Source organism: Streptomyces sp. NPDC002133, from assembly GCF_040296405.1.
Taxonomy (GTDB): Bacteria; Actinomycetota; Actinomycetes; order Streptomycetales; family Streptomycetaceae; genus Streptomyces.
On sequence record NZ_JBEOXF010000001.1, the window covers coordinates 345093 to 401681 of the forward strand.

A 56589-nucleotide genomic window follows, 5' to 3' on the forward strand; every position below is an offset into this window, starting at 1 on the left:
GCGTCCGATGGGCTGCGCCCGGCGTCCGATGACGTCCGTCCGGCGTCCGATGGGCTGCGCCCGGCGTCCGATGACGTCCGCCCGGCACCCGATGGGCTGCGCCCTCACCTACCCGCCGGTCATCCCCACAAAGGTGCCGGGGGATACTTACCGCAGATTTCACCAAGCGGAGCAAGAGGGGCACGGCGTCGTGGCAAGGGTTCGGACAGGGATACGCGCGGTCGGCGCGGTGCTGGCGGCGGTGCTGGGAGTCTCCCTCGCGGGGTGCAGTGCCACCGGCGGCAAGCGGGCCGAGGACTCGCGCAAGGCCGCCGCGGCAGAGGGCCGGCCCGCGGTCAGCACCCCGCGCTGGACCTTCGCCATGGTCACCCACTCCGGGGACGGCGACACCTTCTGGGACATCGTCCAGCGCGGCGCCAAGGAGGCGGCGGCGAAGGACAACATCGACTTCCTCTACGCCCACAGCGACGAGGCCCAGCAGCAGGCCCAGCTCGTCGACACGTACATCGACAAGAAGGTCGACGGGCTGATCGTCACCCTCGCCAAGCCCGACGCCATGAAGGACGTCGTCGCCAAGGCCACCAGGGCCGGGATCCCGGTGATCACCGTGAACTCCGGCTCCGAGCAGTCCAAGGCCTTCGGCGCGCTCACCCACATAGGCCAGGACGAGTCGATCGCAGGTGAGGCCGTCGGCGACGAACTCGACAAGCGCGGCCGCAAGAAGGCCCTGTGCGTTCTGCACGAGCAGGGCAACGTCGGCCATGAGCAGCGCTGCGCCGGAGCGAAGAAGACCTTCGCCGGGTCGCTCGAGAACCTGTACGTCGACGGCACCAACATGCCCGACGTCCGGGCGGCCATCGAGGCGAAGCTCCAGTCCGACCGGTCCGTCGACGCGGTCGTCACTCTCGGCGCCCCCTTCGCCGACGCCGCCGTCCAGGCCAGGGACACCACGGAGAGCAAGGCCGAGATCGACACCTTCGACCTGAACGCCAAGGTCGCCATCGCACTCCAGGCCGGGAAGCTCGGCTTCGCCGTCGACCAGCAGCCCTACCTCCAGGGCTACGAGGCCGTCGATCTGCTCTGGCTGCACCGCTACAACGCCGATGTGCTCGGCGGCGGGCGGCCCGTGCTCACCGGACCGCAGATCATCACCGACAAGGACGCCGCCGAACTGCAGGACCACACGGAGCGGGGGACCCGATGACCGCGACCGCACCACCCGCACACGACAGGACGGACGAGGCGGACGTGCGGCTCCTGCGCACCTCGCCGCTGAAGAAGCTCCTCGGCCGGCCCGAGCTCGGATCCGTCGTCGGCGCCGCCGCCGTCTTCATCTTCTTCTCGATCGTCGCCGACAGCTTCCTTCAGGCGTCCAGCCTCGGCACGGTGCTGTACGCGGCGTCCACGATCGGCATCATGGCCGTCCCCGTCGCGCTGCTGATGATCGGCGGTGAGTTCGACCTCTCCGCCGGTGTGCTGGTGACCACCTCCGCGCTGATCTCCTCGATGTTCAGCTACCAGATGACGGCGAACGTCTGGGTCGGCGTCCTGGTGTCCCTGCTGGTCACGCTTTCGATCGGCGTCTTCAACGGCGTCATGCTGACCCGGACGAAGCTGCCGAGCTTCATCGTCACGCTCGGTACGTTCCTGATGCTCACCGGCCTCAATCTGGGCTTCACCAAGCTGATCAGCGGCACGGTGTCGACCAAGACCATCGCCGACATGCAGGGCTTCGAGTCCGCGAAGGCCCTCTTCGCCTCGCAGCTCACGATCGGTGATGTCGACCTCAAGGTGACGATCCTCTGGTGGATCGGACTCGTCGCCCTCGCCACGTGGATCCTGCTGCGGACCCGCTTCGGCAACTGGATCTTCGCGGCCGGCGGCGGCGCCGACGCGGCCCGCGCGGTCGGCGTCCCGGTGGCCAGGACCAAGATCGGCCTCTACATGGGCGTCGGGTTCTGCGCCTGGATATCCGGACAGCATCTGCTGTTCTCGTTCGACGTCGTCCAGTCCGGCGAGGGCGTCGGGAACGAGCTGATCTACATCATCGCGGCCGTCATCGGCGGCTGCCTGATCACCGGCGGCTACGGCTCGGCGATCGGGTCAGCGGTCGGTGCCTTCATCTTCGGCATGACGAGCAAGGGCATCGTGTACGCGGAGTGGAACCCGGACTGGTTCAAGTTCTTCCTCGGAGCGATGCTCCTTCTGGCCACCCTGCTCAACGCATGGGTCCGCAAGCGCGCGGAGGCGAGCAAGTAGATGACCGACACCACGCCCCTCGTGGAGCTCGACGACGTCAGCAAGTACTACGGCAACATCCGCGCGCTCGAAGGGGTATCCCTCGAAGTCCACGCGGGCGGGATCAGCTGTGTCCTGGGGGACAACGGCGCGGGGAAGTCCACCCTCATCAAGATCATCGCGGGGCTCCACCGGCACGATGCGGGAACCTTCTCGATCGAGGGCCAGCCGGTCACCCTGTCCTCGCCCCGTGAGGCCCTCGACCGGGGCATCGCCACGGTCTACCAGGACCTCGCCGTCGTACCGCTCATGCCGGTCTGGCGGAACTTCTTCCTCGGCTCCGAGCCGACCAAGGGCGAGGGCCCGTTCAAACGGCTCGACGTCAGGCTGATGCGTGAGACCACCCGTGCCGAGTTGTTGCGGATGGGCATCGACCTGCGCGACGTCGACCAGCCCATCGGCACCCTGTCGGGCGGCGAGCGGCAGTGCGTGGCCATCGCCAGGGCCGTCTACTTCGGCGCCAAGGTGCTGGTCCTGGACGAGCCCACGGCGGCGCTCGGGGTCAAGCAGTCCGGCGTCGTCCTGAAGTACGTGGCCGCGGCACGTGACGCAGGGCTCGGCGTGGTGCTCATCACCCACAACCCCCATCACGCCTATCTCGTGGGCGACCGCTTCGTCCTGCTCAAGCGCGGCACGATGTTCGGCAGCCACAGCAAGTCCGAGATCACCCTGGATGAGCTCACGCGTCAGATGGCGGGTGGCAGCGAACTGGACGATCTGCGCCACGAACTGGAACGGGCGCCGGTTCCGCGCCATCTCGGAGGGCACGACCTGGGGCGCGGCTGAGGCGCGGACCGCCCGGGCACGTACGGCTGACGCGGGCGAGCGGCCGGTCAGGGACACGTTCAGGTGCCGGTGCCGGTGCCGGTGCCAGTGCCGGCGCCGAGACGGCGGGCGAGCCAGGGCTCCCGCGCCAGCACGGCCCCTGCCGTGATACCGACCGCGATCGCGACACAGAGCACGATCAGCCAGGACAGCAGCGTGAGGACCGTGCCGACGGGTCCGTACTCGGCGAGACTCCGGTTGACAGCGCGGGGCATGTAGTACCGGCTGCCGATCGACAGCGCGGTGACGGCGAAGGCGGTCAGCACGGCGCCGGGCAACAGCGGACGCCAGCCGATGAGCCCGCCGAGCAGCAGATGCTGACTCCACCACCACAGGAGCGTCTGGGACAGCATCGTCACCGGGATGGCCAGCCACAGACCGGCGCCGAATCCGTCGCGCACCGGCCCCTGCACGATCAGGACGGACAGCCACACGCCGATCCACGCCAGCCAGCGCCATGGGGCGATCTTGGCGCCGGTCCTCGGGACCAGCCAGGCCCGTTTGCACAGCCGCTGCATCGCGCGGCTGCAGGCCGTGGCGGACAGCAGCACCATCAGCGCGCCGATCACACCGGTGGCGTCACGCAGATTCTCGTCGGTGGACCGGTACACCTGCTCCAGCTGGTCTTTGGAGGCGCCGGTGAGCCCGAACACCGCCGACACGGAACTGACCAGCTGATTGCGTACCCCCTCGGGTGCGAAGGAGCCGACGACGAACAACAGCGGTACGGCCGTCACGAAGCACTGTGCGGCCAACCGGGTCGCCGAGTCGAAGATGTTCACCGCGACCATACGGGCCGTCAGTTGCGTCACGACGGGAAAGCGGGCCTCGGTGCGCGCGACCATCGACCGCGCGAACGCCCGCTGTGCCTCGAACTGTGCCGTCCACCACGACTGGCGGAGGAAGGCAGCCCGCGGCCGCGTGGTCATGGCGTTGCTCCTTCCCTGGGACCAAGCGTGCGGGACACGGGCCGCACCGGCATCTCGGGAATCACCCGGGCGCCCCGCCGGATCTGCGGCCGCAGGTGCTCCGGAGCGGGCCCTTGTGCTCTGTTTGCGTGAGTCCGTCATGGGAGGTGACGATGGACGGGTGAGCGGCCGGCCACCGGCACGCGGTGCGGGCGGCCGGTGCGCCGGCCCGGCCATGGGGAGCGGCGCGGACACCCTGCGGAGGGGAGCGTCATGGTCCTCGACTTGCTGCTCATCGCCGTCGCCATCACCCTCGACCCCTTGCCGATCATGGCTTTCGTGCTGGTGCTGTCGTCGCACAAGGGCGTCTGGCGGGGACTGGTCTTCATCCTCGCCTGGCTGGCCTGCCTCGTCGCGGTGATCGCCCTGGTCCTGCTCTTCACTGGCGGTACCCCGCCGCCGCCCAGGTCTCCGCCCTCCACGGCCGCGCTCGCGGCCAAGCTCGCCATCGGCGTCGGCCTGGTCGCCTACGGCGAGCACCGGCGGCGACGCCGTCACGGCGCGCCCGGCAGGGCCGCGCCGACCGGGCGCGCCAAGCACGCGCGCTCGACGCACTCCCGGTCGAACCGGATGTCCCCCTGGTCCGCCGCCGGGCTGGCCGTCTTCCTGCAGCCCTGGGGTCTGGTCGCCGCGGCGGCCACCGTCGTCGTCAAGGCCGATCTGTCCCATCTCGGCTCGTACCTGGCCCTGTTCGGCTTCTGCATCCTCGCCAGCGCCAGCCTGCTCGCCGCCGAGCTGTACACGGTGTTCGCGCCGGAGGCCGCGGGAGTCCGCCTGCAGCGTCTGCGCACCTGGCTGGAGGAGCACGAGGAGCCGGCCATCGTCCTCGGCTGCCTGGTGGTGGGGCTGTGGCTGACCGGCAACAGCATCTACCAGCTGACGAGTTGACCGCCGAGCAGCTGTGCCGCCCATGCGCGGCGCGGCCCGCGCGCGCCGGCGGCGGCGGCGAGCCGAAGGTGCGAAGCCCTGCGACGAGTGCTGCAATGGCATACGGGACGCCGCGTGCCGGAGGGCGCGCCGAGCCATCGGCAGGCGAGCCGGCCGGACCGCTGATGCGCTCGCAAGGAGTGGTCATGAGCGAAGACTTCGAGGACATGGGACCTGTCGACTACCTGGTCCTGGAATTTCCCGGCAATCGCATGACAGGCGAAGGGTTCCCCCTGCTCATCGACCTGGTCGACCGCCGGATCATCCGCATTCTCGACATGCTGTTCGTCCGCAAGGACACCGACGGCTCCGTCACGGTCCTGGAGCTGTCCGAGGTCGGTGACGACGAACTGGACCTGACCGTCTTCGAAGGCGTCTCCTCCGGCCTGCTCGGCCAGGACGACATCGAGGAGGCCGGCGCGGCCGTCGAACCCGGCAACTCCGCGACGATCCTGTTGTACGAGAACACCTGGGCCGCCCCGCTCGCCAGGGCCCTGCGGCGCAGCGGCGCACAGTTCGTGGCGGGAGGGCGGATCCCGGTCCAGGCACTGCTCGCCTCGCTGGACGCGGTCGAAGGCATGCCGGAAGAGGGATCCCCGGCGGCCTGAACCCCGGGCCCCCGTCCGCGTCCGCCCTCACCAGGGCACAGAGAAGGTACAGGGAAGGCACAGGGAGTCGAACATGCCACGCCTCATCCGTCGGGTCGCCCGTACCGCCGTCGTCGCCGGGACCGCCACCGCGGTGTCCAATCGTGTGTCGCGGCGGCAGTCGGGCCGGTGGTCACAACAGCAGGACCAGACACAGCAGCAGACACAGACGCAGCAGCAGCCGCAACAGAGCGCGGCTCCGGCCCCGTCGCAGGAGACGGTTCCCCCGCCGATGCCGCCCGACGACGACATGGGCAGGAAGATCGACAGGCTCAAGGAGCTCGGTGAGCTGAAGGCCCAGGGGATTCTGACCGAGCAGGAGTTCGCGGCCGAGAAGCAGAAGGTCCTCGGCTGAGGGCCGCCCTCGATGACCCAGCCGCAACCGCAGCCGCATCCGCCGACTGGGCCTCCGCGGGCGGACGCGCCCGGTGACGGCGCCCAGCCGGAGGAGGCGGACCGGTTGCGCGCCTTGCTGCGCAGCCCCGGCTATCTCAGGACGCTCGTGTTCTGCGCCGTCATCGGCATCCCGGTGTCGCTGGTCGCGTTCTGGTTCCTCGTCGCACTCCACCAGCTGGAGCACCTGCTGTGGGTGCACCTCCCGGAGGTGCTGGGCTGGTCCCTGCCGCCCTGGTGGTGGCCGCTGCTGCTGCTTCCGGTCGCGGGTCTGGTGGTCGGCCTGGTCTTCACCCGTATGGCCGGAGCGGGTGGCCATGTCCCCGCGTACGGGCTGCACGCCGGCGGCGCCTCCTCGAAGGCGCTGCCGGGAGTCGTCATCGCGGCGCTGGCGAGCCTGCCGCTCGGTGCGGTGCTGGGCCCGGAAGCGCCGTTGATCGCCGTGGGTGGCGGCCTGGCCCTGCTGTTCAGGGACCTCGTGCGCAAGGAAGCGACCCCGCAGAGCACGGCGCTCCTCGGCGCGGCCGGGGCAGCCGCCGCCATCTCGGTGATCCTCGGCAATCCGCTGATCGGCGCCGTGCTTCTGATGGAGGTGGCAGGGGTGGGCGGCCCGCAGCTGTTCGCGGTCATGCTGCCGGCGCTGCTCTCCAGCGGAGTGGGTGCCCTCGTGTTCACCGGCTTCGGCCGCTGGACCGGCCTGGAGGAGGGCAGCCTCAGCCTGAAACTCCCGGGGTCGTTCCCGCACCTGGACGCCGGGGACGTGGTCTGGACCCTGCCGATGGCGGTCGTCATCGGCGTACTCGTCCACATGATCTTCTCCGGAGGGCGGCTGGCGGCCGCCGCCGTCGCCAGGCGGACCCTCACGGCGTCGGTGCTGTGCGCGCTCGGCGCCGGTGCCTGCGCGGCCCTGTATGCCGTGCTCACCGACCGGTCACCCGCCGACGTCGCCTCGTCGGGCCAGGGAACGATGGTGCAGATGGCCGCCGATCCGCACACGTGGGGCGTCGGGGCGCTGGTCGCCGTTCTCGTGTTCAAGAGCGTCGGCTACGCCCTGTGCCTGGGCAGTCTGCGCGGTGGCCCGATCTTTCCCGCACTCTTCCTCGGAGCCGCGGCGGGCGTCCTGCTGGCGCCCCTGCCGGGCTTCGGAGTGATTCCCGGCATGGCGGCGGGCATGGCCGCCTCGGCCGCTGCCGCGCTCCGGCTGCCGGTCAGCAGCGTGGTGCTCGTGGTGCTGCTGCTCGGCAGTATCGCCATGATTCCCGTGGTGATCCTGGCGGCGGTGATCGCGTTCATCACGGCGGAACTTCTGCCGGCCCGCCCCGGAGCGCCGGCGCCGCACGAGCCGGACCCGACGGCCCGGGCCGGTGCGCGGGGACCGTCGTGACGGCCCGGATGACTCCGGAGGCGTTCCGGGCCCTGTACGAGCGGCTGCGCGAGCAGGCACGGCAGGGCCCGCAGGACAGACGAGGCACGCTGAACCACCTCACGCCCGCACGCGTCGTTGCAGCGGTCCGGGAGGTCACGACCGGGCGCACGATTTCCCTCGCCGCTCAGGTGGACACCTCGCCGGGGCCGGACAACCCTGACCCCGCGGCGCACCGGATGACAGGGGCCGAGCCGCGCGACAGCGGCCACGGAGGGCTGGACTTCGCCCTCGACCGCTTTGCCATGAACGTGCACGGCGACGTGGACAGCCATCTCGATGCACTGTGCCATGTCATGTATGACGGTGCGCTCTACAACGGCATACCGGCGAGCAGCGTGACGCCGGACGGTGCCACCGCTCTCACCGTCGACGTCGTCCGCGACGGCATCGTGGGCCGCGGGGTGCTGCTGGACATCCCCCGGCTGCGGGGCGTGCCCTGGCTGGAGCCGGGCGACCATGTGACCGCGGACGACCTGGCCGCGGCCGAGACCGCCCAGGGCGTCCGCGTCGGTGCCGGGGATCTGCTGCTCGTGCGGGTGGGTCACCGGCGCAGACGCCGGGAGTCCGGGGCCTGGAACGCCGCGGAGGCGCGCGCCGGTCTGCATCCGGAGGCGGTCGGTTTCCTGGCCGACCGGCAGGTCGCGGTGCTCGGCAGCGACGGCAACAACGACACCGCCCCGAGCGCCGTGGAGGGAGTCGCCTTCCCCGTCCATGTGCTGACGATCCATGCCATGGGGATGCACCTGATGGACTATCTGCAGTTCGAGGAGCTGGCGCCGGTCTGCGAACGGGAGAGCCGCTGGAGTTTTCTCTGCGTGGTCGCTCCGCTGCGCCTTCCCGCGGCCACGGGCTCCCCGGTCAACCCGATCGCGGTGCTGTGACGGTGGCGTACAGCTCCGCCCGAACGGTCCGGTCGCCGCCCACCCGATCCACCGATACGTTCGATCCGTAGGCCAGAACCGCGAGGACGGTGACCGCCGTGAACGACTTCCCGCACTACGACGTCATCATCATCGGCACGGGCGCGGGCGGAGGCACCCTCGCCCACCGCATCGCCCCGTCGGGAAAACGCGTACTCATTCTCGAACGCGGCGACTACCTCCCCCGGGAGCGGGACAACTGGGAGTCCACGGCCGTCTTCGTCAAGGGCAAGTACCGTGCCCCCGAGTTCTGGTACGACAAGCACGGCAACACCTTCCCGCCGGAGGTCAACTACTACGTCGGGGGCAACACCAAGTTCTACGGGGCCGCCCTCTTCCGGCTCCGCCCGGAGGACTTCGGCGAGCTGCGCCACCACGGCGGCATCTCCCCTGCCTGGCCGATCCGCTACGAGGACCTGGAGCCGTACTACACCCAGGCCGAACACCTCTACCTCGTGCACGGCAGACACGGCGAGGATCCCGGTGAGGGCCCGGCGAGCGCGCAGTACGCCTACCCGCCCGTCGAGCACGAGCCGCGCATCCAGCAGTTGAGCGACGATCTCGAGAAGCGCGGGCTGCACCCCTTCCACTTGCCCATCGGCGTCAATCTGAGCCAGGACGAGAACGGCCGGGCCACCCATTCCAGCGTGTGCATCCGCTGCAACCGGGTCGACGGCTTCCCCTGTCTGGTGCGGGGCAAGTCCGACGCACAGGTGATCTGCGTCGAACCCGCCCTGGAGCACCCCAACGTCGAGATGATCACCAACGCCCATGTGGTCCGCCTGGAGACCGACCCCGGTGGACGCAGCGTCCGTACCGTCGTCGCCCGGCTCGGCGACGGCGCCGGCGGTGGCGACAGATCACCGGCCCGATTCTCCGCCGACGTCGTCGTCGTCGCGTGCGGCGCCGTCAACTCGGCGGTCCTGCTGCTGGCATCGGCCGACGACCGGCACCCGGGCGGCCTGGCCAACAGCTCGGACGTGGTGGGCCGCCACTACATGCGCCACAACAACCTGGCGCTCATGGCGGTGTCCAAGGAACCCAACGACACCCAGTTCCAGAAGACCCTCGCCCTGAACGACTGGTACTTCGGCGCCGACGACTGGGACTATCCGCTCGGCGGCATCCAGATGCTCGGCAAGTCGGACGCCGACCAGATCCACGGCGAGGCCCCGCGCTGGGCCGGGGCCGTGACCCCGGACATGCCCTTCGAGGTGCTGGCCCACCACGCCGTCGACTTCTGGCTGTGCGGCGAGGACCTTCCGGCCCCGGACAACCGTGTCACGCTGGACCGCGACGGCGGTATCCATCTCGCCCTCGACGAGAAGAACAACATCGAGGGACTGAACCGGCTGCGCCACAAGCTGCAGGGCATGCTGGGCCATCTGGGCATGCACGAGCACCATCTGCTGTCGCACAGCATCTATCTGCACAAGGGCATGCCCATCGGCGCGACCGCCCACCAGGCCGGCACCGTGCGCTTCGGCGACGATCCGCGCAGCTCCGCCCTGGACGTCAACTGCAAGGCCCACGACCTCGACAACCTCTACGTCGTGGACACGAGCTTCTTCCCGAGCATCGGCGCGGTCAATCCGTCCCTGACCGCCATCGCGAACGCCCTGCGCGTCGGCGACCACATCGTGGAGCGGCTGCGGGGCTGACCCGACCGGGGGAACATCGCGCGCCAACGGCCCAAGCCGCACTGTGCCATGCCGCCTTCGCGGGCCTCCTGATGGTTCGGTAGCCCGCGGGTCCCCGACGGCGACACCACCACGTCCCCGTGGGATCCCCGCCACGTACGTACCCAGGAGGCATCGTGAACACCCAGGCCGGTGCGGCACCGTACGCGATTCCGCCGCTGCTGAAGGGGCAGAAGGCGCTGGTCACCGGCGCCAACTCGGGTATCGGCAAAGCGACGGCGATCGGCCTGGGCCGGGCGGGCGCCGATGTGGTCGTGAACTATGTGGCAGGCCAGGAAGCGGCCGAGCAGGTCGTCGAGGAGATCCAGTCCTTCGGGGTGCGTGCCGCCGCCTACGAGGCGGACGTGTCCCAGGAGGAAGAGGTCGTCGGCATGGTCGACCGCATGGTCCGGGAGTTCGGGACCATCGACATCATGGTCGCCAACGCGGGCCTCCAGCGCGACGCCCCGGTCACCGAGATGACGCTCGCCCAGTGGCAGAAGGTCATCGACGTCAACCTCACGGGCCAGTTCCTGTGTGCCAGGGAGGCGACCAAGGAGTTCCTGCGGCGCGGTGTCGTCCCCGAGGTGTCCCGCTCCGCCGGGAAGATCATCTGCATGAGCTCGGTGCACCAGCTCATCCCGTGGGCGGGCCACGTCAACTACGCCTCCTCCAAGGGCGGCGTACAGATGATGATGGAGACGCTGGCCCAGGAACTGGCGCCGAAGAGGATCCGGGTGAACGCGATCGGCCCCGGCGCCATCAAGACCCCGATCAACACGAGCGCCTGGTCGACTCCCGAAGCCGAGAAGGCACTGCTGGAGCTCATCCCGTACGGCAGGGTCGGAGACCCCGAGGACATCGCCCAGGCCGCCGTCGCCCTCGCGTCGGACCTCATGGACTACGTGGTCGGCGTCACCCTCTTCGTGGACGGGGGCATGACCCTCTTCCCCGGATTCGCCACAGGCGGCTGACCCGCGCCCCCACCGAACGGTCCGACCACCGAAGGCATCCATGCACAATGCGGTCCACCTGCTGGCGGACGCACCCGCCCAGCTGCTCCCGGCCAGGGAGCTCATGGCGTTCACCCTCGCCTCCCACATCATCCTGGTGCCGATGGGGGTGGCGCTGCCGCTGATCACCCTGATCATGCATTACCGCGGGCTGCGCACGCACGATCCCGTCGCGCTGCTGCTCGCCCGCCGCTGGTCGGCCGTCATGGCGATCCAGTTCGCCGTCGGTGTCGTGACCGGCACCGTCCTCTCCTTCGAGTTCGGACTGCTCTGGCCGGGCCTCATGGGCCGGTGGGGCGATGTCTTCGGCATCGGATTCGGCATCGAGGCCTGGGCGTTCTTCCTGGAGGCCGTCCTCATCGCCATCTACCTGTACGGCTGGCGCAGGCTCAAGCCGAGGACCCACTTCCTGCTCGGGCTTCCGCTGCCCGCCGCGGCACTGCTCGGCGCGTTCGGCATCCTCGCGGCCAACTCGTGGATGAACACGCCCCAGGGCTTCACGCTCGACTCCGACGGCAACCCCGTCGACGTCGACATCTGGAAAGCGATCTTCACCCCGATGTTCGGGCCGCAGTACTGGCACTTCGTCGTCGCGATGCTGGTGACGGCCGGATACGTCGTCGCCGGCGTCTACGCGGTCGGCTGGCTCAGGGGCCGGAGGGACCACTACCACCGGCTCGGGTTCACCGTCCCCTTCACGCTCGCCGCGGTCTTCACCCCGGTCCAGTTCGTGCTCGGCGACTCCATCGCCCGCTCCGTCTTCCACAAGCAGCCCGTGAAATTCGCCGCGATGGAGATCGTCTGGGAGACCGACACGCATGTCCCGGAGTACATCTTCGGCAGGCTCCACCCGGACGGAACCGTCTCGGGCGGCATCAAGATCCCCCAACTCGACTCCATCCTCGCCGGTTTCAGGCCGGACACGAAGGTGACCGGACTCACCACCGTCCCCGCGTCCGACCGTCCGACGGCGACCCAGGCCACCATCGTCCACTGGGCCTTCGACATCATGGTCGTGATCGGCTCGCTGCTCCTGCTCCTCGCCCTCTGGTACGGCTGGTACCGGCTGAGGGGGCACCGGATGCCCGGCTCCCGCTGGTTCTACCGCGGGGCGGCATGCGCCGGCGTCGCCTCGGTCGTCGCCGTCGAATGCGGCTGGATCGCGACCGAGGTGGGGCGGCAGCCCTGGATCGTCTACCAGAACATGCGGGTCGCGGAAGCGGTGACGGCAACCCGTTCCTCCACCCTCTGGATCATGTTCGGTCTGGTGATCGTCGTGTACGTCCTCCTGTTCGGCTCGTTCCTCGCCGTACTGATGAAGATGCGCACCCGCTGGCGGCTTGCCGACGCCGAGCGGGCCAAGGGGCACCCGGTGGAGAGTGTTCCTGAGACCGACACGCCCTACGGACCCCGCTCACGGCCCCCGGACGGCGGCGCCCTCGCCGCCGGCGGCAGCGGGTCCGCACCGGGCGAGGACGGTCGGTCATGACCGCCGCGGAGGTCATCGCCTTCGTCCTGCTGCTCGGGGTGGCCGCCTACGCCTGCGCCGGCGGCACGGACTACGGGGCCGGATTCTGGGACCTGTTCGCCGGGGGAGCGGAGCGCGGCAAGCGGCCCCGGTGGCTGATCGACCACGCCATGGCGCCCGTCTGGGAGGTCAACAACGTCTGGCTGATCTTCGTCTTCGTCATCATGTGGACCGGGTTCCCCGTGCTGTTCCAGACGGTCTTCTCCGCGATGTGGCTGCCGCTGGCGCTCGCCGCCGTCGGCATGGTCCTGCGCGGCGCCGGGTTCGCGCTGCGCAAACCCGCGCGGCGACTGGCCCGACGGCGCGTCTACGGGGCGGTCTTCGCCATCGCCTCGCTCATCACCCCGTACTTCCTGGGCGCCGCTGTCGGCGGGATCGCCTCCGGACGGGCGGCACCCGGCACCGAGGCTTCGGCGCACGCCTGGGCCAATCCGACCTCACTCTTCTTCGGGCTGCTGACCATCGCCGCGACCGCCTTCCTGGGGGCGGTGTTCCTCTCCTCGGACGCCGCCCGCTTCGACGCGCCCGACCTCGTCGGCTACTTCCGGCGCCGGGCTCTCGGGAGTCTGGTCGTCGTCGTTCTGCTCGGCGTGGCCGCGTTCATCGTCACCCGCGGTGACGCGCCCCACATCTGGCGCGGGCTCACCCATGGCGCGGGCCTCGTGTTCGTGATCGTGGCCGTCGTGGGCGCCCTCGGCACGGGCTGGCTGCTGCTGCGGGCCGGCGGGCGGTGGTCGCGCATCACGGCCGTCGCCATGGTCGCCGCGGCCGTCCTCGCCTGGGGGCTCGCCCAGCGTCCCTACCTGATCCCGACCTCTCTGACCGTGCAGGAGGCCGCGGGGGATCCCACGACACTGAAGTGGCTGGGCTTCGTCACGCTCGTCGCGGTGATTCTCGTCTTCCCGGCCGTGTTCCTCCTCTACTGGCTGGACACCCACGGCGAGTTGGAGTCGCTCACCGACGCCGACCTGCGGCAGGGCGGGACGGGCAGCCAGGCCGACGGCGACTGACGGGACGGAGCGTGCTCACCGCCGAAGAGGTCTTGCTGGGCATCGCCCTGACCGTCGTGCTGGCCACGGGTTCGCAGATCGTGGCGAGCAAGCTGCGTGTCCCCGCGCTGATCCTGCTGCTGCCGGTCGGCTTCACCGCGGGTGCCCTGACCGACGTCATCAACCCGAACGAACTGGCGGGGCAGAACTTCTCCGCCCTGGTGTCGCTGTCCGTCGCGGTGATTCTCTACGACGCCGGCCTCGGCCTCGACCTGCGCAATCTCACCGGCCGTACCCGCGGGATCGTGGGCAGGCTGCTGGTGATCGGCGTGCTCCTCACCTTCCTGGTCACCTGCGCCGTCGGCCCCGCGATGTTCAGCGTCTCGCTCAAGGTGGCGGCGATGCTGGGGGTGATCCTCGTCGTGTCGGGCCCGACGGTCGTGGGGCCGCTGCTCGAGTACGTACGGCCGACGGACAGGGTGCGGCGCATTCTGATCTGGGAGGGGACGCTGACCGACCCGATCGGCGGCATTCTCTGCGCGATCGTCTTCCACGCCGTCTCCCAGACGGGCCGCGTCGACATCGGCAGGGGATCCCAGCTGGGCCAGTTCCTCATCAGCCTGGCCATCGGCCTCGTGGGCGGGGTCGTGGGAGTCGCGTTGCTGTGGCTGACGCTGCGCACCCTCCGGCTCGGCGAAACGCTCGGCACACTGGCGCAGCTCGCCACGGTGATCGTCGTGTCGGCGGGCTGCGACATCGTCCGGGACGACACGGGACTCATCGCCGCGATCGTCACGGGACTGGCCGTCACCAACATCCGCGGCTTCGACATGCCCGCCCGCCGCCCGTTCTTCGAGACGCTGGTCCAGCTGATCATCGGGCTGCTCTTCATCTCCATCTCGTCCACCGTCACCCCGGCGTCCGTGGTGCCCGTGCTCATTCCCGCGCTCGTCCTCATCGCGGTCCTCGTCCTGGTGGTCCGGCCGCTCGTGGTCCTTCTCGCCACCCACCGCGCGGGCCTGAGCGGCGGGGAACGGGCCTTCATCGGGTGGATGGCTCCGCGTGGCATCGTGGCGGCCTCCACGGCATCGGTCTTCGCCGCGTCCCTTGTCGACGAAGGGCTGAAGGGCGCTTCCAAGATCCTTCCGGTCACCTTCCTGGTGATCGTGGGAACGGTTCTGCTCTACGCGCTCACGGCGGCGCCCGTGGCCCGGCGGCTGGGGGTCGCCAGACCGGCACGTACGAGGCCCCTGCTGGTGGGAGGCGACCCGTGGGTGATCGGACTCGGTCTGGCGCTGAAGTCCGCGGGTCTCGATGTGCTCATGTGGGCGGGGCTCGACGAGCAGCGGGACCGGGTCAGGGGCGCCGGCCTGGAGCTCGCGAAGGGCGACATGCTGGCGACGGCCACCAACCCCAGGGCGCGGCTGGAGGGCGTCTCGGCCGTGTTCCTCTGCACCGACGACGACGACTTCAACGCGCTCGCCTCGGTGATGGTCCAGGACAGCGTCGAGGGCCCGGTCTACCGGGTGGGGCCCCCGCACGACAGCCACGGCGTCGTCGCCCCCTACACGGGCGGCGACATCCTGTTCGGCCGGGCCCTGGTCCGGCACCGGCTGGCGGCCCGGTACACGCAGGGTGAGCGCTTCGTGGTGATGCCCTTGGACCAGGCCCCGTCGGCGGGGTACGACCTGCTGTTCGTGGTACGGGCCGACGGCCGCCTCGACCCGGTCACCGAGGCCGAGACGGCCGTGCCGGGCCCGGGCGACATGGTCGTCCTGCTGGGCCCGGCACCCGCCGAGCGGACGGGCACGGTCAAGGCCGGGCTGTGAACCGGTCGCCGGAACGCCCGGAGGCCGGGCGCGATCGCTCCGGAGAGACGGCGGTTCAGAGATTGGACTCGGCAGAGCCCCGGGGCACCGCCGTCCCGTTCGCCCGGGCCCGGTTCAGCTCCCTGTCCAGGGTGAGGGCCGTGTCGATGAACGCGAGATGGGTGAAGGCCTGGGGGAAATTACCGAGCTGGCGTCCGGTCAGGTCGATCTCCTCCGAGTACAGACCCAGATGGTTGGCGTAGGTGAGCATCTTCTCCAGGACGAGCCTCGCCTCGTTCAGTCTGCCCGCACGTGCGAGTGCGTCGACATAGATGAACGTGCACAGGGAGAAGGTGCCTTCGGAGCCGCGCAGTCCGTCGGGGGACGCCTCGGGGTTGTAGCGGTAGACCAGACTGTCGTTCACCAGCCGCTCGTCCATGGCCTTCAGAGTGGAGGACCACATCGGATCGTCCGGGGTGATGAAGCCGACGGTGGACATCCGCAGCAGTGACGAGTCGAGCACCTGGCTGCCGTAGTGCTGGACGAACGACTGCCGTTCCGGGTCCCAGCCACGGGTCAGTACCTGCTCGTAGATCTTGTCGCGCTCAGTGCTCCAGCGGGCGAGCGTGGCAGGGCGGCCGCTCGCCGCGGCGAGCCGCAGCGCCCGGTCGAAGGCGACCCACGACATGACCCGGCCGTACGTGAAGTCCTGGCGCCCGCCCCGGGTCTCCCACAGCCCCTCCTCGGGCTGGTCCCAGTGGTCGCTGAGCCAGTCGACGAGCGTGCGCAGGGATGTCCAGCCGCGGTGGTCCAGCTGGATGCCCCGCTGGTGGGCGAAGAAGATGCTGTCCAGTGCCTCGCCGTAGATGTCGAGCTGAAGCTGATTGGCGGCGCCGTTGCCGATGCGCACGGGGCTGGAACCCGCATAGCCCTCCCAGTGGTCGAGGGTCTCCTCGACCAGGTCGGCGGAGCCGTCGACCCGGTACATGATGTTGAGCGGCCCCGAGTTGCCGTCGCAGCCCGCCTTCTCGTGGACCCGGTCGCGCAGCCAGCCGATGAACGCCACCGCCTCCTCGGTGAAGCCGAGCCCCAGCAGGGCGTAGATGGAGAAGGAGGCGTCGCGGATCCAGGTGAAGCGGTAGTCCCAGTTGCGCTCGCCGCCCAGCTGCTCGGGCAGCCCGGCGGTCGGTGCCGCCACCAGTGCGCCGCTCGGCGCGTACGTCATCAGCTTCAGTGTCACCGCCGAGCGCTCGACCGCCTCCCGCCAGCGGCCGGAGTAGCGGGACTGCCCCAGCCAGTTGCGCCAGAACTGCACGGTTCCGTCGAAGAGTTCCATGTACTCGGTGTGCGGGATGTGCCGCGGCGGGCCGTCGGCGAACGACTCCAGGACAACGCCCCGCTCCTGGCCGGCCTGCAGGGTCAGGGTGAAGTGCATGTCGTGGTCGCCCAGGTCCTGGGGGACCAGACGCACGTCCTCGGGCTCTCGGACGGCGTGGAGGGTCAGCTCCAGCTCGTCCGTGACGAACACCGCCCCCTGCTCGGTGTAGTGCAGCTCGTGCGGGGTGCGGCCGTAGTTGAACCGCGGAGCGATGTCCACCTGGAAGGTGAGGCTGCCGCGTACGCAGCGCAGCAGACGGACCAGACGGTGACGCCGCGTGGCCGTCGCCCCGGTCACCGGCATGAAGTCGATGACCTCGCCCGCACCCGCCTCGGTCATGAAGCGCGTGACCAGGACCGCGGTGTCGGGAAGGTACAACTGCTTGGTGGCGTAGGTCTTGTCCACCGGCGCGACCTTGAAGTGCCCGCCTTTCTCGCTGTCCAGCAGAGACCCGAAGATGCTCGGCGAGTCGAAGCGCGGCGAGCAGTACCAGTCGATCGTTCCTTGGGTGGTGACCAGTGCCGCGGTCTGCAGATCACCGATCAGTCCGTGGTCCTCGATGAGGGGGTAGTCGCCCATCCCGAGCCCCTTTCGCCTGGGTCCGCGGGCAGATGCCGCCCCATTAGCTTAGGCATTCGCGGCATTCAGGGCTTTTCGGGAAAATTCGTGCGCCGCGGAGAACGGGCCTACCGTGGAGACGACCCTGCACACCAGGTGAGAACCCGGGGGCGCACACGATGATGTCCTGGGCGACGGCCTTCCGGATGCGGCAGTACGCGAAAGCGAGCCTCTGGATCGTCCCGCTGTTCGGGATCATCCTCGGCACGCTCCTCGCGGATGCCGTGGTGTGGCTCGACGGCAGGGTGCGGATGCCCGCGGACTGGCAGTACTCCGCGTCGACCGCGAGCAGCGTTCTCAGTTCGATCGTCGGAGCGATGGTCGCTCTTCTCGGCTTCGTCGTGACCATCGGCGTCCTCGTCGTCCAGCAGGCCACAGGAACGCTGTCACCGCGGTACATGCGGCTCTGGTACCGGGACCGGCTGCAGAAGGCCGTGCTCGCCACCTTCGCCGGAACGTTTGCCTTCGCCTTCTCGCTGCTGCGCCGTATCGAGACGGACTTCGTGCCCGATCTCGGTGTCACGCTGGCGGGAGTGGCCGTCGCCGCGAGTCTGTTGCTCCTCCTGATCTATCTCAACCGTTTCATCCACAACCTCAGACCGGTGGCCATCGCCGACCTCGTGGGACGCGCGGGGGGGCGGCTGATCGAGCGTGGGGTGGCGCTGGCCGGCAGCGGGGCGATCCGCGCCGGGAGCCCGGTCACATCCCTGAGCGGCGTACCGCTGACCCTGGTCCGCACGGAGCAGGGCGGTGCGCTCCAGGGCGTCCATGCCGTGCGGCTGGCGGCCGTCGCCGAGCAGTACGACTGCGTCGTGGTGCTCGCCCACCGGGTGGGCGACGCCGTACCGCCCGGCGCCACGCTGCTCGAGGTCCACGGAGCGGCGCCGCCCGACCCACGGGCCCTGACCGGGCTCGTGGCGCTGGGTGTCGAGCGGACCATCGAGCAGGACCCCGCCTTCGCCCTGCGCATCCTCGTCGACGTCGCGATCAGGGCGCTCTCACCCGCCGTGAACGACCCCACGACCGCCGTACAGCTCCTCAACCACATCGAGGCCTTCCTGCACACCCTCGGCAAGGCCGAGCTCCACCGGCGCTACGCCCTCCACGACAGCCACGGCCGGCCCCGGCTCGTGGTGCCCGGCAGGTCCTGGGAGGACTTTCTGCAGCTGGCCGTGACAGAGATCCGCGAGTACGGCGCGACCTCCATCCAGATCTGCCGGCGGCTCCGGGCCTTGCTGGAGGGCCTGCTCGCCGCCCTGCCCGAGCCGCGCCTGCCTGCCGTGCGGGAGGAGCTGAAGCTCCTGGACCAGTCGGTGGCGCGCTCGTTCACCGACCCCGCCCGGCTGGCGATGGCCCTGACTCCCGACAGCCAGGGCATCGGAGGCGGGGCCGGCGACTTCCCCGTGTGAGCGTCGACGGCCATCGGGTCCGGGCGCCCTTCCTGCACGTCCCCGCCCTCGCACGGGCCGCCGCTGTGCCCGGATGGCACAATCGGGCACGGCGGGCGCCGTCCGCCTCCGCTGATCCGGATCGCCGACCGCCACCCGCAGGGACACCGTGAGCACGTACCGTGACTTCGCACACCGAGGCTCCGCCCGCGGCCCTGTCCTGCGGACCATCGGGACCCGAGAGCGGCGCTCCCACCTCACCGCGCCCCGTGTGCCGACCGTCGGCATCGACATCGGCGGTACGAAGGTGATGGCCGGCGTCGTCGACGCCGACGGGATCATCCTGGAGAAGGTCCGCACCGAGACCCCCGACAAGTCCAAGAGCCCCAAGGTCGTCGAGGACACCATCGTCGAACTGGTCCTGGACCTCTCCGACCGGCACGATGTGCACGCCGTCGGCATCGGCGCGGCCGGCTGGGTCGACGCGGATCGCTCCAAGGTGCTCTTCGCGCCCCACCTCGCCTGGCGGAACGAACCGCTGCGCGACTCGCTGCAGAACCGTCTCGCCGTCCCCGTCATGGTCGACAACGACGCGAACACCGCCGCCTGGGCCGAGTGGCGCTTCGGTGCGGGCCGCGGCGAGGACCATCTCGTCATGATCACGCTCGGGACCGGCATCGGCGGCGCGATCCTGGAGGGCGGGCAGGTCAAGCGGGGCAAGTACGGAGTCGCCGGGGAGTTCGGCCATATGCAGGTGGTGCCCGGCGGGCACCGCTGCCCCTGCGGCAACCGCGGCTGCTGGGAGCAGTACAGCTCCGGCAACGCCCTGGTCCGTGAGGCCCGTGAGCTGGCGGTCGCGGACTCCCCCGTCGCGTACAACATCATCGAGCGGGTCAAGGGCAACATTCCGGACATCACCGGCCCGCTGATCACCGAGCTGGCCCGCGAGGGCGACGCGATGTGCGTCGAGCTGCTCGAGGACATCGGCCAGTGGCTCGGTGTGGGCATCGCCAACCTCGCCGCGGCCCTCGACCCCTCCTGCTTCGTCATCGGCGGAGGTGTCAGCGCCGCCGACGATCTGCTGATCGGACCCGCCAGGGACGCCTTCCGCCGCCATCTGACCGGCCGCGGCTACCGGCCCGAGGCCCGTATCGCCAAGGCCCAGCTCGGGCCGGAGGCCGGTATGGTGGGCGCCGCCGACCTCGCGCGGCTGGTCGCCCGGCGCTTCCGGCGGGCCAACCGGCGCCGCCTCGAACGGCACGAGAGATTCGAGCGGGTTGCCCAGGCCCTCCGCAACTCGGGCGGCATCGGAAGTATCAGCAGCAACGGCAGTACCGGCAACGGCAGCAGCGGTAGCCACGGCGACACCGGAAACTCCGCCCGCACCAGCCCTCAGGAACCCTCCTCATGACCCTGCCCCGACAGACCACCCGCCCGGAAGGGACTCCCCGCACGGACGGGACCCCCCGGACCGCGGTGGCCGTCCGTCCGGACGAGGTCGTGCGTCCGCCGGAGGACCGGCGCCACATGATCCGGCGCCGCTGGCTGACGGCGATCGTCATCGTGCTGCTCATCGGCATCCCGGCCGGGTATCTGGTGATCTCCGCGGAGCAGAGCCGCGACAGCGGCCGGGACAAGGAGAGGGAGTCGTCGGCCAGCGGTCTGCGCGAGCACTGGCCGTCGAAGATGAAGCGCCGCGTCTTCGAGGTGCCCATCCCGGCGAAGTCGACCGAGGTCGCCTACTACGAGACCTCCAACTGGAAGTCCAGCCGCCTCTACGTCACCTTCCGGACCACCGCCGCCGGCCTGGACCTCTTCCTCGAGAAGGCAGGCACCAGCCGCTCCGCACTGAAGACGGGCGAGGTCACCATCGGCGAGCGTGACGCGTCCACCGCCGGATGGTCCTTCGGGGCCGAGCGCTCCTGGGCGGGCACCACGCACCGGCAGAAGGGCCCCAGGCCGACCCAGCACATCACGGTCGATCTGACCGATCCGTCCGCGCCCAAGGTGTTCGTCGTCTCCACGGCGACCCCCTGATTCCGGAGCCTCCTCGCGGGACGAGGGCCCCCTCACCCACGAACGCCTGTACCTCGGGAACGGAGACACCGGTTGCCTGGTGATCAACGAGGCCGCGAGGCGCGGCCCCGAACGGCGCGAGCGCATCGGCGGGGCGGGGCGAAGGGCCAGCGGCTCCACGACTGGGCCTTCGTCGCTGCACCGACGCCGATGGACCCGGACACCGCCGGGTCACGCCTACGGGAAGGCGAACCGGCACCGCCGTCTCGGATTCAGGTATCCATCGGTGGCAGACCGGGCAGCAGCTTCTCGATGGTGACGGGGAAGTCGCGCACGCGCACGCCGGTGGCGTTGAACACCGCGTTCACGACCGCCGCACCGGCGCCGCAGATGCCCACCTCACCGACGCCCTTCGCGCCCAGGACGTTGGCCTTGTCGTCGTATCCGTCAAGGACGACGGCGTCGACGTCGGGGATGTCGGCGTGGACAGGCACCAGGTACTGCGCGAGATCCCGGTTGACGAAGGCGCCGGATCGCGCGTCGACGACGGCCTCTTCCTCGAGGGCCGCGCCCGCCCCCCAGATCATGCCGCCAATCAGCTGCGAGCGGGCCGTCTTCGCATTGAGCACGGTGCCCACCGAGAACACGCCGAGCATCCGCCGCAGACGGATCTCGGCGGTGTCCGCGTCGACCCCCACTTCAGCGAAATGGGCCCCGTAGGTGTTGATCGAGTAGTCCGTGTAGTTCGGATCATCGACCATGAAGCGGATCCCGCCTTCCGCCTCCACACCGTCGGGATGGTTGCGTGCGACGATCTCGCTCAGCGCCTCGGACGCGCCACCGATCCCCACGTCGCCGTCGGAGAACACGGCGTCCGCCGGGTCCAGGCCGTGCAGCGGAGAGCGTGTGTCGCCGCGCGCCGCGACCAGCAGCTTCTCGCGCAGGGCCAGGCACGCCCGATGCACCGCGGTGCTCGAGCCGGCGGCGCCCCACGAGCCACCGGACCCCCAGCTGGTGGGAAGCTCGGAACGCCCGAGCTCGACCCGCACCCGATCGGGCGGCAGTCCGAGCCCCTCGGCCGCGACCTGGGTCAGGATGGTGTAAGTGCCGGTACCGATGTCGGTCATGTCCGTCTGGACGACGGCGGTGCCGTCCGCCCCCAACCGCACCCGCGCCGTTGTCGGCCCTTGGAAATGCCCGCGGATGGCGGCCGACATGCCGTAGCCGACCAACCACTGTCCGTCGCGCACACTCGCCGGGGTGGCGGGGCGGTGCTCCCAGCCGAACCGGCGCGCGCCTTCGCGCAGGCACTCGACCAGGTGCCGGTCGCTGTACGGCACGTCCCGCTCGGGATCGACGGTGGGCTCGTTGCGGATCCGCAGCTCGACCGGGTCCATCCCGAGCGCATGGGCCAGCTCGTCCATCGCCGACTCGACCGCCAGCATGCCCGGCGCTTCGCCCGGCGCGCGGACGTCTGTCCCGGGCGGCAGATCGAGCGGCGCCAGCCTGTGGCTGGTCAACCGGTGGGGCGCGGCGTAGAGACTGCGGGTCGTGGCGGCGGTCTGCTCGGCGTACTCCACGTTCGGGTTCGTGTGCATGGTGACGTCATGGGCGATCGCAGTCAGCCGTCCGTCCTGCCCCGCGCCCAGCCGAACCCGCTGGCTGGACGTGGGACGCATGCCGACGAGCTGGAAGATCTGCTGCCGGGTCATCGCGACCTTGACCGGTTGGCGCAGCGCGCGGGCGGCGAGCGCTGCCAGGATCGTCTCGGAGTGGATGCCCAGTTTGGAGCCGAATCCCCCGCCGACGAAGGGGGCGACGATGTGAACCCGCGCCGGGTCGATCCGAAGCGTGCCGGCGATCGAGGCCCGCGCCGCATCGACGATCTGGCAGCTGACGTAGACGACCAGGTCCTCGTCACGCGGTTCCACCAGACACGCGTGCGGCTCCATCGGCATCGAGAACTCGTACGGCGTCGTGTAGTACTGGTCGACCCTGACCTCCGCGCTGTCGAACCCGGCATCGAAATCGCCCACCGAGGTGTCGGTGGGGAGCCCGGCATTGACCACCTTGGGGATGTACACCTCGTCTTCCTGCTCGGCGAAGACGAAACGTCCCCGCCCGACGTCGTATTCGACTTCGACGAGATCGGCCGCCGCTCGGGCCTGCTCCAGGGTCGCGGCGACGACGAGTGCCACCGACTCGCCGTAATGGTGAATGTCGGGGCCTGTCAGCACCGGTTGGGCGCGCCAGTATTCGAACGGAACGGACTCGTCGCGAGGGCCTTGTTCCGGGGCATTGAGATGGGTCATCACCATGTGCACGCCGGGTGCGCGTTCGGCGTTCTCGGTGTCGATCCGGGTGATACGGCCTTTGCCGATCGTCGCGCCGACGATGAACCCGTAGAGCGGTTGGCCGGCCTCCCAGTGCTCGTAGGCGTAGGTGGCCCGGCCGGCGACCTTGGACGGGCCGTCAACGCGGTTCATGGCTTGTCCGATCATGCCGCCTCCTCAGCTCGCCCGGGCCACTTGCGCCAGCGTGCGGCACAGCGTGCGCTTGGCCAGCTCGATCTTGAAGTCGTTGTGTCCCTGGCCGACCGCGTCGCGCATCGCCGCCTCGGCGGCGGCGCGATAGGTGGCCATCGTGGCCGGACGGCCGGTCAACGCGGCCTCCGCCTCGACGGACCGCCACGGCTTGTGCGCCACTCCGCCGAACGCCACCCGCGCCTCACTGATCGTTCCCTGATCGGTCGAGGCCACAGCCGCCACGGAGACCAGCGCGAACTCGTACGACGCCCGGTCGCGCACCTTGCGGTATTTCTGCCGGCCCGGCGGAGGCGGGGGCAGGACGATGCTCGTGATCATCTCGGCGGGCCGCAGCACGGTCTCGATGTGCGGCGTATCGCCCGGCAGTCGGTGGAAGTCCGTGATGGCGACGCGGCGTACCGTCTGATCGGCGTCGAGCAGCTCGATCTCCGCTTCCAGCACGGCCAGCGCGACGGCCATGTCCGAGGGGTGGGTGGCGATGCAGGAGTCGCCGGCGCCGAGGATCGCGTGTATCCGGTTGAACCCGTCGATCGCCGAGCATCCGGATCCGGGACTCCGTTTGTTGCAGCCCGCGGCTGTGTCGTAGAAGTAGGGGCAGCGCGTACGCTGCAACAGGTTTCCACCGGTGGACGCCTTGTTGCGCAACTGGCCCGAGGCGCCGGCCACCAGCGCCTCCGACAGCACCGGAAAGCGGGTGCGCACCAGGGCATCGGCGGCCACGTCTGAGTTCGCCGCCTGGGCGCCGATACGCAGTCCGCCGTCCGGGAGTTCCTCGATGTCCCGCAACGGAAGCCGGCTGATGTCGACCAGATGGCTGGGCTTCTCGATGTCGAGCTTCATCAGGTCGAGCAGATTGGTGCCGCCGCTGATGAACTTCGCGCCGGTCCGGGACACGGCGGCGACGGCGGCCTGTACATCCGTCGCTCGCTCGTAGGTGAAGGACCTCATCCCGGGCCTCCCTCCGCGATGCCGCGGATGGCCGCGACGATGTTCGGATAGGCGGCGCACCGGCAGATGTTGCCGCTCATCCGCTCGCGGATCTCCTCATCGGTCAACGCGATCCGCGGCGAGGCCACGTCGGAGGTGGCGTGGCTGGGCCAACCCGCGTCCACCTCGGCGAGCATGCCGACAGCCGAACAGATCTGGCCGGGAGTGCAGTAGCCGCACTGGAAGCCGTCAGTCTCGACGAAGGCGCGTTGCATGGGGTGCAGGCCATCGGGACCGCCCAGGCCTTCGATCGTCACGATCTCGTCGTCCTCGTGCATGACGGCGAGCGTCAAACAGGAGTTGATGCGCCGGCCGTTGATCAGCACGGTGCAGGCGCCACACTGCCCGTGGTCGCACCCTTTCTTGGTTCCGCTCAGGCGCAGATGTTCGCGCAGCGCGTCGAGCAGCGAGGTCCGCGGATCCACCTCGAGCCGCCGCACTTGATCGTTGACGCTCAACCGTATCGCCGAGAGTCGGGCCGTCTCGCCCTGGCTCCGCCCGGCGGCGTCCGTGTCCGGATCGCTCATCGAAGCCCGCCTTCCTCGCTAGGTGCGGGTGTCACGCCGGACATGCGTCACCGCTGTCGGGCGCGCTTGCTCCCTGCGGACCGTCGCCACTGCCGGGCGCGCCCCGCCATTGTCAGGGTCTCGCAGATGCCTTCGAGCCGCGATTCAAGCTCTGCGCCATGTGGTGGCTGATCAGGCCGATGTTCGCAAGGGGGCCGGTGGCGTCGACCGACAGCATCGTGTTCTGCCGGGCCGCGGTCGTCAGACCGCTGTAGTCGAGGCACTCGATCATCTGCCGGTGCACACCGCCGCCACCTGTGAATTCGTTCCACGCCCTCGTCGCGGCGCGCATGACAGCGGTCGGCGCGGCGAACTTCTCGCCGCCCTCCTGGCTGATCGTCTCCCTACAGGCCTCGAGCAGCCCGCCGCTGCTCATCAGCACGGCGTACCGGACGCCCTCGACGCCGCCGGGCTGCTGCCGGGCCCTGGGAGGAGCCCGGCGCCAAGGCCTGCCGTCGGCCGGACCGCCACCATCGGCGAGCGCGACGCGTCCACCGCCGGACGGTCCTTCGGGGCCGAGCCCCTCTGGGCCGCCGGCACCACGCACCGGCAGAAGGGCCCCAGGCCGGCCCAGCACATCACGGTCGATCTGACCGATCCGTCCGCGACCCGAGGTGTCCGTCGTCTCCACGGCGACCCCCTGATTCCGGAGCGCATGCCTCCGCTCACTACTGTGGAGCGGGTGAGTGACACGCAGATGCCTACGCCCTCGAAGACCCTGCAGTACCGGATCGACGGTCCGGACGACGCTCCCGTCCTCGTCCTGGGGCCCTCGCTCGGCACCACCTGGCACATGTGGGACAGGCAGACACCGGAGCTGTCCCAGCAGTGGCGCGTCCTCCGCTTCGATCTGCCCGGCCACGGCGGCGCCCCCGCGCACCCCGCGAGCTCGGTGACCGAACTCGCCGACCGCCTCGTCACCACCCTCGACGGACTGGGCGTGCAGCGCTTCGGGTACGTCGGCTGCTCGATCGGCGGTGCGGTCGGCATCGACCTCGCGCTGCGGCTCCCGCACCGGGTCGCCTCGCTGGCGCTCGTCGCGGCCTCGCCCCGGTTCGGCACCGCCGACGAGTTCCGCCAGCGAGGCGTGATCGTCCGCACGAACGGAATGGACCCGATGGCCCGCACCGCTCCCGACGCCTGGTTCACGCCGGGCTTCGTGGCGGCGCAGCCCGCGATCGTCGAATGGGCCGTCCAGATGGTGCGGACCACCGACCCCGGCTGCTACATCGCCGCCTGCGAGGCGCTCGCCGCCTTCGACGTACGGGCCGACCTCGGGCGCGTCGGCATCCCCACTCTGGTCCTGGTCGGCTCCGAGGACCAGCTCACCGGACCCGCCGAGGCCCGCACCCTGGTCGCCGGCATCCCCGACGCCCGCCTCGCGCTGGTTCCCGGCGCGTCCCACCTCGCGCCCGTCGAGCAGCCCGCAGCGGTCACCGACCTGCTGGTACGCCACTTCTCGTCGGCCTGGCAGGACACACTGGCCGCGATCCCGGCGCCGCCGGTGTTCCCCTCGATCTCCGCCCCGGTCGCCCAGATCGCTCCGGCCCCGGAGCAGCCGCACGCCGTCGGGGCGGTGCGCCCCGACGCGTACGAGGCCGGGATGAAGGTCCGCCGCGAGGTGCTCGGGGACGCGCACGTGGACCGGGCCCTGGCCTCGGCGGACGACTTCACCGGTGACTTCCAGGAGCTGATCACCCGGTACGCCTGGGGCGAGGTCTGGAACCGCGACGGGCTGGACCGGCGGACCCGCAGCGCGGTCACGCTCACCGCGCTGATCGCGGGCGGGCACCTCGAGGAGCTGACGTTCCATACGCGGGCCGCGCTGCGGAACGGGCTGACTCCCGCCGAGATCCGCGAGGTCTTCATCCAGGCGGCGGTCTACTGCGGCGTGCCGGCCGCCAACTCGGCGTTCCGGGTCACCCAGGCGGTGATCCGCGAGGAGACGACCCCGCGGGAGTAGCCCTCGCCGCGTCGTGGCCGCCTGCGGAGGGCTTCGTCCCCGCCCTGCCCCTTCCCGGGCCCCTGCCCGAGGACGAGGCGTGCCGTCGCGCGCTGGAAGCCCTCACCGCGTGGGTGCAGATCTTCACGACCTGGAGCGGTGATCCACCGCACCCGGTGCCCTCAAGATGTGACCTGGCGGCAGCTGCCAGCCGGGGGCGAGTCCCCGGACCTGCCCACCGGGCGGCCCGCACCCCCGTGGGAGAGGACCCCGCCCCGCAGCGCCTCGCCGTGTCCGGGCCGCTAGGGTCGCAGGAGGGGCGTACGCGCGAGGGAGGCCACCGAGGTGAAACTCACAAAGAAGTCGCACGCCTGCATCCGGCTGGAGAAGGACGGCCGCACGCTCGTCATCGACCCCGGCGGTTTCAGCGAGGAGGACGCCGCACAGAGCGCGGACGCCGTTCTCGTCACGCACGAGCATCCCGACCACTTCGACGAGCAGCGCCTGCGCGTGGCCATGGACGCCGATCCGGGGGCCGAGATCTGGACCTTGCGGAGCGTCGCCGACCGGCTGTCGGCCGCCTTTCCCGGCCGCGTGCACACCGTCGGCAACGGGGACACCTTCACCGCCGCCGGCTTCGACGTCCAGGTGCACGGGGAACTGCACGCCGTGATACACCCCGATCTGCCGAGGATCACCAATGTCGGCTTCCTCGTGGACGGTTCGCTGTTCCACCCCGGCGACGCGCTGACCGTCCCCGAGCAGCCCGTGGAGACGCTGATGCTGCCGGTGATGGCTCCCTGGAACAAGATCTCCGAGGTCATCGAGTACGTACGCGAGGTCGGGCCGCGCCGTGCGATCGACATCCACGACGCCCTGCTGACCGAGCGCGCGCGCCCCATCTACGACACCCACCTGGGCAACCTCAGTGGTGCCGAGCACAGCAGGCTCGGCTCCGGGGAGTCGGCCGACGTCTGACGGGCGCGCGCCGCCGACCGTCGGACGGTACTGCCACACCTTGCTGTCACACCCCGCGGTTACGCTTGCGGCATGCGCATCGCCACGTTCAACGTCAATTCGATCACCGCCCGGCTGCCGCGCCTGCTCGCCTGGCTGGAGAGCAGCGGCACCGACGTGCTGTGCATCCAGGAGACCAAGTGCACCGCGGAGCAGTTCCCCAGCGAGGCCCTGAGGGAGCTCGGCTACGAGTCCGCGGTCAACGCCGACGGCCGGTGGAACGGCGTGGCGGTGGTCTCCAGGGTCGGGCTCGACGACGTCGCCATGGGGCTGCCCGGCGGCCCGGCGTACGGCGGCGTGCAGGAGCCGCGCGCACTGGGCGCCACCTGCGGCCCGGTCCGCGTCTGGTCGGTGTACGTGCCGAACGGGCGGGAGGTCGCCCACGAGCACTATGTGTACAAGCTGGCCTGGCTGGAGGCGCTGAAGGGCGCCGTCGCCGAGGACGCCGCGGGCGACCGGCCGTTCGCCGTGCTCGGTGACTACAACATCGCACCGACGGACGAAGATGTGTGGGATCCGTCGTTCTTCGAGGGTATGACCCATGTGACCGAGCCGGAGCGGGCCGCGCTGGAGCGGCTGCGCGAGGTCGGGCTCTCCGACGTGGTGCCCCGGCCGCTCAAGTACGACCACCCGTTCACCTACTGGGACTACCGCCAGCTGGGCTTCCCCAAGAACCGGGGTATGCGCATCGACCTGGTCTACGGCAACGAACCGTTCGCCAAGGCCGTCAAGGACAGCTATGTCGACCGTGAGGAGCGCAAGGGCAAGGGTGCCTCGGACCATGCCCCTGTCGTGGTCGATCTCGAGCTCTGAGGCGCCTCCTGCGCGCCGTGTGGTGCGCCCGTCCATGGGAATGCGAGGCTGAGGTATGAACATCCCTTTCTTGGACAACTGGCGCAAAAGGCATGGCGGTGAGCGGGGTGGGCAATCGCTGGCCTCCGCCGTCGGCGGCGACCCCGACGGTGTGGCCGAGCTCCTCGCCGAGTGCGAGCTGCTGCGGGTCCGGGCAGGGCAGCAAGGGCTGGAACTGGACGACACCCCCACGTCGTTGGAGGCGCTGGACCAGCTGCCGCCGCGCTGGCGGGAGGATCCGGAGGAACTGCCCTGGGTGGGCAACGACGCGGGGCTCTATCTCGGCACCGTGATCGTGCGGACCGTCCGGGGTGCCTCCTGGCATGTCTGGCCGGGTGGTCACCCGGTGGTGCGGCTCGCGTCGGGCCGCGAGATCAACGTGGTGGAGGCGGGGCTGGACTGGGCGGCGCACGGCTCGCCCGAGCTGTCCCAGGTGTACGCGGAGGCGGCCGAGGCCTGACGGTCCCGGCCACCCGCGAGATGGTAAATACGGCTTATGCCCTATTTATGCGTGTCGTCTGTGAAGTCCCTTGGCGGCCTGGATAGTTTGCGCTGACCCGACACCGCTGAGAAAATGGGGCAGGGCAGCGTATGGGCGTCGATCCGTTGATCGAGCTGCGTGACGTCAACAAGCACTACGGGCAGATGCACATCCTCCTGAACATCAATCGCAGGATCTGCGGTGGCGCGCGCGACCCCGGAGAGCTCGACTACGATGGGCCGTTCATCCCTGTGATGACGGCGGCCCCGCCGATCCGCACCGGGATGCGCAGTCCCTGACACCAAGGCCGTGGACGTCGCCCCGGCCGTACCTGTCCCGGCGGCAGCCGGAGATCACTTCTTGTGCAGCGGGACCGACACGTACGACGGGTCGGCCGTGGGCGAGGAGAAGGTCAGCTGTGCGCCGGACGGGTTGTGCTCGATGTAGAGCGGGTCGACGGTGTCGACCACCAGGGCCAGACGATGGCCGGCCGGTACGTCGTAGGCGGTGGAGAACAGCTCCAGGTCGACGGCGAACGGCCGGCCCGGAGTCCCGCCGTGGAACGTGTACGGGGCGTTGCTCACCAGCTTGCCGAGGCCGAGCGAGCCCACGTCGTACAGGTACGCGACAAGGGTGCCGCTCTCCTTCGTGCTGGTGACCGTGGTGTGCAGCTTCACCGTCCCGCGGATGTGCTGCTCGGTGCCGTACCGCTCGGACTGCCAGACCGCGGCGAACGGCCGCGGCAGCAGGGGAATCGAAGCGAGCGGGGGCACCTTCAGGAACTGGTCCAAGGTGCTCGAGAGCATCACGATGCCGCCGTTGGCGCCGGAGTCCACGTTCGCGCGGATCGTCTTCGTACCGCCGAGCGCCATCTTGCGGGCGTCCGCGCCGACCGACTTCCAGTCGGGGTACGTCTCGTAGCCGCCGGAGGAGCGGGACTTGATCCGGACGGGCTGCTCGCGGTCCACGCCGTTGTCGGCGCCCTTGAGGTGGTGGTCGAACCAGCGCCGGGCACTGGCCCAGGTGTCGTTGGGCAGCCCGAGCAGACCGGTGGCCTCGGCCGTGGCGTGGTCGCCGGGACGGAACTCCAGGCGCTTGGGCACGGTGAGCCGCTCGTAGAACTCCGCGTACTGGTTGGGCGGGAAGATGGTGTCGCCCCACGCGTTGCCGAGCATGACGGCAGCACCGTTCCGGTTGATGCGGTCGAGATGGGTGGCGGGGGAGCGCTTCTTCCCCCACGCGATCATCTCGTCCTCCTTGGCGAGGTTCGAGCCGAGGAAGTCCTTGGTGAACTGCTGGAGTTCGGGGCTCGGGCGCCCGGTGAGGTAGCCCGCGCCGACGAGCAGCGAGGCGGCCTGCACGTGCTGGGTGCGACCGCTGTAGATGGAGTCGGTGAGGTCGGCCCAGCCGCTGAGTGCAGCGACCGCTCTGATCCGCTCGTCGTGCGCGGCGGCGAGCAGACTGATCCCGGCGGCGTACGACATACCGGCCATGCCGACCTTGGAAGGGTCCGCAGGGGTGTTCGCGAGTGTCCAGTCGATGACCTTGGACGCGTCGGCGATGTCCGGTGGCCCCGCCACCTCGATGTGTCCGCCGGACTGCCAGAAGCCGCGCACGTTGTAACTGACCACCACATAGCCCGAGTCGGCGAGCTTCGTGGCCTGGGCGAGGTACTCGACCTGGGGCGTGGCCCAGCTGGTGGGCAGCACGATGACGGGGTACGTGCGCGACCCGCCGGCGTCCGCCGGGGTCACGACGTTGGCCTTGAGCACCGTGCCGCCGTCGCCTTGGATGTCGACGAACCGGATACCGGGCCGGCCGTCGGCCGCGGCCGGGGCAGCCGGGGCCAGCCCGAAGGCGGCACCGGCCAGGAGGGCGGCCGAGACGGTGCCGGTCGTGGTCGTGCGCAGGGCCTTGTGGGGGTGGGCCATCGGTCACTCCTGACTCGTGCCGGTCCGAAAGTGCCCCGACGGTAACCGGCCACGCTTACCTGAGGTAACCCGTCGGTAAGTTACGCAGGGGTAACGATTGTTGGACATCGTGTCAACGAGGGGTCGGGGGGCGTCACCGCAGGGCGCTCTTGGCCTGCCATTCGGCCCAGCTCGGATTCCACTCGCCGTAGCCGTTGTCGGGGGCGATCGTGCCCTTCGCGTCCGTACCCGTGATCTCGAAGGGATCGCCCGGCCGGACCGCGTCGTACACCGCCTTCGCGTCCGCGTCGCTCATCCCGATGCAGCCGGAACTGCGGTTCGCGCTACTTGCCGCCGCCGCCCGCCTTGGCGTCCGAGCCGGCGCCGCCAGGGGCTCCGGAGCAGCCGGTGAGCGCGACCGCGAGCGCTGCGAGGCCCGTGGTCACGGCGGCGCGGACGGTGGTGCGCGGGCGTATGCCGACGCGGCTGCGGCTGCGGCTCAACTCAAAACCCTCCGTGGCGCTCTGTTCCACCGATACAGAGTCAGGAGGAGGGGGCGAGGTTGCGTACATGCCGGGTATTTCCGTCGTTGGCGGATGTGACATGTCGGACAGTACGCCGGTTCTGTACCCTGGCGGATCCGTCGGCGGGAAGCCACCGTTGTCCCGTACGCATCCAGCCCGCGAACGGAGACGTCGTGACACCCTTCGTGCTTCCGCACACGCTGCTCGGCGACGGACCGCACCGCGTCATCGCCGTGCACGGCTGGTTCGCCGACCGCGGCGCCTACGCCCCCGTGCTCGCCGACCTGGACCTGGCCTCGTTCACCTACGCCTTCGTGGACCTGCGCGGCTACGGAGAGGCGATCGGCGCCCCAGGCGCGTACACCACCGGCGAGGGCGCCGCGGACGTGGTGGCGCTCGCCGGTCGGCTCGGCTGGGACCGCTTCTCGCTCATCGGCCACTCCATGGGCGGATCCGTCGTCCAGCGCGTGTCCGCGCTCGCACCCCACCGGGTGCGGCGGCTGGTCGGCATCTCACCCGTGCCGGCCGGCGGACTGCCGATGCCACCGGACCAGTGGGGGCTCTTCGCCGACGCCGCCGACAGTCCCGCCGACCGGCGCACCATCATCGACATCACCACCGGCTCGGTACGGCCCGCCGCCTGGCTGGACCGCATGGTGCAGCGCTCGCTGCGGCGCAGCGACCCCAAGGCCTTCCGTGCCTGGCTCGACTCCTGGGCGGTCGAGGACTTCCACAGCGACGTCGAGGGCTCGACCGTCCCGGCGCTCGCCGTCGTCGGCGCACTCGACCCCGCGCTGGGCGCCGAGCTGATGCGGGACACATGGCTGCGCTGGTACGCACGGGGCGAGCTCACCGAGCTGGCGGCCGCGGGGCACTACGCGATGGACGAGACACCGCTGCAACTGATCCGTACCGTCGAGGACTTCCTGCGGGCCGACGCATGAGCACAGCCACGGTCCCCGACGTGTTCGACCCGCGGATCTACGCAGACGGGCCGCCGCACGACGCCTTCCGCGAACTGCGCGACCGTCACCCGGTCGCCTGGCAGGACGAGTACGAGGTGCTGGGCTGGCCCGCCGGGCCAGGCTTCTGGGCGGTCACCCGCCACGCCGACGTCGTCCGCGTGCTCAAGGACGCGGAGAGCTTCTCGTCGTGGCTCGGAGCGACACAGATCCGCGACCCCGACCCGGCCGATCTGCCCTTCATCCGCCGCATGATGCTCAACCAGGACCCTTCCCCTCGCCACGCGGGGGAGGGCCCATCGGACCACGGCCGGCTGCGGCGACTGGTGAGCCGGGCCTTCACCCCCGGCCGTGTCGACCGCTTCACGGCCGCCGCGCGGGCCCGGGCACGGGAACTGCTCGGCGTCGCACGCGAGTCCGGCCCGGTCGTCGATCTCGTGGCCGCCGTCACCGACGACTACGCCCTGCTCAACCTCGCCGACCTGCTCGGCGTTCCGGAGAGCGACCGGGGACTGCTGTTCACGTGGACCGAACGCGTCATCGCGTACCAGGACCCCGACGAGCCGGCCGTGCTCGACGGCGACGGGAGACCGGTCAATCCGCGCTCGCCCGCGATGCTGCGCGAGATGTTCGACTACGCGCACGAGCTCGCGGCGTACAAACGGCGCCGTCCCGGCGACGACGTCATGACCTCGCTCGCCGCGCCCGGACTGTCCGACGCCGAGCTGGAGATGTTCTTCTTCCTGCTCACCGTCGCAGGGAACGACACGGTCCGCAGCGCCGCGCCGGGCGGGCTCCTGGCGCTCGCCGGGCACCCGGACGAGCAGCGGCGGCTGCGGGCGGGCGAGGTGGGCGTGGACACCGCCGTCGACGAGCTGCTGCGCTGGCATCCGCCGGTGCTGTCCTTCCGTCGCACCGCGGCCCGCGACGTGAGCCTCTGCGGCCGGACGCTACGCACCGGCGACAAGGTCGTCGTCTTCCACGCCTCCGCCAACTACGACGAACGCGTCTTCGCCGACCCGCACCGGCTCGACCTGTCCCGCTCGCCCAACCCGCATGTCTCCTTCGGGGACGGCCCGCACGTGTGCCTGGGCGCGCATTTCGCGCGCCTTCAACTGCGTGTGCTGCACGAGGAGGTGCGGGAGGCGCTGCCGCTCCTCACGGTCGCGGAGCCGCCCAGGCGGCTCGTGTCCAACTTCATCAACGGGATCAAGGCACTGCCGGTGGCGCTGTAGGTTCCGCCGCGGAGCGGACCGTCGCCCGGTCCAGGTGCGGAAGGTGGTGGCCGAGGCGCTCCTGCTTGGTCCGCAGATAGAAGATGTTCTCCTTGCGCGGCGCGGTCAGAAGCGGAACCTGCTCGGTGACTTTGAGGCCGTGCTGGAGCAGAGCATCGCGTTTGCGCGGGTTGTTCGACAGCAGTCGTACGGACCGCACCCCGAGGTCGTGGAGCATGTCCGCCGCCACCCGGTAGTCGCGGGCATCGGCAGGGAATCCGAGCGCGAGATTCGCGTCGACGGTGTCCAGCCCCTCCGCCTGGAGATGCATCGCCTGGAGCTTGGCCAGCAGGCCGATTCCCCGGCCCTCGTGCCCCTGGAGGTAGACGAGCACGCCGCGTCCTTCGCTCACGATGGCTCGCAACGCCGCCTCCAGCTGGTCCCCGCACTCGCAGTGCCGGGACCCGAAAACGTCCCCGGTCAGGCACTCCGAATGCACCCGGACCAGTACATCGTCCCCTTCGACGTCGCCGTGCACCAACGCGATTTGTTCGTCCCCGCGATGACGGTCCAGATATCCGACGGCGAGAAAGACACCGTAATCGGTGGACAACTCGACGGTCGCCCTGCGTTCGGCATCCGTGGAACGAACGTCGTCGTGATGCGGGACATCTTTGTCTGTCATGGCGGTATCCTGTCGGGTAGCCTCTGGCAGGGACATGATTAGCGTGAGAGAACTCGATCCACCCGTTTATCGAGGTGTTCGAGCAGTGCATCTCATGGCACGAGGAACGGGGCGAAGAAAGAAGGGTTCGGGGACATGAGCGGCCTGTACACGCGACCGCCGGAGTGGGGACTTCTGCCGCTGGACACGACGGAGGACGCGAGGACGGCGCGGGCGCAGCTCGCCGTGCTCCCCATCGGCAGCTTTGAGCAGCACGGCCCGTACCTCCCCCTGATGACCGACACGGTCATCGCCTGCGCCATCGCCAGGGAGGTCACCGCCGCGTATCCGGTCCTCCGGCTGCCTCCGCTGACCGTATCGTGCTCGCACGAGCACGCCGACTGGCCGGGAACCGTCAGCATTTCCGCCGTGACCCTCCATGCCGTCGTCCGGGACATCGCGGAATCGCTCCGCCGCTCCGGCGTCGCCAACCTGATTCTGGTCAACGGCCACGGCGGGAACTACGTCCTGCGCAACGTGGTCCAGGAGTCCGCCGGCAGCGGCACGCGCATGGCGCTTTTCCCGGGCCCGGACGACTGGAACGCGGCGAGGGACCGTGCCGGTGTGCGGACGCCGTCGCACAGCGATATGCATGCGGGTGAGGTGGAGACCTCCATCCTGTTGCACGAGCATCCGGAACTCGTCCGGCCCGGACATATGACCTCCGATTTCGTCGTCGACGACCGACGGCATTTGCTCACTCTCGGCATGCGGGCCTACACCGCGACCGGAGTCGTCGGCCGTCCGTCGTTGGCATCGGCCGAGAAGGGCAAGGAATTGCTGTCCGGCCTCGTCGATTCCTTTGCCGCATACTTCTCGCTCCTGGTCCCGGCGGAATCCGCGGATCCGGCTCCGCGGGGGACCTGTTGAACGGGCCCGCCGCAGCGCGGGGCGCCGGCACGCTCGACGCTGCGCGGGCGTGGGACCTGCTGCGCGGGCTGCGGACCGAAGCGGAAGCCGACGTTGCCGGGCTGCTCCGCGGCACCGACGGCCGGCGCCGCTGGCGGGACGCCTCGCCCGAGGCGCACGTGCTCGCCGACCGCTATCTCCCGCTGTGCCTGGCCGGCCCCCGGTTCACCTTCGCCCAACTGGGCCAGAGCCTCGACGGTTTCATCGCCACCCGGAAGGGCGACGCCGACTACGTCACCGGAGCGGAGGACCGTGAGCATCTGCACCGCCTGCGCGCACTCTCCGACGCGGTGGTCGTCGGTGCAGGTACCGTCGTCGCGGACGATCCCCGGCTGACGGTCCGTGCCTGCGCCGGAACCGACCCGGTGCGCGTCGTCCTCGACCCCAACCGCCGGGTGCCGCCGCGACGCCAGGTGTTCACCGACGGGGCCGCCCCGACCCTGTGGGTGGTGAGCGCCGACGGCGGGCGCGGGGGAGGCGCTACGGACGCCGCCGGCATGAACGGCGTCGACGTTCTGACCCTCCCCGACAGCGCCGCGTTCGCCCCCCGGCGCCTGGTGCACGAGCTCGGACGCCGCGGCCTGGGCCGTGTGATGGTCGAGGGCGGCGGCGTCACCGTGTCGCGCTTCCTCCACGACGGTGCGCTGCACCGGCTGTATCTCACCGTGGCACCGGTCCTGATCGGTGACGGCGTGCCAGGGCTCGGCTTCCCCGGACCCGACCTGATGCGGGACGCGCTCCGGCCGCCGATGCGCCGGGCCGCCCTCGGCGAGGACACCCTCTTCGAACTCGACCTGCACACGCCGGATTCCGGCGAACCAGTCGACGGCGAGCACCACGACGCCGGGCAGGCAGGCGGCGAACGCGAGCAGCCCGTACGCCACGGCGACGGTCAGCCCCTGGGCTGAGCCCAGGCCGGCGGCCCCGAACGCCCAGGCGGTGACTCCCTCCCGAGGGCCCCAGCCGCCGATGTTCACAGGTAGCGCCATGGCGAGCAGCGCGAGCACCATCAACGGCAGCAACTCGGTCGCCGGCGCCGTCGATCCCGCGGATCGGGCGGCGAGGAGCAACATGGCGAGGTGACCCGCGAGCACCGCGACCGACGCGATCAGCACGCCCGGCCAGCTGCCTCGGGCGAGCAGCCCGAGGCGCGCCTCGGCGAGCATGGTCCGGACCGCGCGGCGCCGCCGCGAGGTCGCCGGCCTCCCCCGGAGCGCGACCACAGCGACGACCGTCAGCCCGCACACCACGGCGAGTGCAGCGGCGGCCTCCGGCGTCGCGGCGAGCCGGACCGCCTCGGCCGGGGCGCGGGAGACGTGCGCGACGAGGAGCACGGCACCGGCCGTGACGAGGACGGCCTGCCCCGCGATCCGCTCCAGCAGGACCGCCCGGACGCCCCGGCCGACGTCACCGGCACTCCGCCCGTGCCGTACCGCCCGGTGGACGTCGCCGAGGACGCCGCCGGGCAGCGCCGCGTTCAGGAACACCGCGCGGTAGTAGTCCGCGACGGCCCGGCCGAGCGGCAGCCGGATGCTCAGACCACGGGCGACGAGCCACCAGCGCCACGCACTGAGCACGGTCGTGAACAGGCCGAGGCCGAGAGCGGCCAGCAGAGTGGGGCCGTCGATCCCGTGCAGCCCGTCCAGGAAGGCGCCGGTGCCCTGCCACCACAGCACCCCCGCGAGGATGCCCGCTCCGGCGAGAATGCCGAGGCGGGCCCGGACCGCCCGGACCGCCCGGGTCACGAGGTGACGTCCGTCCGCCGGGGCAGGGCGAGCACATCACTGTGATGCACCACCACCCGCAACTCGCCCGCTTCGCAGGCCGCCAGACGCCGCCGCAAGTAGGCGTCGGCGCGAGCCGCGAGCTCCGGCCGCTGTGTCCGCGCGGCGCCGACCCAGCCACGGAGCCACTCCGCGGTCAGGGCCGTCATCGGCGCCGCGTCGCGGGTGCCCGTGGACGCATCATCCGGGCAGGCGGCGTTCCGCGAAGCGGCACCGAGCCGCCACGGGCTGGTCTGTACCCGTACGGTCATGCCATGACGGGCGAAGGCCACGGATGCCGCGGCAACGGCGTCGGGCCCCAGCAGCCGGCGGCCTTGATCGCACCGGCGCTGGTGGGCGTTGAACGCATCGGTGATGTCGGCGTCCATCGGATCGGCCGGCGCGAGGTCGACCCGCCCCAGCACCGAAAGAGCCAGCAGCGCCGGGCAGCGGGCGCCCGAGCAGGCCGCGACCAGCCCGTCCAACTCGTCGCGGGTGAGCAGGTCCAGCAGGGCCGAGGCGGTCACCAGCGAGGTGCCGGCGAGAGCGTCCGCCGTCAGCCGGGCGATGTCGCTGCGTTCCGTCGTGACCGTGACCGGGCTGCCGTCCGCAGCCGTACGGGGCATGCTCTCGGCGGCCAGGTCGAGCAGATCGGGGTCATGGTCGTGCAGGATCCAGTGCTGCGGCCCCTCCAGCCGGGGGGCCAGCCAGCGTCCCATGGAGCCGGTGCCGCAGCCGAGGTCGCGGATCACCAGCGGTGCGTCCCGGCCCGGCCGGTTTCCCGGGCCGGCCGGGCGTGGCAGATGACGGCGCAGCGGTTCGAGGAGTTCGGGAGCCCGGGCCGCGGCGTCGGCGGCCTCCCGCAGCGCCAGCCACTCCGGTGGGTAGCGCGTGACATGGGTCGTGCTCATGCGGCCTCCAGAGTTTCCTGCCGGATCTGTTCCAGCGCCCTGGCCAGGTTCCGTGAGGTGGTCTCCCAGCCGGCCAGCGCGGTGCGCCGCCGGCGGGCGGCCGCCTTCGAGCGATGTCGTTCGCCGGGGCCGGCGAGCCAGCGACGCAGCGCTGCGGCGAGTGCAACCGGATCCTCGGGCGGGACGAGGAAGCCCGGCACACTGCCGTCGGGTGCCTGCCCCATCGCCTCCGGCGTTCCCCCGACGGCCGTCGCCAGTACGGGAACACCGCGCGCGAGCGCCTCGGTCACCACCATGCCGTAGGTCTCGGAGCGCGAGGGGAGCACCAGGAGGTCCGCAGTGGCGTAATGCGAGTTCAGCCCGGGGCCCGTCCGGGGGCCGACGAGGCGCACCCGGTCGCCGAGGCCGAGTTCCCCGATGAGCCCCCGGACCTGGTCGACGTAGCCGGGACTCTGGCCCAGTCCGCCGACGCACTCGCAGGTCCACGGCAGGTCGGCGACCGACGCCAGGGCCCGCACCAGCAGATGGTGCCCCTTGCGCGGGGTCACCGACGCGACGCACAGCAGGCGCGGGGGCCCACCGGCCGCCGGGCCGGTTCCGGCACCGGTCGCCAGGGGCGCGATATCGGCACCCGGCTCGGCGACATGGACGCGCTCGGCGGCGAGTTCGTGGTGGTCCACGAGTCGGCCGGCCGCCCAGTTGCTGGTCGCCACGACCGCCGCCGCGGCCCGTAGCGTCCTGCGCTCGGCTGCGTCCAGGGCCGCGGCCACGTCCGGGGCGAGGCCGGTCTCGTCGCCCAGCGGCAGGTGGACCAGTACGGCCAGGCGCAGCCGTTCGGCCTCCGGGACGACGACCTCCGGGACACCACAGGCGACGAGTCCGTCGAGGAGGACGAGGGAGCCGTCCGGCGCGGCACGGAGCGTCCGGGCGAGTTCCTCGCGCGCGTCGGCCCCGGGGCGTGGCCAGTCGCCCGCGACGGTGTGTTCGTGGACCTGCCAGCCGATCCGGGGCAGTTCCCGGCACACCCGGCGGTCGTAGGTGTTGCCGCCGCTCGGCGACGTCGGATCGTCGACGCCTGCGGGCATCACGACGCGGACCGAGCGCCCGGGCGCGGCGATGCCGGCCGCTTGGTTCGCCGCCTGGTTCACAGCGCCCGCTCGTAACTCGCCCATGCGATGTGCGACTCGTGCAGGGTGACCGTGATGCCGGACAGGCCCCGGGCACCCTCGCCCAGCGCTCCGGCATGCACCCGGTCGGCCAGGCGGTCGGTGATGACCTTGGCCAGGTACTCCGTCGAGGTGTTGATGCCGGCGAACGCGGATTCGTCGTCCAGATTGCGGTAGTTGAGTTCGCCCACGACGGCGTTCAGCTCACGGGTGGCCAGTCCGATGTCGACGACGATGTTGTCGGCATCCAGCTCGGGACGGCGGAAGGTGGCGTCCACGAGATAGGTGGCTCCGTGCAGACGCTGGGCGGGTCCGAAGACCTCGCCGTGGAAGCTGTGCGCGATCATCAGGTGCTCGCGGACGGTGACGCTGAACAAGTGCGGTGACCTCCCGGTCGACGGATCCGGCAGCCGACGGTGCTGCCCTGCCCTTCACTACGGCCGCAGTGTGCCGTGTGTTCACGGCCGGAGGTCAGAGGTGATCCGCGGCCGTGTCCGTGTCGTACCGGACGCGGTGGCACAACCCGGGAAGATCCCCTGCGGCGATCCTCGGCATCACCGACGGCAGCTCATCGAACGCGCACTCGCTGGTGATCAGTGCGTCGAAGGACGGGTCGGCGAGCAGGTCGAGAGAGAGCGCGAGCCGGTCGGCGAAGGTCCTGCGAGAGCGCCGGGCCTCGGCCACCCTGCCCACCTGACTGCCGCGCAGGACCAGTCGGCCGGAGTGGAACGCCTCCCCGAGCGGCAGGCTGATCCGCTGGTCGCCGTACCAGCTCAGCTCCAGGACCGTGCCCTCCGGCGCCAGCAGTTCCAGCGCGCGTGTGAGTCCCGCCTCGGTCGCGCTGGCGTGGACGGCGAGGTCGCAGTCCCCCAGGGCGTCCTCGGGGAGCGCGAAGTCGACGCCCAGCGCCTCGGCCACGGCTGCGCGGGCGGGATCGGAGTCGATCAGCTGGACCCGGACACCGGGGTACCGCGCGACGAGAGCGGCGACGGAGCAGCCGATCATGCCGGCCCCGACCACGGCGATCCGGTCGCCGACCATCGGCGCGGCGTCCCACAGCGCGTTCACCGCCGTCTCCACCGTGCCCGCCAGCACCGCCCGTCCGGCGGGGACGGTGTCCGGCACCGGGGTCACGGCGCTCGCCGGGACGACATAGCGGCTCTGGTGCGGGTAGAGACAGAAGACCGTGCGCCCGACGAGGTGCCGCGGACCCTCCTCGACCAGGCCGACGCTGAGATAGCCGTACTTCACGGGCCCCGGGAACTCGCCGTCCTGGAAGGGCGCCCGCATCGCGGAGTACTGGCTCTCCGGAACGCCCCCGCGAAAGACCAGGCTCTCCGTGCCCCGGCTCACCCCGGAACAGAGCGTGCGCACCACGACGTCGTCGGTGCCCGGTTCGGGCAGCGACACGTCCCGGATCTCGCCGCTGCCGGGGGACCGGAGCCAGAAGGCGCGAGCGCGGCTCTCCAACGACGTCCTCCCGCTGAACGCTGGTGTGGGGATTTACGTTCTGACAATCATGAGGCCGCGCACACGGTACGCGGCCGACATCGACCCTGTCACACGACCGGAGGTACGCGGTGGCCCTGAGCGGCACGAACAACAGGAGGCCGGCGCGCCCGGAGACGGTCGAGGGGGCGGGCGCGCAGACCCTCCTGCTGGTCCTGCTCGGCATCGCGACCGGATTCGGACCCGTCGGATGGGCGACGGGTCTGGCCTTCACGATCGGCACGTGGGTCGTACTCACGCGGGCCCTGCGCCGTGCGCAGGTCGGGCCCTTCGGTCCGGCCAACAGGGTCACCCTGGCCCGGACGACGCTCGTGGGGGGCGTGACGGCGCTGGTCGCCGAGTCCTTCGTGAGCCGGCCGCCGACCGTGCTCCTCACCGCGCTCATCACAGTGGCGCTGGTCCTCGACGCGGTCGACGGCCACGTCGCACGGCGCACCGGGACGGAGTCGTGCTTCGGGGCACGCTTCGACATGGAGGTCGACGCGTTCCTCATCCTGGTGCTGAGCGTCCATGTCGCCCTGTCGCTGGGCGCCTGGGTGCTGGTGATCGGAGCCATGCGCTATGCCTTCGTCGCGGCGGCCCGTGTGCTGCCGTGGCTACGGGGACCGCTCCCTCCGAGCATGGCCCGCAAGACGGTGGCAGCCCTGCAGGGGATCGTCCTCCTCGTGGCCGCGGCCGGGATCGTCCCGCGCCCGGCCGCGTATGTGGCCGTTCTCGCGGCGCTGGCGGCGCTCGTCTGGTCCTTCGGACGGGACATGCGGTGGCTGTGGGCCGTCAGGGTCCGTGAAGGCGCGACCGTGACCGAGGGTGCGACGCACGTCGGGGCGTGACGTACGGCAGGGTGTTGACGCACGTCAGGGTGTGATGTGGCCGGGCCACCGGGACGTCGAGGGCGGAGCTGCGCCGGGTCCCGGGCCGTAGGCGGTCAGGAAGCGGTCCCGGAAGGTGTCCATCCGCCAGACCGGGGCCCCGGGGCCGGGCTTCAGGCCCTCCTGCCAGCCCCATCCGGAGATCCGCTCCAGCGCCGCCCGGTCGCGGGCGACGACGGTGATCGGTACGTCCCGGCCGAATTCGCCGTCGGTCACCGTCGCAGCGGGCTGATGGTCACCGAGGAAGACGAGCACGGTGTCGTCGTCGCCGTACTTCTCCACGTAGTCGATCAGGCTGGCGAGCGAGTACGCGACGGCCCGGCCGTACTCGGCGCGCACCTGCGCCGGGTCCTTCCACACGTCCTCGGGGTCGTTTCCGCCCCTCTTGACGGAGTGGTAGACCGAGCCGTCTCCCATCTCGTCCCAGCCGAGCGTCCGGGGTATCGGTGCCCATGGGCTGTGGCTGGAGACGAGAACGATCTCCGCCATCAGGGGCCTGCGGTCCGGCTTGCCGTGCTCCAGGCGTTCGAAGGCGCCCAGGCTGTACTGGTCGGGTACGGGCGACCAGCTGAACTTCGGTCCCCGGTAGCCGAGATTCCGGGAGTCGTAGACGTGGTCGAGGCCGTAGAACTCCCCCTCGGGCCAGGACCGGGTGACGCCGGGCATGATGCCGACCGTCCGCCAGGCACCCGTGTCCCGGAAGGCGCCGGTGAGGGTCAGGCGGTCGCTCCAGGTGAGGCTGTCGTAGCGCTGCTGATTCTTGATCCACAGGCCGGACATGAAGGTGGAGTGCGCGAGCCAACTGCCGCCGCCCGACGTCGGCGAGGTGAGGAAGGCGCTCCGGGAGGAGAAACCGGCCGCGCGCAGCCGTCGGGATCCGTCCGCGAGTACCGTGCCGATGTGCGGCGCGATCCGGGGGTCCTGGACCGCGCTGCGGCCGTAGCTCTCTATGAAGACGAAGAGGACGTCCTTGCCCCGCAGCCCGGTCAGCAACTGGTCGGCCGGGGTGCCGCGGAAGGCGTCGACGGCGGCCGCCTCCGCGAACGCCTGCCTGTCCTTCAGGCCTGCACGCACCTGACGCACGTGCTCCTGGGCCAACTCGGCGGTGCCGCGGGAGGCGAGGGGTGCGGCGGCGATCTGCGTACCGAGCGAAGCGCAGATGATCCAGACGGTCCCGAGCAGCAGCGTGCCACGGGTCGCTGCCGCGCTGTGCCGGACGACGACGTGGCACAGCCGGACGACTGCCAGGGTCATGAGGACGAGCAGGGCGAGGACCAGGACCCCGCTCCCGATCGCGGCGACGATCGCCCCGGTCGGCCCCGCGGAGTCCCTGAGGAACGCCTCGGCGTCGTCGAGCAGTGTCCAGTCGAGCAGTGGGTCGAACGGGCGGTCGAGGACGGAGTGGAAGCCCATGTCGAGCAGCTTCAGGACGGTCAGCAGGCCCAGACCCGCCCCGGCGACCACGGCGGCCACCTGCCTCGGTTTCGGCTTCAGGACGAGCAGTACCGCCGTGCCGAAGACGGCCTCCACCGGGATGCGGGTGAACGCGGCGGGGACGAGGCGCGGGAGTTCGTCCGGCAGGAGGAGGGCGCCGTGCACGAGCAAGGCGGCCAGGACGGTGGTACACCGTGTCAGGGCCCGTGGGGCGCCCGGGGACTTCTTCGGCCGACCGCCGTGGCCGCCGCCGTCGCGGGCGCCTCTGCCGGGGGCCTCGCCGTCGTGGTCCGCTGCGGCCGTCAGGCCCGCCGTGTTCCGGTCCACGGCGCCGTCGTCCGGCAGCCGGGGCGGGGAGCCGTACCGCGGCGGGCTCTCCTCCGTGACGGTGCTGTCCCGGTCAGGCAGTTGAGAGTGCGTCCAGAGCGACACCCGAAGGTCCTTCCGTGCGGAGCCCGGTGATGGCACGGCGAACCTGGCCCGGGGCCGGGGCCGCGGATACCTGTACGGCGTGCGGGCGGCATCCGTTCAAGCAGGCGACGACCGGGTACGCCGGCGCCGGGCGTCGCACACCGCGCCGTTCTCCCGGCACCGCGCCCAGGGCGGCTAGCTCTTGGCCCGGTGCGAATTCCGGACAGCGGGCTGCGGTTCCTGCGCCGCCTTGGTGACGTCCGCGACGAGCTCGACGACATCGGGCCCGTACGCCTGCGTGTTGACGACCTTCAGCAGCAGGACGAACGAGTTGGTGCCGTGTTTGCGGGCGAGCTTCTCGTGGTGACGGGCCAGATAGCGGGTGGCGGCCTGATTGGTGATCGCCCGCTGGCCGCAGAAGAGGAAGACCGGCCGCGATCCCTCGCCCGCGGTGAGCCGGGCGAGGAGGACGTACTCGGTGGTGCCCGCCTCCAGGCGGTACCGCTCGGAGCCGATCTGGAACGCGCCCCGGTCCGGGCCCGGCTCCACATCCGTGTTGACCGTCACGCCGGGGAGGAGCGAGGCGAGATGCGCCGCCATGCGGCGGTTCGAGTACGGTCCGCCGACGCAGAACTCCGTACGCTCGCCGAAGCCCTGCTGGGCGACGTCGTGCTGGACGATCTGGGCGTGCGCCCCGCAGTCCTTGACCAGCGCGGAGAGTTCCAGGAGCGCGAACACGTCGAACCGGTGCACCGCGCCCTCGCTGCCCGCCTCACGGTTCACCACCAGAAGGCACTCGGAATTCCCCGGCAGACCGAAGAAGGCCTGCTTCCGGCGGAGCCTGCGGCGCCAGAGGTGATTACGGGCGAACCAGCCGAGCGAGGCGCTGATACCAGCGGCCACGACGCCGAGCACGATATTGCGCAGGTCTTCATTCATGGGCGCGCATGCTAGCGGTCCGGGCCGAACAGTGTTCGATGCGGTCCTGACGGGAAAGCTGAGGTGTAGTTACGCTGCGCGGACGCCTTTCGACTGGAGGTACGGATGCGTCGTGGTGCTGCCGGACGTCTTGTCACGATTCCCGCCCTCGCGCTGGCGGTGCTGTCGGCGGGAGGTGCGGCCGCGCCGGCGGGAGCACCGGCCCGGGTGCCGGTCAAGGAGCCGGTGGCCGTCGGCTACGGGGGAGCGGTCGCGAGCGTCGACGCGGACGCCTCGGCGGCGGGCATCGAGGTGCTGCGCGGCGGCGGCAACGCGGTGGACGCGGCGGTGGCGACCGCCGCGGCACTCGGGGTGACCGAGCCGTACTCCGCGGGCATCGGCGGAGGCGGCTTCCTGGTCTACTACGACGCGAAGTCCCGCACGGTCCGGACCATCGACGGCCGCGAGACCGCGCCCGGCTCGGCCGATGCGTCCCTGTTCCTCGAGAACGGCAAGCCCATCCCCTTCGACGAGGGCATGACCAGCGGCCTCGGCGTCGGCACGCCCGGCACACCGGCGACCTGGGACGCGGCGCTCGACGCGTGGGGGAGCCGGCCGCTGCGACAGCTGCTGAAGCCGGCCGAGCGGCTGGCGAAGGACGGATTCACCGTCGACGCGACGTTCCGCTCCCAGACCCAGGCGAACGAGGCGCGCTTCCGCGACTTCCCGGCGACGGCGGAGCTGTTCCTGCCGGGCGGGCGGCTGCCGGTGGTCGGGTCCGTGTTCAGGAACCCCGGTCTCGCGCGTACGTACGAGGAGCTCGGACGCCAGGGCACCAGAGCCCTGTACCGGGGCGCGATCGCGCGGGACATCGTGAACACCGTGCGGAAGCCGGCCCTGCGGGAGGGCGCGACACGGGTCGTGCGGCCCGGTGACCTGACGCTGCGCGACCTGGCGGGGTACGAGACGGAGCGCCGGCTTCCGACGAGGATGTCGTACCGGGGCCTGGACGTGTACGGCATGGGCCCGGCGTCCTCGGGCGGTACGAGCGTGGGCGAGGCGCTCAACATCCTGGAGCGGACGGATCTCTCGGGACTGGCGCAGGCGAAGTATCTGCATCGTTTCATCGAGGCGAGCCGGATCGCCTTCGCGGACCGCGGGCGGTGGGTCGGCGACCCGGCGTTCGAGGACGTGCCGGTGCGGGAGCTGCTGTCGCAGCGGTTCGCCGACTCGCGGGAGTGCCTGATCCGCGACGACGCCGTGCTGGCGAGCCCGCTCGCTCCGGGGGACCCGCGGAGCCCGGCGGCGTGCGCGAGCGGCGGGAGGGCCGCGCCGACGACGTACGAGGGCGAGAACACGACCCATCTGACGGTCGCGGACAGGTGGGGCAACGTCGTCGCGTACACGCTGACCATCGAGTCGACGGGCGGCAGCGGGATCACCGTCCCGGGGCGGGGCTTCATCCTCAACAACGAGCTGACCGACTTCTCCTTCGCCCCGGCCGATCCGGCGGTCCACGACCCGAACCTCCCCGGCCCGGGCAAGCGCCCCCGCTCCTCGATCTCCCCGACGATCGTCCTCGACGGCGGGCAGCGGCCGGTGCTGGCGCTCGGCTCGCCGGGCGGTGCGACGATCATCACCACGGTGCTGCAGACCCTGACGGGTGTCGTCGACCGCCGGCTGCCCCTGGTCGACGCGATCGCCGCGCCGCGCGCCAGCCAGCGCAACCAGCCGACGACCGAACTCGAACCCGCCCTGTGGAACAGCCCGCTGCGCGCCGAACTGGAGGCGCTGGGCCACGCCTTCCGGCAGAACCCGGAGATCGGCGCGGCGACGGGCATCCAGCGGCTGCCGGACGGGCGCTGGCTGGCAGCGGCGGAGAAGGTGCGGCGCGGCGGCGGCTCGGCGATGGTGGTGCGGCCGGCGGCGCCGTAGCCCGGCCGGCGGGGGCCTGCGGCGGGCCTGGCGCGTGCCGTGTCACCCTCGTGGGTCGCCCCGGTGGCGCGGGGCGGGGCCTGAGCTGCTTGCTGGTCAGGGGGAGAGAGCGAGCAGCCCATGGAGCCGAACAGGGAGCGACTGCGGACGCCGCGCGCCGCCGGACTGGCAGGGATCGTGTTCGCGGTGCTGTTGGCGGCCGCGATCGTGCTGATCCGGCTGGCGATTCCCGAGGGAGCGGCCGCGGCGGGGGACGACGTCCTCAGTCAGAACCGGCGCAGGGCGGTGCGCGCCGCGCTGGAGCTCGTGCCGTTCGCCGGGATCTTCTTCCTGTGGTTCATGGGCGCCCTGCGCGCACAGGTCGGGGAGCGGGAGGACAGGTTCGTCGCGACGGTGTTCCTGGGGAGCGGACTGATCTTCGTGGCCGCCATGTTCGGCGCCGCCGCGGCGGCGGGCAGCGTTCTGGACGACCATCAGCCGTCGGAGTTCGGCCGCACCTTCGCGTACACCCTGCTGACCACGTACGCGATGCGGATGGCCGCCGTCTTCATCTTCGCGACGACCACCATCGGGCACCGGCTCGGTGTGTTCCCGCGCCCGCTCGCCGTCGTCGGGTACGTCGCCGGTCTGGTGCTGCTGTTCGTGGGACCGGGGTTCCCCTGGTCCGAACTGGTCTTCCCGGTCTGGTCCGCGATCGTGGGCGTCCATCTGATCAGGCTCCGTCTCCGGTCCCGGCCCCAGCCCGCCGATGTGGTGTGACGTCCGTCCGACCACCCTCCCGGCCGCCACGACATGCGGCACGGTGCGCGCGATCGCATCCTGACACCGAGGAGTGACCAGGCACGGGAAGGGCTGATCCGTGGTGAGACTTGTCGTCGATCTCAACCGATGCCAGGGGTACGCCCAGTGCGCGTTCCTCGCACCGGACGTCTTCGAAATGCACGGCGAAGAGTCGTTGCTGTACAACCCCCGGGCCGATGAGGCGCACCGGGACGAGGTCGCCCAGGCCGTGGCCGCCTGCCCGGTCCAGGCCATCCTGATGGACCAGTCGGACGAGACCGTGCCCGAACGGGAGGCGTCCCATGCGCGGTGAGGGATTCCTCGACTGGCTCAAGCGTGAGGGCCGTATCGTCGTCGTGGGCGCATCCCTGGCCGGTCTCAGGGCCGCCGAGACCCTCAGGGAAGAGGGCTTCGCCGGGACACTCACCATGATCGGCGACGAGCCGTACGAGCCGTACGACCGGCCCCCGCTGTCCAAGGCGGTCCTGCTGGGCAAGGCCACACCGGACCGCACCGCGCTGCCCCGGAGCCGGGCCCTGGATGCGGACTGGCGGCTCGGGGTCCCCGCCTCCGGGCTCGACATGGGCGCCAAGCGGGTACGGCTGGCCGACGGCGACGAAGTGCCGTACGACCGGCTGCTGATCGCCACCGGCGTACGGGCCCGACCGTGGCCGAAGGAGGCCGAGGCCGAGCTCGACGGGGTCTTCGTCCTGCGCACCCGCGACGACGCCACCGCGCTGCACAAGCGCCTGTCGGCCGGCCCCCGCAGAGTCTTCGTCATCGGTGCCGGTTTCACCGGCTCGGAGATCGCCTCCGCCTGCCGCGAGCAGAGCGTCACCGTCACCGTCGCGGAACGGGGCGCAGCGCCCCTGGTGGGCGCGCTCGGCGGTGTCGTCGGCGAGGTCGCCGCACAGTTGCACCGCGAGAACGGTGTGGACCTGCGCACCGGCGTGATGGTGACCGGCCTCGAAGGCGACTCGGCGGGGCGGGTGCGCGCGGCCCACCTCTCCGACGGCTCCAGCGTCGAGACGGATGTCGTGGTCGTCTCGCTCGGCGCGACGCGCAACACCGAGTGGCTCGCCGGATCGGGCCTGGGCGCGGGTCCCCGGGGCATCGCCTGCGACGCCGGTTGCCGGGCCTTCGACATCCGGGGCATCGTCACCGACGACGTCTTCGTGGCCGGTGACGTGGCACGGTCGCCGCACCCACTGTTCGGGTACCAGTTCCTGTCCCTGGAGCACTGGGGCAATGCCGTCAGCCAGGCCGAGACCGCGGCGCACAACATGCTGTGCGAGAGCGTGGAACGCCGCCCCCACATGTGGGTCCCCGCCTTCTGGTCCTCCCAGTTCGGGGTGAACATCAAGTCGGTCGGTGTGCCGTCCATGGGCACCGAGATCCTCATCTCGCAGGGTTCGCTGGCCGAGCGCAGATTCGTCGGTGTGTACGGGTTCCAGGACCGCGTCATCGGCGCCGTCACCTTCGACCAGGCGCGGTGGCTGCCGTTCTACGAGCGGCTGATCGAGACCACGGCGCCGTTCCCGCCGCAGTTCCCGACCGTGGACCGCCGCCCCGAGGGGGTGCGGCCCATGCCGGCCGACTTCCCCGACCCGTCGGTGCCCACCCACGGACCGACCGTCACCCTCAGTGGCTATTCGCCGTCCGACCGGCGGATCACCTTCACCCCCGGCCGGCACTGACCCGCGCGCGACCCCACAAGGACTCGTCATGACGACCCAAGTCAGCCTCCTGCGGCAGATCATCGACTACTCCAGCCGCGCGAACCCCTATCCCCTGTACGCGGAGCTGCGCAAGACGCCGGTGCTCGACGAGGGGGACGGCGCGTACATCGTGAGTACCTACTGGGAGATCCTGAGTCTCCTGCACGATCCGCGGGTCAGCTCCGACGCCCGCAACCGGACTGTCGGGCCCGAACTGGAGCCGGAGGGGGAGGAGACGGGCCTGCCACCCAGCTTCATCCGGCTCGACCCCCCGGAGCACGACCGGCTGCGCCGCATGACGAACAGGTCCTTCGGCCCGCCCCACAACCCCCGCCGGGTGCACGAGATGCGCGGCGAACTCGGGGGGATCGTCTCCGGGCTCATCGACGGCATCGGGAACACGGACCGGATCGACCTGGTCGAGCAGTTCTCGTACCCGTTCCCGGTGACCGTGATCTGCCGGCTGCTCGGCGTGCCGCGCGAGGACGAGGCGCGCTTCCACACCTGGGCGGACACCCTTGCCGCCAGCCTCGACCCGACGCCGGGTGAGGACCCGACGGAGCGCAACCGGATCGCCCACGAGGCCAGGACCCAGCTCGGCATGTATCTGGCCGGGCTGATCGAGGAGCGCCGCAAGAACCCCGGGGACGACATGCTCTCCGAGCTGGCGGCCGCCAAGGGCCCGGACGGGTCGATGACGACGATGGAGCTGCTCAGCACCGCCGCCCTGCTGCTGATCGCCGGCCACGAGACCACGGTGAATCTGATCACCAACGGGATGCTGACGCTGCTGCGCAACCCGGACGTGCTCCAACGGCTGCGCGAGAACCCGAAGCTGGCGGTGCCCGTCGTGGAGGAGCTGCTGCGCTTCGAGCCGCCGGTGCAGCTGGTGCCGAACCGCACCACCGTCGCGGACATCGACGTCGGTGGCGTCACCATCCCGAAGGGCGCGTCCCTGTGGCTCGTCGTGGCCGCCGGCAACCGCGACCCGCAGCGCTTCGAGAACCCCGAGCGGTTCGACCCGGACCGCAAGGACATCGAGCACCTGGGTTTCGGCAGCGGCATCCACAGCTGCTTCGGTGCGCCGCTCGCCAGGCTGGAGGCGCAGCTCGCGCTGAGCGAGCTGGCCCGCAGGCTCGTGAACCCCCGGCTGCTGGAGGATCCGCCCGAGTACCGGCAGAACGCGGTCCTGCGCGGCCCCCGCCATCTGCCCATCGCCTGCGACGACATCCGGCCGTGAGCGGCCGGGCCTGAGCGGGAATGCCAATTACTATACCGGTCGCAGCGGTATTAGAATGACGGCATGGTTCGTACGCCCCTGACCCCCGAAGAGCGCGAACGCGGCGAGCGGCTCGGCCGGTTGCTCCGTGAGGCGCGCGGCTCGCGGAGCATGGTGGAGGTCGCGGCGACCGCCGGGCTCTCGGCCGAGACGCTCCGCAAGATCGAGACGGGCCGCGCCCCGACCCCGGCCTTCTTCACGGTGGCCGCGCTGGCCGGGGCGCTCGGTCTGTCCATGGACGACCTCGTGACGCGCTGCGCGTTCGTGCCCGTGTAGCGCCTCCGGGGAGCGGTGCTGAAGGGCCTTGCGCAGATGCGGGCGGCCGCGGTGAATACGGCTGCGGACCGTGCCGAGCTTGACGCCGAGCGTGGCCGCGATACCGCTCACGCCGAACCGCCTCCCCTGCCACGCCCGCCATCGTGCGCTGCTCGGTCCGCCCGACACCGCCTGCGCCTGGTCGCGTGCCCGTCCGGCCGGGATCGCATCGGGCCCGGGGTGCCTGCGACTTCGGTCGACACGCCGCGCGGAGTAGGGTCGCGCCGTGGATCTACAGGAGCTCGACCGCGCGAAGTACATCAGCCTCACCACCTTCCGCAAGGACGGGACGGGCGTCGCCACGCCCGTGTGGTTCGCCGTCGCGGGGGGTGAGTTGTACGTGTGGACCCGCACCGATTCGTGGAAGGTCAAGCGGCTGGGCAGGGACAGCCGCGTCACCGTGGCTCCGTGCGATGTGCGCGGGCGGGTCGCCGAGGGCGCGGAGCGGACGGAGGGGACGGCGAGGCTGCTGGACGAGGCGGACATGAAGGCGGTCCGCAAGGCGCTGCTGCGCAAGTACACCTGGCAGTTCTGGCTCGTCGACCGGCCCGCCGCCGTCGTACGGCTCGGCAAGCGCCCGCACACGGGCATCGCAGTGACGCTCCCGCTACGTTGAGCGATCCGCTCCGCCACCGAAAACTCCGCGTAGCCGTCCCGTAACACGGCTGAGGTCGAATGCCTGCGAACCGGAAGCGAAGGGGCGGGCGGAGATGGTGGTGCATCAACTCCCCGTGGAAGTAGGGGTTTTCGCGCGATACCTGAGAGAGCTGGCCGACCGGCTCGACCGGGGCGGCGGCTGGTACGCGGTCTTCTGGCAGCGCGACCCCGGCGGACTGGTCGCCTGCCTGCAGGGCGCGGAGATCCCGCCCTGGGACGTGGTGGAGTCGCTCCTCCAGGACCTCCCGGCCGACGGCGGCGAGACGGTACGCGCCCGGGCCCTGCACTCCGCCGCGGCTGCCGCGCACGACCGCATGTCCGGGGGTCCGGACGCCCTCCAGGAGCGCCTGGACCTGATGCGCCGCGAACAGGCCTACGCGACGGACCGCGGCCAGGAACTCCTGCGTCAACTGTCCGCCCTGCCCGAGCGCAGCCCCGAGTACCGGCGCCTCGCCCACGAACTGTCCTGGACGAACGACGACCACACCCGCGCAACTGCTCGCTGCACGGAGCTGTCCGCTCGCCTCGCGGCCCTGGGGGACTGGGCGTCGGGTCACCCCGACGGGGACGTCTGGACACCGCCTGCAGATCGCCGGCCGGGACCGGCCGGCGCCTCACCTGGCGCGAGACCGCCCAACCCCGGTCGGCAGGACCCTGCTTCGGTGCCCGAGGTGTCCCCCCAGGCGTTCTCCGAGGCGGCCTCCGAGGTGTCCCCCCAGGCGTTCTCCGAGGCGGCCTCCGAGGTGTCCCCCCAGGCGTTCTCCGAGGCAGCCCCCGACGCGGCCCCCGAGGCGCCGGCCCACGCCCCCGCGGAGTCCTCGCGGAGCACCCGGCGCAGCACGAAGCGGAGGCCCAGGGGTGCCCGGTACGCCTGGGGCGACGGGGGAGACGACGAGGCCGTCGCCGTACCCGAACTGCCCGTCGCCGACGTCAGGCCGCGCGGTGCGCGCTTCGGCGGGGCGGACACGGGCGCAGCGGCCGAGCCGGAAGCGGCGCAGGAGAGGCAGGGGGAGGAGGTCGCCCGCGCGCGGCGCGCGGCGGCCGAGACCGTCGTCGCCCTCGTACGGCTGCGCGGCGAGGGCCGCGGCGGCGAGGCGCACGCCCTGCTGTGCGAGGCCGCCGTTCGCCCCGCCGCCTGGCTACCGGTTCTGGCGGCGGAGCTGCACCGCGCGGGCCTCGGCGCCGACTGGGCCACGCTCCTCTGGGAGGCCGCGTCGCTGCCGCCGGGCCGGCTCGCCGCCGCCGCGGGGGCGCTCGCCGCGGCCGGGAGGGCCGAGGACTGCGGGCACCTGCTCCGCCAGGGCGTCGCCCGCCCGGCCGCCGAGATCGCCGACGCCGTGCTCGCCCTCGGCGAGGCCGGCGACCGCGCCGAGGCGGACGCGCTGCTCACCGCCTTCGTCCGGGTCCGCAGCCCGGAGGACTCCGCGCAGCTCGCGGCCCCCGACCCCCGCAGGCTCGTACCGCAACTGCTCGTCGCGGCCAGTGCCGTGTCCCCCGAGCGCGAGCGCGATGTGGTGCACGCCCTGCGCGTCGCCGGGATCGTCAGCGGTTGAAAAAGTACGGTATACGCTGTTTGTCGACCGCTCAGGTGTGAAACATGATCGACACTGCGGGTTGACGACGATGGTCTTGCCCCAGTGTGTGACGGGGCTTACGTTCTCCTCCTACGCACCGTGTCTACGTGCGTAGAGGCTCTCTGACGTCCTGTCGAAGGAGCAGCTCATGACCAACGTCGTACGCGCCGCACTCGTCCAGGCGACCTGGACCGGCGACACCGAATCCATGATCGCCAAGCATGAGGAGCACGCCCGCGAGGCGGCCCGGCAGGGTGCCAAGGTCATCGGATTCCAGGAGGTCTTCAACGCGCCGTACTTCTGCCAGGTGCAGGAGGCGGAGCACTACCGCTGGGCCGAGCCCGTCCCCGAGGGACCCACGGTCCTGCGCATGCGCGACCTCGCCCGCGAGACCGGCATGGTGATCGTCGTGCCCGTCTTCGAGGTCGAGGGCTCCGGCTTCTACTACAACACCGCCGCCGTCATCGACGCCGACGGCACCTTCCTCGGCAAGTACCGCAAGCACCACATCCCGCAGGTCAAGGGCTTCTGGGAGAAGTACTACTTCAAGCCGGGCAACGCAGGCTGGCCCGTCTTCGACACCGCCGTCGGCAAGGTCGGCGTATACATCTGCTACGACCGCCACTTCCCGGAGGGCTGGCGCCAGCTCGGCCTCAACGGCGCCCAGTTGGTGTACAACCCGTCCGCCACCTCGCGCGGACTCTCCTCCTACCTCTGGCAGTTGGAGCAGCCCGCGGCCGCCGTCGCCAACGAGTACTTCATCGCCGCCATCAACCGCGTCGGCCAGGAGGAGTACGGCGACAACGACTTCTACGGCACCAGCTACTTCGTCGACCCGCGCGGCCAGTTCGTCGGCGACGTCGCCAGCGACAAGGAGGAGGAACTGGTCGTCCGCGACCTCGACTTCGGCCTCATCGAGCAGGTCCGCCAGCAGTGGGCGTTCTACCGCGACCGCAGGCCCGACGCCTACGAAGGGCTGGTGCAGCCATGAGCGACCTGTACGACCGGCACCGGGCCGTCATCCCCGACTGGGTGGCCCTCTACTACCAGCAGCCCATCGAGATCAGCCACGGCGAGGGACGGCACGTCTGGGACGCGGCCGGCAACCGCTACCTCGACTTCTTCGGCGGCATCCTCACCACCATGACCGCCCACGCCCTCCCCGAGGTCACCAAGGCGGTGGGCGAACAGGCCGGGCGGATCATCCACTCCTCCACGCTCTACCTCAACCGCCCCATGGTCGAGCTCGCCGAGCGCATCGCCGCCCTCTCCGGAATCCCCGACGCCCGCGTCTTCTTCACGACCTCCGGCACCGAGGCCAACGACACGGCGCTGCTCCTGGCCACCGCGTACCGCAGGTCGGGACAGATCCTCGCGATGCGCAACAGCTACCACGGCCGCTCCTTCTCGGCCGTCTCCATCACCGGCAACCGCGCCTGGTCCCCGACCACCCTCTCCCCGCTGCAGACCCTCTACGTGCACGGCGGCGTCCGCACCCGCGGGCCGTACGCGGCGCTGTCGGACGCGCAGTTCACCGAGGCCTGCGTCGCCGACCTGGAGGACCTCCTCGGCCACACCCACGACGTCGCCGCGCTCATCGCCGAGCCCGTCCAGGGCGTCGGCGGCTTCACCTCCCCGCCCGACGGGCTGTACGCCGCGTTCCGCGAGGTCCTGGACCGGCACGGCATCCTGTGGATCTCCGACGAGGTGCAGACCGGCTGGGGCAGGACCGGCGACCACTTCTGGGGCTGGCAGGCGCACGCCGAGAACGGCCCGCCGGACATCCTCACGTTCGCCAAGGGCATCGGCAACGGCATGTCCGTCGGAGGCGTCGTCGCCCGCGCCGACGTCATGAACTGCATCGACGCCAACTCCATCTCCACCTTCGGCGGCTCGCCCGTGACCATGGCGGCGGGCCTGGCGAACCTCACGTACCTGCTCGAACACGACCTGCAGGGCAACGCGCGCCGGGTCGGCGGACTCCTCATCGAGCGGCTGCGCGCCATCGGCGCCGCCGTCCCGGCCGTCCGCGAGGTGCGCGGCCGCGGACTGATGATCGGCGTGGAGCTGGTGAAGCCGGGTACGGACGAGGCGTATCCGGAAGCCGCGTCCACCGTGCTCGAAGCGGCCCGCGAAGGCGGCCTGCTCATCGGCAAGGGAGGCGCGCACAACACCAGCGTGCTGCGGCTCGCACCGCCGCTGTCGCTCACCGTCGCGGAGGCAGAGGAAGGGGCCGCGATCCTCGAACGGGCCCTGCGCAGCGTCCAGTCATGAGGAGAAGCAGGGAACCATGAGCAACCGCACCCTGATCCGCGGCGGACTCGTCATCACCGCCGCCGACGAGACCCATGCCGACGTCCTCGTCGAGGACGGGCGCATCGCCGCCCTCGCGGCGCACGGCTCCACCGCGGCCGAGAGCTGGACCGCCGACCGCACCATCGACGCCACCGGGAAGTACGTCATCCCGGGCGGCGTCGACACCCACACCCACATGGAGCTGCCCTTCGGCGGCACCTTCGCCTCCGACACCTTCGAGACCGGCACCCGGGCCGCCGCCTGGGGCGGGACCACCACCATCGTGGACTTCGCGGTCCAGACGGTCGGCCACAGCCTGCGCGAGGGACTCGACGCCTGGTACGCGAAGGCCGACGGGAACTGCGCCGTCGACTACGGCTTCCACATGATCCTCTCCGACGTCAACGAGTCGTCGCTCAAGGAGATGGACCAGCTCGTCGAGGAGGGCGTGACCTCCTTCAAGCTCTTCATGGCCTACCCCGGCGTCTTCTACAGCGACGACGGACAGATCCTGCGGGCCATGCAGCGCGGCACCGCCAACGGCGGACTGATCATGATGCACGCCGAGAACGGCATCGCGATCGACGTCCTCGTCGAACAGGCCCTCGCGCGCGGCGAGACCGACCCCCGCTATCACGGCGAGGTCCGGAAGGTGCTGCTGGAGGCCGAGGCCACGCACCGCGCGATTCAGCTGGCCCGGGTCGCGGGGGCACCGCTGTACGTCGTCCACGTCTCGGCCGACGAGGCCGTCGCCGAGCTCGCCGCCGCCCGCGACAAGGGGCTCAACGTCTTCGGCGAGACCTGCCCGCAGTATCTGTTCCTGTCCACGGACAACCTTGCGGAGCCGGACTTCGGGGGCGCGAAGTACGTGTGCAGCACGCCGCTGAGGCCCAAGGAGCACCAGGCGGCGCTCTGGCGCGGGCTGCGCACCAACGACCTCCAGGTCGTCTCCACCGACCACTGCCCCTTCTGCTTCTCCGGCCAGAAGGAGCTCGGCCGGGGCGACTTCTCCAAGATCCCCAACGGCCTGCCGGGCGTCGAGAACCGCATGGACCTGCTCCACCAGGCGGTGCTCGACGGGCACATCAGCAGGCGCCGGTGGATCGAGATCGCCTGCGCGACCCCTGCCCGGATGTTCGGGCTCTATCCGAAGAAGGGCACGATCGCACCGGGCGCCGACGCCGATGTCGTGATCTACGACCCGGGCGCCGAACAGGTCCTGTCGGCCGAGACCCACCACATGAACGTCGACTACTCGGCGTACGAGGGGAAGCGGATCACCGGCCGGGTGGAGACCGTCCTCTCACGCGGCGAAACCGTCATCGACCAGCGGGAGTTCACCGGTCGCGCCGGCCACGGCGTGTACACCCCCCGCTCCACCTGTCAGTACCTGAACTAGGAGGTCCCGGTGGACTTCGGACTCGTCCTGCAGACCGATCCGCCCGCCTCGGCGGTCGTCGGCCTGATGCGGCGCGCGGAACGCAACGGCTTCCGGTACGGCTGGACGTTCGACTCGGCGGTGCTCTGGCAGGAGCCGTTCGTCATCTACAGCCAGATCCTGGAACACACCCGGAAGATGCACGTCGGCCCGATGGTCACC

Annotated in this window: 54 protein-coding genes and 2 pseudogenes (1 of these 56 cut by a window edge); 38 read left to right on the plus strand and 18 right to left on the minus strand. The window is 71.0% G+C overall.

What is annotated here, in order from left to right; translation table 11 throughout:
* The first annotated feature begins 190 nt into the window (after positions 1-190).
* The 3 genes from ABT078_RS01480 to ABT078_RS01490 are packed head-to-tail and all read left to right on the plus strand — an operon-like array spanning position 191 to position 3084.
* A complete protein-coding gene (locus ABT078_RS01480) occupies positions 191-1204 on the plus strand; it encodes a sugar ABC transporter substrate-binding protein (RefSeq protein ID WP_351222570.1) in 1014 nt (337 codons plus the stop codon).
* Entirely contained in the window at positions 1201-2259 is a 1059-nt protein-coding gene (locus tag ABT078_RS01485) for an ABC transporter permease (protein WP_351222572.1), read from the plus strand. Before ABT078_RS01480 ends, ABT078_RS01485 begins: the two co-directional genes overlap by 4 nt.
* Entirely contained in the window at positions 2260-3084 is an 825-nt protein-coding gene (locus ABT078_RS01490; protein WP_351222574.1) for an ATP-binding cassette domain-containing protein, read from the plus strand. It begins immediately after the preceding gene.
* 59 nt (positions 3085-3143) lie between these two features.
* On the opposite strand, the gene ABT078_RS01495 is transcribed toward ABT078_RS01490, so the two are convergent.
* Positions 3144-4052, minus strand: coding sequence for a YhjD/YihY/BrkB family envelope integrity protein (locus ABT078_RS01495; protein WP_351222576.1), 909 nt, complete (start codon positions 4050-4052; stop codon positions 3144-3146).
* 252 nt (positions 4053-4304) lie between these two features.
* On the opposite strand from ABT078_RS01495, the gene ABT078_RS01500 reads away from it, so the two are divergent.
* The 10 genes from ABT078_RS01500 (at position 4305) to ABT078_RS01545 (ending at position 15442) form a co-directional block, all read left to right on the plus strand.
* Positions 4305-4979 carry a GAP family protein gene (locus ABT078_RS01500; RefSeq protein WP_351222578.1) on the plus strand — a complete coding sequence of 225 codons (675 nt, stop codon included), beginning with the start codon at positions 4305-4307 and terminating at the stop codon, positions 4977-4979.
* Positions 4980-5164: 185 nt separating this feature from the next.
* Complete coding sequence (locus tag ABT078_RS01505) at positions 5165-5626, plus strand: DUF6325 family protein (protein WP_351222580.1); 462 nt, start codon at positions 5165-5167, stop codon at positions 5624-5626.
* 73 nt (positions 5627-5699) lie between these two features.
* Positions 5700-6020 (plus strand): SHOCT domain-containing protein, encoded by a 321-nt coding sequence (locus ABT078_RS01510; RefSeq protein WP_351222582.1) that lies wholly within the window; start codon positions 5700-5702, stop codon positions 6018-6020.
* Between the two features lie 12 nt (positions 6021-6032).
* Positions 6033-7442, plus strand: a complete 1410-nt coding sequence (locus ABT078_RS01515) for a chloride channel protein (protein WP_351222584.1) — start codon at positions 6033-6035, stop codon at positions 7440-7442.
* An 8-nt stretch (positions 7443-7450) separates the two neighbouring features.
* The gene (locus ABT078_RS01520; RefSeq protein WP_351222923.1) at positions 7451-8365 is read left to right on the plus strand and encodes a cyclase family protein; all 915 of its coding nucleotides are present in this window, start codon (positions 7451-7453) and stop codon (positions 8363-8365) included.
* Positions 8366-8463: 98 nt separating this feature from the next.
* Positions 8464-10065 carry a GMC oxidoreductase gene (locus tag ABT078_RS01525; RefSeq protein WP_351222586.1) on the plus strand — a complete coding sequence of 534 codons (1602 nt, stop codon included), beginning with the start codon at positions 8464-8466 and terminating at the stop codon, positions 10063-10065.
* Between the two features lie 155 nt (positions 10066-10220).
* Entirely contained in the window at positions 10221-11057 is an 837-nt protein-coding gene (locus ABT078_RS01530; RefSeq protein ID WP_351222588.1) for an SDR family oxidoreductase, read from the plus strand.
* Between the two features lie 40 nt (positions 11058-11097).
* Positions 11098-12585, plus strand: coding sequence for a cytochrome ubiquinol oxidase subunit I (locus ABT078_RS01535; protein ID WP_351222590.1), 1488 nt, complete (start codon positions 11098-11100; stop codon positions 12583-12585).
* Positions 12582-13634: a cytochrome d ubiquinol oxidase subunit II gene (locus tag ABT078_RS01540; RefSeq protein ID WP_351222592.1), complete on the plus strand. Its 1053-nt coding sequence runs from the start codon at positions 12582-12584 to the stop codon at positions 13632-13634. The genes ABT078_RS01535 and ABT078_RS01540 overlap by 4 nt, the downstream gene beginning before the upstream one ends.
* Before the next feature lie 11 nt (positions 13635-13645).
* Positions 13646-15442, plus strand: coding sequence for a cation:proton antiporter (locus ABT078_RS01545; RefSeq protein WP_351222594.1), 1797 nt, complete (start codon positions 13646-13648; stop codon positions 15440-15442).
* A 55-nt stretch (positions 15443-15497) separates the two neighbouring features.
* On the opposite strand, the gene ABT078_RS01550 is transcribed toward ABT078_RS01545, so the two are convergent.
* Positions 15498-17378 carry a glycoside hydrolase family 15 protein gene (locus tag ABT078_RS01550; RefSeq protein ID WP_351222596.1) on the minus strand — a complete coding sequence of 627 codons (1881 nt, stop codon included), beginning with the start codon at positions 17376-17378 and terminating at the stop codon, positions 15498-15500.
* 158 nt (positions 17379-17536) lie between these two features.
* Between ABT078_RS01550 and ABT078_RS01555 the strand changes: the two genes are divergently transcribed.
* The 3 genes from ABT078_RS01555 to ABT078_RS01565 all read left to right on the plus strand — a co-directional run bounded on the left by ABT078_RS01555 (position 17537) and on the right by ABT078_RS01565 (position 20842).
* A complete protein-coding gene (locus ABT078_RS01555; RefSeq protein ID WP_351222598.1) occupies positions 17537-18826 on the plus strand; it encodes a DUF2254 domain-containing protein in 1290 nt (429 codons plus the stop codon).
* Positions 18827-18974: 148 nt separating this feature from the next.
* On the plus strand, positions 18975-20216 hold the full coding sequence (locus tag ABT078_RS01560; RefSeq protein WP_351222600.1) for an ROK family glucokinase: 1242 nt from the start codon (positions 18975-18977) through the stop codon (positions 20214-20216).
* A 116-nt stretch (positions 20217-20332) separates the two neighbouring features.
* On the plus strand, positions 20333-20842 hold the full coding sequence (locus ABT078_RS01565) for a hypothetical protein (RefSeq protein WP_351222925.1): 510 nt from the start codon (positions 20333-20335) through the stop codon (positions 20840-20842).
* 251 nt (positions 20843-21093) lie between these two features.
* Here the strand turns inward: ABT078_RS01565 and ABT078_RS01570 are convergent, their stop codons facing one another.
* The 4 genes from ABT078_RS01570 to ABT078_RS01585 all read right to left on the minus strand — a co-directional run bounded on the left by ABT078_RS01570 (position 21094) and on the right by ABT078_RS01585 (position 25551).
* Positions 21094-23322 (minus strand): xanthine dehydrogenase family protein molybdopterin-binding subunit, encoded by a 2229-nt coding sequence (locus tag ABT078_RS01570; RefSeq protein WP_351222602.1) that lies wholly within the window; start codon positions 23320-23322, stop codon positions 21094-21096.
* A gap of 9 nt (positions 23323-23331) precedes the next feature.
* Positions 23332-24315, minus strand: a complete 984-nt coding sequence (locus ABT078_RS01575; RefSeq protein ID WP_351222604.1) for an FAD binding domain-containing protein — start codon at positions 24313-24315, stop codon at positions 23332-23334.
* Positions 24312-24881 (minus strand): 2Fe-2S iron-sulfur cluster-binding protein, encoded by a 570-nt coding sequence (locus tag ABT078_RS01580; protein ID WP_351222606.1) that lies wholly within the window; start codon positions 24879-24881, stop codon positions 24312-24314. Before ABT078_RS01580 ends, ABT078_RS01575 begins: the two co-directional genes overlap by 4 nt.
* Before the next feature lie 112 nt (positions 24882-24993).
* Positions 24994-25551 (minus strand): roadblock/LC7 domain-containing protein, encoded by a 558-nt coding sequence (locus ABT078_RS01585; protein ID WP_351222608.1) that lies wholly within the window; start codon positions 25549-25551, stop codon positions 24994-24996.
* Between the two features lie 24 nt (positions 25552-25575).
* Between ABT078_RS01585 and pcaDC the strand changes: the two genes are divergently transcribed.
* From pcaDC to ABT078_RS01610, 5 genes are all read left to right on the plus strand, one after another.
* Positions 25576-26883 carry a bifunctional 3-oxoadipate enol-lactonase/4-carboxymuconolactone decarboxylase PcaDC gene (gene pcaDC, locus ABT078_RS01590; RefSeq protein WP_502981129.1) on the plus strand — a complete coding sequence of 436 codons (1308 nt, stop codon included), beginning with the start codon at positions 25576-25578 and terminating at the stop codon, positions 26881-26883.
* A gap of 324 nt (positions 26884-27207) precedes the next feature.
* Entirely contained in the window at positions 27208-27840 is a 633-nt protein-coding gene (locus ABT078_RS01595; protein WP_351222610.1) for an MBL fold metallo-hydrolase, read from the plus strand.
* Between the two features lie 72 nt (positions 27841-27912).
* Positions 27913-28692 carry an exodeoxyribonuclease III gene (locus ABT078_RS01600; RefSeq protein WP_351222612.1) on the plus strand — a complete coding sequence of 260 codons (780 nt, stop codon included), beginning with the start codon at positions 27913-27915 and terminating at the stop codon, positions 28690-28692.
* 55 nt (positions 28693-28747) lie between these two features.
* On the plus strand, positions 28748-29191 hold the full coding sequence (locus tag ABT078_RS01605; protein ID WP_351222613.1) for a DUF6278 family protein: 444 nt from the start codon (positions 28748-28750) through the stop codon (positions 29189-29191).
* 131 nt (positions 29192-29322) lie between these two features.
* Positions 29323-29511, plus strand: a complete 189-nt coding sequence (locus tag ABT078_RS01610) for a hypothetical protein (RefSeq protein WP_351222615.1) — start codon at positions 29323-29325, stop codon at positions 29509-29511.
* Positions 29512-29565: 54 nt separating this feature from the next.
* On the opposite strand, the gene ABT078_RS01615 is transcribed toward ABT078_RS01610, so the two are convergent.
* From ABT078_RS01615 to ABT078_RS01625, 3 genes are all read right to left on the minus strand, one after another.
* Complete coding sequence (locus tag ABT078_RS01615; protein WP_351222617.1) at positions 29566-31143, minus strand: CocE/NonD family hydrolase; 1578 nt, start codon at positions 31141-31143, stop codon at positions 29566-29568.
* A gap of 133 nt (positions 31144-31276) precedes the next feature.
* Positions 31277-31438 carry a hypothetical protein gene (locus tag ABT078_RS01620; RefSeq protein ID WP_502981130.1) on the minus strand — a complete coding sequence of 54 codons (162 nt, stop codon included), beginning with the start codon at positions 31436-31438 and terminating at the stop codon, positions 31277-31279.
* Between the two features lie 28 nt (positions 31439-31466).
* On the minus strand, positions 31467-31625 hold the full coding sequence (locus ABT078_RS01625; RefSeq protein ID WP_351222619.1) for a hypothetical protein: 159 nt from the start codon (positions 31623-31625) through the stop codon (positions 31467-31469).
* A 194-nt stretch (positions 31626-31819) separates the two neighbouring features.
* On the opposite strand from ABT078_RS01625, the gene ABT078_RS01630 reads away from it, so the two are divergent.
* On the plus strand, positions 31820-32590 hold the full coding sequence (locus ABT078_RS01630) for an alpha/beta fold hydrolase (RefSeq protein ID WP_351222621.1): 771 nt from the start codon (positions 31820-31822) through the stop codon (positions 32588-32590).
* Positions 32587-33843, plus strand: coding sequence for a cytochrome P450 (locus ABT078_RS01635; protein WP_351222623.1), 1257 nt, complete (start codon positions 32587-32589; stop codon positions 33841-33843). Before ABT078_RS01630 ends, ABT078_RS01635 begins: the two co-directional genes overlap by 4 nt.
* On the opposite strand, the gene ribA is transcribed toward ABT078_RS01635, so the two are convergent.
* Positions 33818-34507 (minus strand): GTP cyclohydrolase II, encoded by a 690-nt coding sequence (gene ribA, locus ABT078_RS01640; RefSeq protein WP_351222625.1) that lies wholly within the window; start codon positions 34505-34507, stop codon positions 33818-33820. The genes ABT078_RS01635 and ribA overlap by 26 nt on opposite strands.
* 135 nt (positions 34508-34642) lie before the next feature.
* Between ribA and ABT078_RS01645 the strand changes: the two genes are divergently transcribed.
* Together ABT078_RS01645 and ABT078_RS01650 are read left to right on the plus strand one after the other, a co-directional pair.
* Positions 34643-35416 carry a creatininase family protein gene (locus ABT078_RS01645; protein WP_351222627.1) on the plus strand — a complete coding sequence of 258 codons (774 nt, stop codon included), beginning with the start codon at positions 34643-34645 and terminating at the stop codon, positions 35414-35416.
* Positions 35413-36363 carry a RibD family protein gene (locus ABT078_RS01650; RefSeq protein WP_351222629.1) on the plus strand — a complete coding sequence of 317 codons (951 nt, stop codon included), beginning with the start codon at positions 35413-35415 and terminating at the stop codon, positions 36361-36363. Before ABT078_RS01645 ends, ABT078_RS01650 begins: the two co-directional genes overlap by 4 nt.
* Here the strand turns inward: ABT078_RS01650 and ABT078_RS01655 are convergent.
* From ABT078_RS01655 to ABT078_RS01675, 5 genes and pseudogenes are all read right to left on the minus strand, one after another.
* Positions 36259-37200 (minus strand): annotated as a pseudogene (locus ABT078_RS01655) (lysylphosphatidylglycerol synthase transmembrane domain-containing protein); the annotation flags it as partial. The gene ABT078_RS01650 and the pseudogene ABT078_RS01655 overlap by 105 nt on opposite strands.
* Positions 37197-38129: a class I SAM-dependent methyltransferase gene (locus tag ABT078_RS01660; RefSeq protein WP_351222631.1), complete on the minus strand. Its 933-nt coding sequence runs from the start codon at positions 38127-38129 to the stop codon at positions 37197-37199. The gene ABT078_RS01660 and the pseudogene ABT078_RS01655, both read right to left, overlap by 4 nt.
* Positions 38126-39301, minus strand: coding sequence for a glycosyltransferase family 4 protein (locus ABT078_RS01665; RefSeq protein WP_502981132.1), 1176 nt, complete (start codon positions 39299-39301; stop codon positions 38126-38128). The genes ABT078_RS01660 and ABT078_RS01665 overlap by 4 nt, the downstream gene beginning before the upstream one ends.
* The gene (locus tag ABT078_RS01670) at positions 39274-39672 is read right to left on the minus strand and encodes a 6-pyruvoyl trahydropterin synthase family protein (RefSeq protein ID WP_351222632.1); all 399 of its coding nucleotides are present in this window, start codon (positions 39670-39672) and stop codon (positions 39274-39276) included. Before ABT078_RS01670 ends, ABT078_RS01665 begins: the two co-directional genes overlap by 28 nt.
* Before the next feature lie 94 nt (positions 39673-39766).
* Positions 39767-40765, minus strand: a complete 999-nt coding sequence (locus ABT078_RS01675) for a zinc-dependent alcohol dehydrogenase (RefSeq protein WP_351222633.1) — start codon at positions 40763-40765, stop codon at positions 39767-39769.
* Positions 40766-40875: 110 nt separating this feature from the next.
* Between ABT078_RS01675 and ABT078_RS01680 the strand changes: the two genes are divergently transcribed.
* Positions 40876-41634: a CDP-alcohol phosphatidyltransferase family protein gene (locus ABT078_RS01680; RefSeq protein WP_351222635.1), complete on the plus strand. Its 759-nt coding sequence runs from the start codon at positions 40876-40878 to the stop codon at positions 41632-41634.
* A 24-nt stretch (positions 41635-41658) separates the two neighbouring features.
* Here the strand turns inward: ABT078_RS01680 and ABT078_RS01685 are convergent, their stop codons facing one another.
* Positions 41659-43539, minus strand: coding sequence for an alkaline phosphatase family protein (locus ABT078_RS01685; RefSeq protein ID WP_351222636.1), 1881 nt, complete (start codon positions 43537-43539; stop codon positions 41659-41661).
* Positions 43540-43713: 174 nt separating this feature from the next.
* The gene (locus tag ABT078_RS01690; protein ID WP_351222638.1) at positions 43714-44457 is read right to left on the minus strand and encodes a hypothetical protein; all 744 of its coding nucleotides are present in this window, start codon (positions 44455-44457) and stop codon (positions 43714-43716) included.
* A gap of 105 nt (positions 44458-44562) precedes the next feature.
* Here ABT078_RS01690 and ggt point away from each other — a divergent pair, with 105 nt between their 5' ends.
* From ggt to ABT078_RS01720, 6 genes are all read left to right on the plus strand, one after another.
* A complete protein-coding gene (gene ggt, locus ABT078_RS01695) occupies positions 44563-46371 on the plus strand; it encodes a gamma-glutamyltransferase (RefSeq protein WP_351222640.1) in 1809 nt (602 codons plus the stop codon).
* Between the two features lie 120 nt (positions 46372-46491).
* Positions 46492-47130 carry a hypothetical protein gene (locus tag ABT078_RS01700; RefSeq protein WP_351222642.1) on the plus strand — a complete coding sequence of 213 codons (639 nt, stop codon included), beginning with the start codon at positions 46492-46494 and terminating at the stop codon, positions 47128-47130.
* A 103-nt stretch (positions 47131-47233) separates the two neighbouring features.
* The gene (locus ABT078_RS01705) at positions 47234-47464 is read left to right on the plus strand and encodes a ferredoxin (protein ID WP_351222931.1); all 231 of its coding nucleotides are present in this window, start codon (positions 47234-47236) and stop codon (positions 47462-47464) included.
* Positions 47454-48848 carry an NAD(P)/FAD-dependent oxidoreductase gene (locus tag ABT078_RS01710; protein ID WP_351222644.1) on the plus strand — a complete coding sequence of 465 codons (1395 nt, stop codon included), beginning with the start codon at positions 47454-47456 and terminating at the stop codon, positions 48846-48848. The genes ABT078_RS01705 and ABT078_RS01710 overlap by 11 nt, the downstream gene beginning before the upstream one ends.
* A 28-nt stretch (positions 48849-48876) precedes the next feature.
* A complete protein-coding gene (locus ABT078_RS01715; RefSeq protein ID WP_351222646.1) occupies positions 48877-50109 on the plus strand; it encodes a cytochrome P450 in 1233 nt (410 codons plus the stop codon).
* A gap of 63 nt (positions 50110-50172) precedes the next feature.
* Positions 50173-50424: a helix-turn-helix domain-containing protein gene (locus ABT078_RS01720; protein ID WP_351222647.1), complete on the plus strand. Its 252-nt coding sequence runs from the start codon at positions 50173-50175 to the stop codon at positions 50422-50424.
* Here ABT078_RS01720 and ABT078_RS01725 read toward each other — a convergent pair.
* Positions 50377-50526: pseudogene (locus tag ABT078_RS01725) on the minus strand (RNA polymerase sigma factor SigE); the annotation flags it as partial. The gene ABT078_RS01720 and the pseudogene ABT078_RS01725 sit on opposite strands and share 48 nt — an antisense overlap.
* A 163-nt stretch (positions 50527-50689) precedes the next feature.
* On the opposite strand from ABT078_RS01725, the gene ABT078_RS01730 reads away from it, so the two are divergent.
* The 6 genes from ABT078_RS01730 to ABT078_RS01755 form a co-directional block, all read left to right on the plus strand.
* Positions 50690-51079 (plus strand): PPOX class F420-dependent oxidoreductase, encoded by a 390-nt coding sequence (locus ABT078_RS01730; RefSeq protein WP_351222649.1) that lies wholly within the window; start codon positions 50690-50692, stop codon positions 51077-51079.
* A gap of 94 nt (positions 51080-51173) precedes the next feature.
* Positions 51174-52673 carry a UL36 very large tegument protein gene (locus tag ABT078_RS01735; RefSeq protein ID WP_351222651.1) on the plus strand — a complete coding sequence of 500 codons (1500 nt, stop codon included), beginning with the start codon at positions 51174-51176 and terminating at the stop codon, positions 52671-52673.
* A gap of 169 nt (positions 52674-52842) precedes the next feature.
* Positions 52843-53685, plus strand: a complete 843-nt coding sequence (locus ABT078_RS01740; protein ID WP_351222653.1) for a nitrilase-related carbon-nitrogen hydrolase — start codon at positions 52843-52845, stop codon at positions 53683-53685.
* Positions 53682-54968, plus strand: a complete 1287-nt coding sequence (locus ABT078_RS01745) for an aspartate aminotransferase family protein (RefSeq protein ID WP_351222655.1) — start codon at positions 53682-53684, stop codon at positions 54966-54968. Before ABT078_RS01740 ends, ABT078_RS01745 begins: the two co-directional genes overlap by 4 nt.
* Before the next feature lie 16 nt (positions 54969-54984).
* The gene (gene hydA, locus ABT078_RS01750) at positions 54985-56388 is read left to right on the plus strand and encodes a dihydropyrimidinase (RefSeq protein WP_351222657.1); all 1404 of its coding nucleotides are present in this window, start codon (positions 54985-54987) and stop codon (positions 56386-56388) included.
* 9 nt (positions 56389-56397) lie between these two features.
* Positions 56398-56589, plus strand: the beginning of a protein-coding gene (locus ABT078_RS01755; protein ID WP_351222659.1) for a TIGR03842 family LLM class F420-dependent oxidoreductase. 807 nt of this gene lie beyond the right edge of the window; only the first 192 of its 999 coding nucleotides appear in the window; it begins with the start codon at positions 56398-56400; its stop codon lies off the right edge, out of view.

Excerpts from the sequence above, each read along its gene's own strand:
- ABT078_RS01485 (WP_351222572.1), top strand. The coding sequence starts at position 1,201 with ATGACCGCGACCGCACCACCCGCACACGACAGGACGGACGAGGCGGAC.
- ABT078_RS01490 (WP_351222574.1), top strand. The coding sequence starts at position 2,260 with ATGACCGACACCACGCCCCTCGTGGAGCTCGACGACGTCAGCAAGTAC.
- ABT078_RS01495 (WP_351222576.1), bottom strand. The coding sequence starts at position 4,052 with ATGACCACGCGGCCGCGGGCTGCCTTCCTCCGCCAGTCGTGGTGGACG.
- ABT078_RS01500 (WP_351222578.1), top strand. The coding sequence starts at position 4,305 with ATGGTCCTCGACTTGCTGCTCATCGCCGTCGCCATCACCCTCGACCCC.
- ABT078_RS01505 (WP_351222580.1), top strand. The coding sequence starts at position 5,165 with ATGAGCGAAGACTTCGAGGACATGGGACCTGTCGACTACCTGGTCCTG.
- ABT078_RS01510 (WP_351222582.1), top strand. The coding sequence starts at position 5,700 with ATGCCACGCCTCATCCGTCGGGTCGCCCGTACCGCCGTCGTCGCCGGG.
- ABT078_RS01515 (WP_351222584.1), top strand. The coding sequence starts at position 6,033 with ATGACCCAGCCGCAACCGCAGCCGCATCCGCCGACTGGGCCTCCGCGG.
- ABT078_RS01520 (WP_351222923.1), top strand. The coding sequence starts at position 7,451 with ATGACTCCGGAGGCGTTCCGGGCCCTGTACGAGCGGCTGCGCGAGCAG.
- ABT078_RS01535 (WP_351222590.1), top strand. The coding sequence starts at position 11,098 with ATGCACAATGCGGTCCACCTGCTGGCGGACGCACCCGCCCAGCTGCTC.
- ABT078_RS01540 (WP_351222592.1), top strand. The coding sequence starts at position 12,582 with ATGACCGCCGCGGAGGTCATCGCCTTCGTCCTGCTGCTCGGGGTGGCC.
- ABT078_RS01550 (WP_351222596.1), bottom strand. The coding sequence starts at position 17,378 with ATGGGCGACTACCCCCTCATCGAGGACCACGGACTGATCGGTGATCTG.
- ABT078_RS01555 (WP_351222598.1), top strand. The coding sequence starts at position 17,537 with ATGATGTCCTGGGCGACGGCCTTCCGGATGCGGCAGTACGCGAAAGCG.
- ABT078_RS01565 (WP_351222925.1), top strand. The coding sequence starts at position 20,333 with ATGATCCGGCGCCGCTGGCTGACGGCGATCGTCATCGTGCTGCTCATC.
- ABT078_RS01570 (WP_351222602.1), bottom strand. The coding sequence starts at position 23,322 with ATGATCGGACAAGCCATGAACCGCGTTGACGGCCCGTCCAAGGTCGCC.
- ABT078_RS01575 (WP_351222604.1), bottom strand. The coding sequence starts at position 24,315 with ATGAGGTCCTTCACCTACGAGCGAGCGACGGATGTACAGGCCGCCGTC.
- ABT078_RS01580 (WP_351222606.1), bottom strand. The coding sequence starts at position 24,881 with ATGAGCGATCCGGACACGGACGCCGCCGGGCGGAGCCAGGGCGAGACG.
- pcaDC (WP_502981129.1), top strand. The coding sequence starts at position 25,576 with ATGCCTCCGCTCACTACTGTGGAGCGGGTGAGTGACACGCAGATGCCT.
- ABT078_RS01600 (WP_351222612.1), top strand. The coding sequence starts at position 27,913 with ATGCGCATCGCCACGTTCAACGTCAATTCGATCACCGCCCGGCTGCCG.
- ABT078_RS01605 (WP_351222613.1), top strand. The coding sequence starts at position 28,748 with ATGAACATCCCTTTCTTGGACAACTGGCGCAAAAGGCATGGCGGTGAG.
- ABT078_RS01610 (WP_351222615.1), top strand. The coding sequence starts at position 29,323 with ATGGGCGTCGATCCGTTGATCGAGCTGCGTGACGTCAACAAGCACTAC.
- ABT078_RS01615 (WP_351222617.1), bottom strand. The coding sequence starts at position 31,143 with ATGGCCCACCCCCACAAGGCCCTGCGCACGACCACGACCGGCACCGTC.
- ABT078_RS01620 (WP_502981130.1), bottom strand. The coding sequence starts at position 31,438 with ATGAGCGACGCGGACGCGAAGGCGGTGTACGACGCGGTCCGGCCGGGC.
- ABT078_RS01635 (WP_351222623.1), top strand. The coding sequence starts at position 32,587 with ATGAGCACAGCCACGGTCCCCGACGTGTTCGACCCGCGGATCTACGCA.
- ribA (WP_351222625.1), bottom strand. The coding sequence starts at position 34,507 with ATGACAGACAAAGATGTCCCGCATCACGACGACGTTCGTTCCACGGAT.
- ABT078_RS01645 (WP_351222627.1), top strand. The coding sequence starts at position 34,643 with ATGAGCGGCCTGTACACGCGACCGCCGGAGTGGGGACTTCTGCCGCTG.
- ABT078_RS01660 (WP_351222631.1), bottom strand. The coding sequence starts at position 38,129 with ATGAGCACGACCCATGTCACGCGCTACCCACCGGAGTGGCTGGCGCTG.
- ABT078_RS01665 (WP_502981132.1), bottom strand. The coding sequence starts at position 39,301 with ATGGGCGAGTTACGAGCGGGCGCTGTGAACCAGGCGGCGAACCAAGCG.
- ABT078_RS01690 (WP_351222638.1), bottom strand. The coding sequence starts at position 44,457 with ATGAATGAAGACCTGCGCAATATCGTGCTCGGCGTCGTGGCCGCTGGT.
- ggt (WP_351222640.1), top strand. The coding sequence starts at position 44,563 with ATGCGTCGTGGTGCTGCCGGACGTCTTGTCACGATTCCCGCCCTCGCG.
- ABT078_RS01700 (WP_351222642.1), top strand. The coding sequence starts at position 46,492 with ATGGAGCCGAACAGGGAGCGACTGCGGACGCCGCGCGCCGCCGGACTG.
- ABT078_RS01710 (WP_351222644.1), top strand. The coding sequence starts at position 47,454 with ATGCGCGGTGAGGGATTCCTCGACTGGCTCAAGCGTGAGGGCCGTATC.
- ABT078_RS01715 (WP_351222646.1), top strand. The coding sequence starts at position 48,877 with ATGACGACCCAAGTCAGCCTCCTGCGGCAGATCATCGACTACTCCAGC.
- ABT078_RS01720 (WP_351222647.1), top strand. The coding sequence starts at position 50,173 with ATGGTTCGTACGCCCCTGACCCCCGAAGAGCGCGAACGCGGCGAGCGG.
- ABT078_RS01735 (WP_351222651.1), top strand. The coding sequence starts at position 51,174 with ATGGTGGTGCATCAACTCCCCGTGGAAGTAGGGGTTTTCGCGCGATAC.
- ABT078_RS01740 (WP_351222653.1), top strand. The coding sequence starts at position 52,843 with ATGACCAACGTCGTACGCGCCGCACTCGTCCAGGCGACCTGGACCGGC.
- ABT078_RS01745 (WP_351222655.1), top strand. The coding sequence starts at position 53,682 with ATGAGCGACCTGTACGACCGGCACCGGGCCGTCATCCCCGACTGGGTG.
- hydA (WP_351222657.1), top strand. The coding sequence starts at position 54,985 with ATGAGCAACCGCACCCTGATCCGCGGCGGACTCGTCATCACCGCCGCC.